The sequence below is a fragment of the Terrihabitans aquatilis genome, assembly GCF_052542005.1.
In genome coordinates this window covers 1-54,967 of record NZ_JBOCUO010000004.1, presented here as the reverse complement: position 1 = coordinate 54,967, position 54,967 = coordinate 1, and the positions used below count along the sequence as shown (strand labels likewise).

Below are 54,967 nucleotides of genomic sequence, written 5' to 3'. Positions count from 1 at the left end.
GCCTCGACCGCCTCGGAGAACAATTTGGCGATGATGCCGGTGGTGTGCAGGAAAAGGGCGAGCACGCCGGCAAACGGGCCGAGGCCGACCGCGGCGATGAAGATGAGGGCGAACACCAGTTCGTTGATGGCGCGCAGCGCGTCCATCACGCGGCGGACCGGAAAGGCGATCCAGGCCGGGGCGATGTTGTCGGCCGAGAGGAGCGCGAAGGGAACGCCCAGGATGACGGCGAGGAGGGTGCCCCACAGCGCGATGGCGACCGTCTCCAGCAGGCCCTTCATGTAGAAATCGAGATCGGTGAAATCCGGACGCAGGAAATCGCGGCCGAGATCGGCCATGTTGCCGGCGTCGCGCCAGAGCTGGACGGGATTCATCTCGGCGCTGTTCCACGCCCAGACGAGGACGGCGACCGCGATGCCGAGGCCGAGCGTGCGCAGCGCGATGGCGAGAGCGGAACGCGGTGCCGGCAAGGCTGGGTTCGGGGCATTCATGTGAGCCAGGGTCATCGTCTCGTGTCCGGAAACCGAAAAGGGAGGGGCCGCCCGGGCCCCTCCCGCGCCAGGGCGCTGGCTCACATGTTCGGCGCTTCGGCCATCAGCTTGTTGAGCTCTTCGAGCTGGCCGTCGATCTCGGCGATCTTGGCCTTCTTATCGTCGGCCGAGAGCTTCTCGTCGTTCTGCAGCTTGCTCTTCGACTTGAAGAGCTCGAGCTGGCGGATCGGGTAGAGCTGGGCGTTCGAGGAGGCCACGAACGGACCCCAGCCATCGGACGTGCCCTTCAGGATTTCACGCGTGCGCTTGACCTCTTCCGGGGTGCCGAGGCGGCCATAGCCAAGGAAGAAGGAGTGGATCTTCGCCTTCAGCTCCTGCGGGAGATCGGCGCGCCACACCAGCGGATCGGAGGGGATGAGCGGCGAACGCCACACTTCCTTGAGCTTGGCGCGCTCTTCCGGACGGACCTTTTCGAGGCGGTCCATGCTCTCGGTGTTGTTGGTGGCGAAGTCGACCTGCTTGTTGGCGGCGGCGAGCGCGTTGCTCTCATGATTGCCGGTGACGACGCGCTTGTAGCAGGCGTTCGGATCGACGTTGTTCAGGGCGAACACGTAATAGCTGGGAACGAGGTTGCCCGAGGTGGAGTTGACGTCGCCATTGCCGAAGTTGAAGCCCTTCGAGCAATCGAGCACGTCCTTCAGCTCGTTGAGGTCGTCGCGGTCCTTGTTGGTGAGGATCAGCGAATAATAGCCCTTGGTGCCGTCGGGCTTGGTGGTCTGGGCGAAGACTTCGCCGTTGGAGCGGTCGACGGCTTCCATGGCGGCCTTGTTGCCGTACCAGGCCAGATCGACCTTCTTGAAGCGCATGCCCTCGATCACGCCGGCATAATCCTGCGCGAAATAGGCCTTCACCGGGATGCCGACGGCCTTTTCCAGATCCTTCAGCATGGGCTCGAAGCTCTTGGAGAGCGCGGCCGAGGATTCGGTCGAGATGATGCCGAAATTGAGCTGCTTGATTTCCTGCGCGCCGGCGGCGCCAGTCATCATCAGGGCAGCAAGGCCGCCCAGCACGAACGTCTTCATGTCAATCTCCGTCGTTGTCTGTCAGGACGCGCGGGCGATCACTTCGGCCGTGCGTGTACGCTGGACATCGAGGTTGCCCCCCTCAAGGTCCTCCGTCGGGCCGATCTGGCCCGGCAGGATCAGTTCCTCGGCGCTGGCGCCGTAGAGCTCGGTCAGGAATTCGGGCGTGAGTTTCGCGGCGGGGCCGTCGAACACGACGCGGCCGGCGCGCATGGCGACCACCCGGTCGAAATAGGCGCGCGCGTAATCGACCTGATGCAGCGACACGAGAAGGGTGATGCCCTTCTTGCGATTGAGGCCGGCCAAGATGTCCATCACGCGCTTGGCGGATTTCGGGTCGAGCGAGGCGATGGGCTCGTCGGCGACGATGATGCCGGCCTGCTGGACGAGGGCGCGGGCGATGGCCACGCGCTGCTGCTGGCCGCCGGACAATTGCTCGGCGCGCTTGCGGCGGTGATCGGCGACGCCGACCTCGGCCAGCGCGGCATGGGCGTTCTCGCGATCCTCGCGGGAGAACAGGCCGAGCAGGCCCCGCAGCGCCGAATTGCGGCCGAGCGCGCCGACGAGGACGTTGGTCTCGACGGTGAGGCGGTTGACCAGATTGAACTTCTGGAAGATGAGCCCGATGTGGCGGCGCACGGCGCGGACGTTCGGGGCGAGCTTGCCGTTGGCCTGGACGAGCTGGCCCATGACATGGACGTCGCCCGGCTCGCGATCGGCCGTGAGCAGGCCCGAGGCGATGCGGATCAGGGTCGACTTGCCGGAGCCGGAAGCGCCGATCAGCGCGACCCTCTCGCCCGGTGCGATGCTGAGCGTGACGCCATCCACCGCGGTGACGGCCCCGTAGCTTTTCGAGATGTTTCGCAGGCTGATCGCGGCGGACATGGATCGGTTCCGTGATTTTCGGAAGCCCTAGTGTCGCCCGATGACGTGCGCATGACGCTTGGAGCCGATGCCGGAACGGGTAAGGTGGCGCCCGAGACGTGGGCAGCGCGTTGTGTACGGAGTGGGGCATTGAACGGCACGGTGGAACGGAGATGGGACTGGCTGGTGCTGCCGGGCCTGTTCATCGCGGCGTTTCTCGCGCTCGAATGGCTGAGCTTCATGCACGAGCACAAGGGCGTGCCCATCACGCCGTGGAACCCCGGCATCGGGCTGGCTTTCGCGGTGCTGCTGGCGCGCGGTCCGCGCTTCGGTTTCGTGGTGTTTCTGGGCGTGGTGGCGGCGGAATGCCTGGTGCTGCAGACGCGGCTGTCATGGCCGCTGATCTTCGGCATCGCCACCATCATCGCGGGCACTTACGCGGCGATGGCCGTGGTGGCGCGGCGCTTCGGGCCGCTCGACCTCGCCGCCTTGCAGGACCTCCTGGTCGTGCTGGGAGCGGGGCTTTTCGGCGCGGTGCTGGTGATGCTGCTGCTGCCGGCGTTCCTGTTGCTCGACGTGGAATTCGAATGGGCCGATGTGTGGATCGCGATCATGCCGCTTCTTCTGGGCGACATGATCGGCATCGCCGTGATGACGCCGCTGGTGCTGCGCCTGATGGGGCGGCAGGGGCCGCGGATTTCGACGGTTCTGCGCGAGCCTGAAGTGCTGCTTCATGCCGGATTTGTGATCACGGCCCTCGCCATCATCGCGACCATCGGCGTCGATCAGGGCGCGCGGTTCTTCTACATCCTGTTCGTGCCGGTGATCCTGTCGGGCGTGCGATTCGGCATCGACGGGGCGTGCCTGGCGCTGGCGCTGACGCAGTTCGCGCTGGTGGGTTTGTTGCGGGCGAATGGCTCGGACGCCGAGGCCTTCACCGAATTCCAGACCCTGATGTTCGTGCTGAGCACGACGGGGCTGATCGTGGGCTCGGTCGTCAGCGAGCGGCAGAACGCGACCGCGCGTGCCCGGGCGGCGGAGGGGCGGTTGCGGGAAATGGAGGCCGAAGCCGCGCAGGCCGATCGCTTTCACCTCGTCAGCGGCATGGCCTCGGCGCTGGCGCACGAGATCAACCAACCGATGACGGCGGTGCGGGCCCTGGTGCGCTCGGTGCAGCACATATTGCGCGCCGAGGAGCCCGATATCGCGCGCGCGCAATCTAATCTCGGCAATGTTGTGGCCCAGATCGACCATGCCGGCGGCGTGCTGCGGCGCATGCGCGACTTCCTGCGGCGCGGGCAGCCGCATCGCAGCAATGTGGAGATCCGCTCCATGCTGGAGGATGCGCTGAAGCTGGTGGAGGCCGAGGCGCGCGACCATCGCATCCGCATTACGCTCCGGATCGGGCCCGGCCTGCCCAATGTGCGCGCCGACCGGGTGCAATTGCAGCAGGTGGTTCTGAACCTCGTGCGCAACGCGATCGACGCCATTGCCGGCGACGAGCGGGAGCAGGGGCGCGTGGGGGTGGCAGCGACGTTCCACGAGAACCCGGCGCGCATCGAGATCGCAGTGTCGGACGACGGGCCGGGGGTGGGCGAGGATTTCGCCGAACGCGCGTTCGAGCCCCTGATGACGTCGAAGCAGAGCGGGCTGGGGCTGGGGCTTCCGATCTGCGTGTCCATCGTGGAATCGCATGGCGGACGGGTGTGGCTGCAGAAGGCCCAGCCGGGTGCGACGGAATTCCGCTTCTCCCTTCCCCTCAACCGAGGCTAAGCTTGGAACATGTCCAGTTCCACCATCTTCGTGATCGACGACCAGGAGGCCGTGCGCTCGGCCCTGGCTGAAATGCTCAGCGTGTTCGGCTTTCGCGTGGAAACCCACGAATCGGGGCCGGCCTTTCTCGAGGCCTATGATTCCGCCCGGCGCGGCTGCGTGGTGGCCGATGTGCGCATGCCGGAGATGGACGGCATCGAGCTGGTGCGCGAATGCACGCGGCGCGGCATCGGCCTGCCCATCATCCTGATGTCGGGCCATGCCGACGTGCCGATGGCCGTGGAAGGCATCAAGGCCGGCGCCGAGGACTTCATCGAAAAGCCCGTCGACGACGTGCAATTGGTGGCGTCCATCAATCGCGGCCTCGAACGGGCCATGGCGCGGCAGGACGCCGACCGCTCGCAGGAGAAACTGGCGACCCAGTTCGCCCGCCTGACGAAGCGGCAGGAGGAGATCTTCGATCTGGTGGCCGCCGGCTTCACCAGCCAGGCCATCGCCGCGAAGCTCGACATTTCGTCCCGCACCGTCGAGAGCTATCGCGCCGTCATCATGGAGAAGATGCAGGCCGAAAGCGTGGCCGTGCTGGTGCGGCAGGCCGTGCGGCTGGGGCGCATCGTCCCGTAGTTTTGCGGGTGTGTTTACACGAATACCCGAACGGGCACTTTCACCGTAGCTTCCCCATCAGCAGATGGTTGGGCGTGCTGTATCCCGTGGCCTGAAAGGCTCCGGAAACGGGCGCTCCGCCATCCGATCTGGGGAGGATAGCCCTTGGCACACCCGCCGGGCGGCCGCTGGCCGCTTTCTCTACGCTCGACGCCCGTGGGCGGCCCCGGTGGCGCCGGGTTGATGGTCGTGGGTGCGGTGATGGTGTTCGGCCTGATCCTGTCCGCAGTGCCGGCGCCTCTGGTGCTGCCGGTGTTCGCGGCCCTGGCTTTCCTGATCGGTTGCGGCGTGGCGCTGTTCGCCCTCTACAGGGGCGCTCGCCAGCAAAATGGCCGCGTCACCTGTTGGGATGTGGCCAGTACCTGTGTATTTGTCGGATTCGCGGCGGGTGTCCTCAGCGACCCCGGTGATGTGGTGCAGTACCTGTCCATGCCGTCCGCGCGGTAGGGACATCATCAGGACCAGGCCGGGCCCCGCTGGCAGCCTTCACGGGCTGTGATGTCGGACTGGAAATTCTCAAACAGAACGCTGGCACGCAGCCATCGGACGCGCCTCCGCGAGGGGCGCTGAGAACAACCAGGACGATCTACGCCCGGACGTTTGTTCGCTGGCTGCGTGCCCGCATTCCCTCTCAAGAAGACGGAGATGTGGGCTAATGGCTGAATTCTTTACCGGAGAGGCGATGGCCGCCCTCCTACAGGTCATCATGATCGACCTGGTTCTGGCGGGCGACAACGCGGTCGTGATCGGACTGGCCGCGGCGGGGCTTCCCAAGGAACAGCGCACCAAGGTCATCCTGGTGGGTATCGGCGCGGCGACGGTGCTGCGCATCATCTTCGCATTGCTGACGACGCAGCTTCTGGCGATCGTGGGGCTTCTCCTCGCCGGCGGCGTGCTGCTGCTGTGGGTGAGCTGGAAGATGTGGCGCGAGCTGCGCACGCCGCACGCCCACGAGCAGGAAGCCGCCGAGGTGGTGGATGACGCCACCTACGATGCCGACGGCAAGCCGGCGGCCGGGCGTGGGGCACCGACCAAGACGTTCAAGCAGGCCGCCATCCAGATCATCGTGGCGGATGTGTCGATGTCGCTCGACAACGTGCTGGCAGTGGCCGGCGCCGCGCGCGAACACCCCAACGTGCTGATCTTCGGCCTTATCCTGTCGATCGCGCTGATGGGCCTTGCGGCTTCCTTCATCGCCAATCTGCTGCAGCGTCATCGCTGGATCGCCTATGTCGGTCTCGCGGTCATTCTGTACGTGGCGCTCGACATGATCTGGCGCGGCTATCAGGAAGTGGCGCCGTATCTGTCCGGCGCGGCGGCGACCTGATCGGATTTACAGGTGCAATGAGCGGCGGCGCGCTTCCGAAAGGAGGCGCGCCGTTGGCGTTTTAGAGGGCGCTGCTACAAAACCGGAATCACGAGCGCTGAAAGTGCCTGATGGCCAAGGCGCTCGACCGGACCGGGAACGAAGACACGATGAAGATGGACCTGGAACGTTTCATTGAAAGGCGGGCCGCTGTGAGCGTGCCGAGGATGCGCCTGCCCATCGCGGTGATGGTCTGCACGCTGATGAGCATGACGGGGATCGCCTCGGCCTACACGACGGACGAACTGTTCTCGACGCGGACGGAGGAGGGGCCCGGCTATATTCGCCAGAGCTTCGACCTCGGCGCGCCGGAACTCGCCTTCACCGCCATCGTGGCCGATGGGGTGGATGTGCGGGTTTTGAAGCAGCCCGGAGACGACGGCCTCGTCGCCCGTATTTTCTCGCCGGAGACCGACAAGCCGCTCGCAATCGAGATCTATCGGATCGAGTTTCCGTCCTTCGCACAGGCGATCACGGCCGGGCATGGCTTCCTGGCCCAGCAGGGATTCGACCGCATCCTGCGGGACGAGGTGAAGAGCAACCACGCTTTTGCGCTTCTGTCGGCGGCCGAGGAGCGGGGCGAGGGCGCTTATGGGAAGATGGCGCGCGCGGCAGTGATCTCGCGCGGGAATGTCGTTCTGATCGCCGTCTCCATTTTCGATTATGCGGATTACCCGAGACACGAGCCGGTGCTGGCGCGCTTTTTCGGCGGTCTGCGCATGTCGGCGCGGGTCGATCTCGCGGCGCGGCTCAAGACGGTGAGCGTGATGGAGGGATCCGTTTTCCTGGTGCCGGGCGAATGGTCGGTCGAGAAAACGGGGAAGGCGGCGGAGGCGAACGCGGCAGACTACTCTCTGGAGCTGACGGACGATGAATACCCCAATATTTCGTGCCAGATCCGGCCAGGGACGATTGCGGAGGGGCGCGCGCTCGGCGTTCAGATGGCCAAGGAGTTCAGCGCCTCGATCACGGCCAGTCCGAAGGCCCGCCTCGACGCCGCGCCGGAACTGAAGACGTACAACGCGCCCTCCGGAGATATCGTCGGCTATTCCTTCGCGCAGGCCTGGACGGCGACGGAATATGCACTGCCGATGGTGGCGCAGTTCAACGTGCAGCTGAACTCTAACAGGACGCTGGGGATTTGCGGCGTGAACGCGTTCGACGGCCAGCGCACGGCCGGGCAAGATTCAGAAAGCGCCGACATCATCTACCGTAATTGGGTGGTGGGCCTGTCGGCGTTCGCGCTGGCGCGATTGTCGCTGCGGGACGGGGTGGATGCCGTCCGCGCCGATCTCGATGTCTCCGGGCTCGGGCATTGAGGCCTTGATCGGTTACAGGCCCAGCGCCCGGTCGATCTCGGAATCGGCGATGTCGCCGCGAGGGACGAGACGGGGCGGCTGAGGGCCCTCGACGAGCCAGAGCGGTTTCCCCTTGAGCCAGTCCAAGGTGTCGCAGGGCAAATTGTCGCCGGAGTCCAGCTGCACCGGTCCGGACCGGCAGGAGAAGGCGCGATGATCGGCATCCGACATCAGCAGATTGCCGAAGAACCCGATCGAGAACGCCGCGATCATCCAGCGTGCGGCCATGGGCATCCCGGCGCGGGCGGCCCATTTGAAGAGGATGCCGCCGAGGAGCGCGCAGAACAGAAGTGTCATCAGGTCCAGCAGGAGAAACGGGAACCCGAACACCACTGGCAGCAGGAGGAAGGCGGACACGCCGATGGCCGCGACGATGATGCGCTGATCCATGCCGCGGATGCGGCCCGGCAGGGTTCTCGGGTCGAGAACTTCCCAGGAATGGCCGGAAGTGAATTGATAGGCCAGAAGCAGTGAGAACAGCCCGAATCGCACATCGGGCCAGGTGGAGAACACCAGCCAGAGCGCCTGCGGATCGCGGACGAGCGCCGACAGATGCGGCAGCCGGACGAGGAAGGCGAACTGGGCTCCGACCAGCATGAGCCCTGCCGCCGTGACGAGGACGGCGAGATAGACCGGCCATGATCCGACCCGGCCCGATCGGCTCGTGCTGTGCTGGCGTTCGATGTCGGTCTGCATCGCCTATCCGGTCCGAAAATGAAAAAGGCGCCGAGACATGCCCCGGCGCCCTTCGCAGACCGGCGTTACTTCATGTTGGCTTCGAAGATCGTGTCGAACTCGCCCGTTGCCTTGGTCAGGTGGAGCCATTGGTCGACATAGGCCTTGAAGACGGTGTCGCCGCGCGGCAGGAGGAAGCCCATCTCGCCGTATTGCAGAGGCTGGTCCGGGTTTACGGCGCACAGGCCCTTGTGCAGCTTTTCCTGAAGCTTCACCTCGACGGATTCGGCGACCATCACGTCGGCGCGGCCTTCGAGGATTTCCTTGAAGATGACCCGGTTGTCGGGGAACAGCTGGATTTCGGCGTTGGCGAGATTGGCGCGGGCGAATTTCTCGTTTGTGCCGCCGGGATTGACCACGACGCGGGTGTTCGGCTGGTTGATGGCGTCGGCGGTCTGGTATTTCGCGACGTCGTCGCAGCGCACGATGGGCGCCTTGCCGTTGACGAGATACATGTCGCTGAAGAAGGCGTTGCGCTGGCGCGGCAGCGTGACGGAGATGCCGCTCATGGCGATGTCGCACTTGGCCTTGAAGTCGGCCATGAGGTCCGACCATTTCGTCTGGATGAAGACGGCTTCGGCGTCGAGCGTCTTGGCCAGCGAGCGGCCGAGATCGATGTCGATGCCGACGAAATCGTTGGCGCCGTCGGGACGATAGGAGAAGGGGCGGTAATCGCCCGTGGTGCAGATGTTGAGCGTCTTGCGCGCGGCGATGTCGTCGAGCCGCGAGGGGCTTTCCGCCGCGAAGGCGGGCGCCGAGGCGATTGCCGAGAGCGCGCACAAAGTGATTCCCATCGTCCGGAACATCGCCGTCATTTCCCTCGCCCTCTCGTGCCTATTCTTTGCGCGCGGCAGCGTAGTGAACCGATGGTTCGGGTCAATACGCGTTTGCACGCCAGCCTCATGGTTTGTCAGGGCGCAGTGGCGGCATCCAGCATGGTGAGGCGGACCTTGCCGATGCTGCGCTTTTCCAGCGACAGCACCTCGTAGCGCAGGCCCTCGGCCTCCAGCACCTCGCCCTCCTTCGGCAGATGGCCGAGCTGGGTGAGGATGTAGCCCGCCAGAGTGGAATAGCGGTTGGCGTCATCGACCAGATCGCGGTCGATGGTGCCGCTGAGCTGGCGGATGTCGATGAAGCCATCGATCAGCCACGAGCCGTCTTCCTGGCGCTCCACCGCCGCCGCCTCCTCGTTCATGTCCGGGAATTCGCCGGCGATGGCTTCGAGGACGTCGGTGGGGGTGGCGATGCCCTCCAGGGAGCCGTGCTCGTCGACCACCATGGCCATCTGCACGGGCGAACGGCGCAATTGCTCCATCAGCTTCAGCACATCGGTGCTTTCATGGACGACGACGGGCTGTCGGGCAACGCGCGCCCAGTCGATGGGCCTGCCGTCGAGCATGGCGTCGAACAATTCCCGGGTGACGGCGACGCCAACGAAATCATCGACATTGTCGCGCGCGAGGATGACCCGGCTGTGCGTAAGTTGCCGGATGGCGGCATTCAGCTGTTCCGGGCTGTCGTTGAGATCGAGCCATTCGAGCTCGTTGCTCGGCGACATGATGGAGCTGACGGGGCGCTCGCCGAGATCGAGGACGCCTCGGATCATCTCCTTTTCCTGGGGCTTGAACACATCGCTTTGGGCGATCTGCTCCGCGGTGGAATCCACGCCGTCGCCCGAAGGCTGCTCGCCGATCTGCCCGCCGAGCATCCGAAGCACGGCTTCGGACGTCCGCTCGCGCAGATCGCCGGTGGTGAAGCGCTTCTCGCGATTGTGCCGCCCGAACTGGTTGGCCGCCTCGATGAGGACCGAGAAGCCGATGGCGGCGTAGAGATAGCCCTTGGGAATGTGGAAGCCGAAGCCTTCCACCACCAGGCTGAAGCCGATCATCAGGAGGAAGCCGAGGCAGAGGATGACGACTGTGGGGTGCTTCGAGACGAAGGCCATCAGCGGCCTGGACGCCGCGATCATCACCGCCATTGCCACGCAGACCGCGGTGATCATGACCCACAGATTGTTGACCATGCCGACAGCCGTGATGACGCTGTCGAGCGAGAAGACGGCGTCGAGCACGACGATCTGGACGATGACCTGCCAGAAGACCGCGTGGACGACCTTGCCTTCCTTGGGCTTGTGCGCGCCCTCCAGCCGCTCGTGCAGCTCCATCGTGCCTTTGGCCAGAAGGAACACGCCGCCGAGGATCAGGATGAGATCGCGTCCCGAGAAGGAGAAGGTGGCGAGTGTGAACAACGGCTGCGTCAGCGTCACGATCCAGGAGATCGAGAACAGAAGCGCAATGCGCATCACCAGAGCGAGCGACAGGCCGATGATGCGCGCCCGGTTCCGCTGATGGGGCGGCAGCTTGTCGGCGAGAATGGCGATGAAGACGAGGTTGTCGATGCCGAGAACGACTTCGAGAACGATGAGGGTTACGAGGCCGATCCAGATATTCGGATCTGCGAGGAACTCCATGACTAAACCTTCTGTCGCTGGCAGGAGAACGCAAAAAGCCCCGGACCTGCGATCCGAGGAGGCATCTTTTTCAAGGAAGATGGAACGGGAAGCGGAGGCTGGCCGCGCAATGCGCAAGCCAGCCTCATTCGGTATCGACTACCGTCTGTACTATCGCCTTCGTCGGGCATGCGACGTGGAGGATCCCGTTGAAACAGGGCCGAGGAGATAACACAGTCGGGCCGGACGGAAAAGCGGGGGAGCCCGGGAGAGGGGCCTGCGAGGGCGGGGCTGGCGCTTGCGTTTCGCGTGGATTCAGTCGGCCGGAACGTTGGCGGGGATCTCGGATACCGGCTCCGATATGCCGGCCTCTGCCTCGGCCCAGGGGCTTTGCAGGCCGGCATTCGCGCCGAATGCCGGGCCGACGATGGTGATGACCATGTCGGCATGTTCCGGCAGGCCGCCGGGGCGCTTCCAGAAGAGGACGGTGAAGGTGGGTTTGTCGACCCTGTCGTCCGGGGGGCCGAAACGGGCGGTCAGTTCGTCGGCAAAAGCCCGGCTGGTGGCCGTGCGATCCTCGTCGCTGCCGCCCGAGGGATGTTCGCGGAAATTGGCCGTTGCCAGGCGCCGTCCTTCGGGCAGATCGAGGAAACGGAGGCTGATCTTCATCGGCCGATCCGGCGATGCGTAGCAGGACATCTCGCCCAGCTCATTCCGTGGATTTTCGGAAGAGGTGGGGCTGCACGGGATCGTACGATAATTGCCGGCCTTCAGCGCCGCCTCGACCTGCGAGGGGGACATCAGCGGCGCGATGCCCTCGATGGCTGCGCCGCTCCAGTCTGGAAGGGGGTGTTTCGATGTGGCGGGTTCGCCCTTGCAACCGGCGAGGGCGAGCGCGGCTATCAGGACATGGATCGACCAGACGATGGGTCGCCGTCTCATGCCCGCCGCCAAGGCGTTGATAAGGCTTGCCTTGTCGTCCATGCCTCGCTTCCATGCACCCGCCTGAATCGCGCTTGGCTGTTTTCGGGGAAAGCTCCAAGCGGGTCAAACACAGGCGGTTGATCAGAGGTTGACGCGAGGACGATGCGGCCGTCGGCGATATGGGAGGAAGCATGAGCTGGACCATCATTCCCTATGTGTCCGTCGGGCTGCTCACCTTCGGGATGACGCCGCAGGAGGTGGCACGGCATATCGGGCCGCCTGAGAGTGTCTCGAACGCGATGCCGGCCGGTGCGCCGCAGGAGCTTCAGGACAAATATGCCGACCACATCGTCGAATTCCGCATCGGCGGGGGCGGCGGCGAGATGAAGCCGAGCGTGCGGTATGAAGCGGGCAAAGCGGTATCGTTCGACCTGTTCGAGACGCTGCCGGGGGTGGAGATCAACGGCTACCGGCCCTTCGAACACCCGATGCCGGCGGCGTTGGCACGGCTGAAGCAGGAATCCGTGCATTACGTCGAGGACAAGGACGGCGTGATTTTTTTTCTGGATTTCGGGCTTTCGATCTCCAACGGCGACAATTGGGACGAAGTGCCGCCCATCAACGTTTTCGCGCGGGGCGATTTCGACGAGCTGATCGAGGAGAGCGTGAAGGCGGGCGAGGCGAACGTCGTCCGGAAATAGCGTTTCCTCCTGCAACGAAAGGCGCGGGCGAAAATGCGAGTCGTTCGTGACCTTGCCACAATCTTGGGCGAGTTAGCCGTTTCCTCCTCCCGAACTCTCCCCGCCAGGTCAAGGATATGAGCTTTTCCCGACCCCTGCTGCACATGCGGCTGACCGGCCTTCTGCTGGCCGCGAACCTGCTGCTGTTTTCGGCCCTGGCCGGACTGGCGCAGGTGGAGGAGAACCGCCTTCTCGACGGCGTGAAGACCTCGCTCGACCAGGCGGAGGCGGAACTTGCCAAGCCGATCGTCGATGATGCCGTTCTGCTGGATTTGTCGCGCAGGGTCGACCAGGCGCGCAGCAGCATCTCCGAGGTGCAGCAAGGGCTGACGCCGCGCCAGCAGGCCATCACCACCCGCATCGAGCAATTGGGCGAGAAGCCGGGCGAGGGCGCGGCGCCGGAGAGCGCGGAGATCGCACAGGAGCGCGAGACGCAGCTCGCCGCCCGCCAGCCCATCGACGAGACATTGAAACGCACGGGCCTGCTGCTCGTGCAATCCGACCAGATCGTCGAGCAGATCTCGGCCAAACGGCGAGATCTGTTCAACAGCCGCGTGCTGGGCCGCACCCGCTCGCTGCTGGCACCCAGCCTGTGGGCCGATGTGGTGGACGAGGTGCCCCGGCGCTGGACGGCGGCCTCCGGCTTCCTGACGCAATGGGGTAATCTCTTCACCTCGCGGCTGGATCTGCAGAGCGGGGCGGTGCTGGGCATCGCCATATTGCTGGCGATCGCGCTGATGTGGCCGATCCGGATCTGGTCACAGCGGCTGGGACGCCGCTATGTGTTCGAGCAGGTGGCCTCGGGCGGGCGATTGAAACGCGCCGCAGCCGCGCTGTGGGTGGTGCTCATCACCTCCGCCGCGCCGGTGGCGGCTGCGTTCGTGCTCTATCAGGGCCTGACCATTCCCGACCTCGTGCCCGACCGGGCCATCCCCTTCCTGCAACGACTGGTGGCGCTGACGGCATTCGTCTCGGTCATTGCCGGGCTGAACCAGGCGGTGCTGGCGCCCGGCCGGCCTTCCTGGCGCCTGGCCTATGTGTCGGACGAGGCGGCGCAGCGGATCGCGGCCTACCCGCTTTGGATCGCCTCGATCTATGCCCTGACGCGGGTGGTGCAGGGCTTCCTCGACATCATCGGTATCGGGCTTGCGCCGACGGTCGCGCTCGATGGCGTGACCGCCGTGCTGATCGCGCTGATTTTCGCGCTGGGTCTTCAGCCCGCCAAGGAAACCGCCGAGGAGACGGAGGGGCAGCCGTCTGCGCAGGCGGCGCAACAGGCGCAGCCGGATGGCGGCTGGATGAAGGGCGCCGCCCGCCTCATTGCGTGGATTGCCATCGCGGTGGTGATGATCTCGGTGGCGACGGGATACATCTCCTTCGGTTTCTTCCTTATCCAGCAGATGATCTGGATCAGCGTGCTGGGAGCGGCGCTCTACATCCTTCTGGCGCTGGTCGACGGACTTTGCGCGGCGGGTGCCCACAGTCCCGTCGGACGTTTCGCACGCGGGACGCTGGGCCTGCGCGACCAGAGGTTCGGCCAGATCTGCGCGGTGGTCTCGGGTTTCCTGCACCTCGTGCTGATCGTTCTGGCCGTGATGCTGGCCGCTGCGCCCTGGGGCATCCAGGGCGACGATGCCGTGAGCTGGTTCGACCGGGCGCTGGCGGGCTTCCAGCTCGGCGGACTGTCGGTCTCCCCGCTGACCATCCTCGGTGCGATCGCGTTCCTGACCGGCGGCATCTTGCTGACCCGGGCCGTGCAGCGCTGGCTGGACAAGACCTATCTGCCCCTGACCCGGATGGACGAGGGGCTGAAGAACTCGATCGGCACCGCGACCGGCTATGCCGGAACGATCATCGCGGTGGGCCTCGCAGTGTCCTCGCTGGGGTTCGGACTGGAGAAGTTCGCCATCGTGGCCGGTGCGCTTTCGGTCGGTATCGGTTTCGGCCTGCAGGCCATCGTGTCGAACTTCGTGTCGGGCCTGATCCTTCTGGCGGAACGGCCGATCAAGGTGGGCGACTGGGTGGGCATCGGCGGCGAAGAGGGCAATGTCCGGCGCATCAGCGTGCGCTCCACCGTGGTGGAGAAGTTCGACCGCTCGATGATGATCGTGCCGAATTCCGACCTCATCACCAAGCCCGTGCTGAACCGCACCCACCAGAACCCGCTGGGCCGCGTGAACCTCAAGCTCGGCACCTCGCATGCGGCGAGCGTGCAGGAGGTGCGGGATCTGCTGAAGGCGGCGGCGCAGGCGCACAAATCGGTGCTGGCGAACCCCGCGCCTGTGATCGAGATCGTGGGGACGACCGATGTCGGCGTGCAATGGCAGATGTTCTGCTACGTGCCTTCGCCGCGCCAGACGGCGACCACGCGCAGCGACCTCTATTTAGACATCCTTACGCAATTGCAGGCAAAAGGGATGAATATCACCGCTTCGCCCTGAGCCGAAAGTCATCGCAATCGTGTCCAGAATCCATTTTCCGGCTGTGCGCGCCGGGCTTCGTCTCGGCGCCATCGCGCTTGCCGGCCTGATGATCGCCGCCTGCTCGACCAAGGCCCCGTACCAGCCGCCGCAGGAGCCGAGCATGTATCGCAGCCTCGTGCCGGCCGGCGCGCAGGTGGACGGCGAGGCCACGGCCGAAATGGTCTCGGGCTTCCGCCGCAACAACGGCCTTGGGCCCGTGACGCTCGACCCAGCACTGACGCGCATCGCCGAGGAGCATTCGCGCGCCATGGCGCGGCGCGGGCAGGTGAGCCATGACGCCGGCGACGGCCCGCTCGACGCCCGCGCGCGCAAACAGGGCTATCGCTATGCCCGCATCGCCGAGAACGTGGCCGGCGGCTACCACACCCTGGCCGAGGCGTTTTCCGGATGGCGTGAATCCGCAGGGCATCGCAAGAACATGCTGATGCCGAGCGCGACCCGCATCGGCATCGCCGTGGCGCAGGCGCCGGGCCACAAATACAAGGTGTTCTGGACCATGGTGGTGGCCGAGCCCGACCAGGCGCCGAACCGGCCCGTGGTGTGGGGCGCGCCGGCCTCCGTAGGTGTCCTAACGGTTCGGTGACTGGCGCCCGCGCCGCGTGCAGGATAGAAACCACTACGGAATTCCCGGAGATCAGACGACGATCATGAAGGCCCGCTTCCTCAGCTTCGCTCTTGCCGCCCTGCTGGCCCTGACGGGCACGGCGGCAAACGCCAAGCCGGCTCTGGTGGTCGACGCCGACAGCGGGCGCGTGCTCTTCGCGCAGGAGGCCACGCAGGCCTGGTTTCCGGCCTCGCTGACCAAGCTGATGACCACCTATGTGGTGCTGAACGCGGTGAAGCAGGGCCGGGTGAGCCTCGACAGCCCGCTGCTCTACACCGAGCGGGCGCGGGAGGAACGGCCGAGCAAGATGGGCTTCCCCGTCGGCACGATCATCACGGTCGAGAATGCGCTGAAGCTCCTGATTGTCAAATCCGCCAACGATCTGGCCGTGACGCTCGCCGAGGGCGTGAGCGGCAATGTGGAGGATTTCGTCGCTGAGATGAACGCGACGGCGCAGAAGCTCGGCATGAACCAGAGCCGCTTTACCAATCCGAATGGCTGGTTCCACCCCGATCAGGTGACGACCGCGCGCGACATGGCGCTGCTGGCGCAGGCGATCTATCGGGACTTCCCGCAATCGGCGATGCTCTACGATGCGCGCGGCGTGCAGCTGGGCAAGACCTTGGTGCGCGGACACAATTCGCTGCTCGGACGGTTCGAAGGCGCCGACGGCATGAAAACGGGCTTCACCTGTCCCTCGGGCTTCAACCTCGTGGCTACCGCCAAACGCGGCCAGCGCCGCCTGATCGCCGTGGTGCTGGGCGAGGAAAACGCCAAGCAGCGCACGCAGCATGCCGCCGAACTGCTGGAAGCGGGCTTCGGATCGTGGACCTTCTGGCGGACCGGGCAGGAGCTGAAAAGCCTGAGGCCGGTCTCAGGCCCGGCGCCGAACCTGCGCGCCGATATCTGCGAGAAGAAAAAGGCGCCGGAGGCCGTGGGCGAAGTGGCCGACGAGGGACAGGCGAACCTGGTGGGCGCGGGGCAGAGCGCGCGCTCGGGCCTGACGATGAGCTACAATAACGGCACCGAGACGAAGCCGCTTCTGCTGGAAACGCCGACGCCCGGGCCGATCATGAACGCCTTTCTGGGCCCGAACCCGAACGGCCCGCCGGAATTCCTGGCGCTGGCGGCAAAGCTGGCGCCCGAGCCGCCTCCGTCCAATTCCGCGGGGCCGGCCGTGCCCATGCCGCGCCCGCGCCCGGCCAAGCTTTCCAGCAAGTGAGCGGGCGGGAGCGGTTCGCGCCGGTCTCGCTGACGCTGCTGACCGGCTTTCTCGGGGCCGGCAAGACGAGCCTGCTGAACCGGCTGGCCGGCCAGGGCGCGCTGCCCGACACGCTTGTGATCGTCAATGAAATCGGCGAGATCAGCCTCGACCATCTGCTCATGGAGCGGCTGGAGGGCGATGTGGTGGCGCTTTCCGGAGGGTGCCTGTGCTGCGCGGTGCGCAGCGACCTGATCGAGACATTCGAGGATCTGCTGCGCCGGCGCGACGAGGGCTCGTTGCCCGCGTTTCGCCGCGTGGTGCTGGAGACGACCGGGCTGGCCGACCCGGTGCCGGTGCTGCACGCGATGCAGGCGCATCCGCTGTTGCAGGTGCGGTTCGCGCTGGACGGTGTGATCGCCGTGGTGGATGCGCTGACCGGCGCGCGGGCCTTGTGCGAGCACGAGGAGGCGCGGCGGCAGGTCGCTTTGGCGGACCGCGTGGTGCTGACCAAGACGGATCTCGTGGCGGACGACGAGGCGCGGGCGGCCGAGGCCGAGCTGCGCCGGCGGCTGGCGGAACTCGCGCCCGGCGCGCCGGTGCTGGATGCCGCGCGTGGAGAGGCGGTGGCTGAGCGTCTGTTCGATGTGGCGCCCTGGACCATCGAGGGCCGGAGCGAGGCGGTGAAGGACTGGCTGCGGGCCGAGGCGGACGGGACTGCCGCCACGGCGCACACCGGCGATATCCGCACCACGACCCTTTGGAGCGACACCGCGCTGCCGCCCGAAGCGTTCGGCCTGTTCACCGATCTGCTGCGCTCGGAATTCGGCGCGAACATCCTGCGGCTGAAAGGACTGGTGCGCACGACACTCGACCCAGAACGACCTGTGCTGATCCACGGTGTGCAGCATGTGTTCCATCCGCCCCGACGGCTGGACGCCTGGCCCGATGCGGACCGGCGCACCCGGATCGTGGTGATCGGCCGCGATCTCCATGCCGAAGGCATTGCGCGGCTTTACGAGGCTTTCGGCAGCATGGCTGCGCCACGGCCGGATGTTCTCCTGGGCTGACGCGACGCAGCCGGAGGTTGCGGTTTCTTAAGGCGATGCCGGTATGGCTCGATCTCTCTGACGAGCGGACATTGCGTGACCGAATTTCAGACCGAGACCGGAGGGCTGCGCGCCCGCCTGCGCGCATGGACCCGCGACGGCGGCGACCTCGCAATGGCGCGGCGCATGGCCTCGACCACGTTCCTGCTGCGCGTGGTGAACGCGGCCCTGGCGCTGGTGCTCCAGGTGGCTTTGGCGCGATGGATGGGCGCGCATGAATACGGCATCTACGCCTATGCCTGGGTGTGGGTGCTGCTGGCCGGAGGGTTGAGCGGGCTCGGGCTTTCCGCCGCGTCGCAGCGGCTGGTGCCGGAATATCAGGCCGCTGGCGATGAGGGCGCGCGGCTGCGCGGCTTCCTGACGGGCGGCGGGGCGCTGGCGTTCGTGATCTCGGCGGCGTTCGCCACGCTCGGGGCCATCGCGGTGAGCGTTCCCGGCTGGGTGGCGGATGAGTTTCGCACGCCCTTGCTGATCGCCTGCCTGTGCACGCCGTTCTTCGTTCTGATGGATTTTCAGGAGGGGATCGCGCGCGCGTTCCACTGGGCGGGGCTGGCGTTCGTGCCGCCCTATTTCGTGCAGCCGCTGCTGATCCTGTGCGTGGCGTTCGCGCTGTTCGCGGCCGGACGCGGGCTGGATGCGGCGGGGCTGATGTGGATCAGCCTGGCGGCAATCCTGGTGGCGGGGATCGGCCAGTTCGTGGTGCTGCGGGGGCGACTGTCGGGCCGTGTGCCAAGCGGGCGGCGGGTGTTGGAGGTGCGGCGCTGGCTGCGCATGGCGCTGCCGCTCCTGCTGATGAACGGCTTCTATCTGCTGCTGACTTATGTGGATGTGCTGATCCTCGAGCGTTTTCATCCGCCCGGCGATGTGGCGCATTATTTCGCCGCGACGAAAATCATGGCGGTGATGTCGTTCATCGTGTTCGCCGTGCAGGCGGCGTGCGCGGCGCGGTTTGCCGGCTATCACGTGGCGGGCGAGCGGGAGAAGCTGGCCGCCTTTGCCCGGCAGGCACGGCGCTGGACATTCTGGCCCTCGCTCGCTGCGGCGCTGGGGCTGCTGGTTCTGGGCCAGCCCTTGCTGTGGCTGTTCGGGCCTGATTTCACGACCGTGTTCTATCTTCTGCCTATCATGGCGGCGGGCCTTCTGGCGCGTGCGGCGGCGGGGCCTGTGGAGCCCCTGCTGGCCATGGCGGGCGAGGAGCGGGCGACGGCTTGGACGGCGGGCGGGGCGCTGCTGCTCAATCTGGTGCTGAACCTCGCGCTCATTCCGCTCTGGGGGCTGGCGGGTGCGGCGCTGGCGACAAGCCTCGCGCTGGCGGCGCAGGCTGTGGCGATGACGGGGCTGGCGCACCGCCGGCTGGGCATCCGGCTGCTCTAGCGCGCGGGGCCGAACTCCGCATGATAGCGCGCGACCTTCTCCCGATAGCCCTCCGCGGTGCGGCGGCAGCGGGCGATCTCGGCTTCGGTCAATTGCCGGACCACCTTGCCAGGCGCACCCACGACCAATGAATGATCGGGCACGATGGTGCCCTGCGTGAGCAGCGCGTTGGCGCCGATGAGGCAGCCCTTGCCGATGACGCAGCCGTTGAGGATGGTCGCGCCCATGCCGACGAGGCTGCCTTCGCCGATGGTGCAGCCATGCACGATGGCGCGATGCCCGAGCGACGAATAGGGGTGCATGGTGAGCGGGAAACCGGGATCGACATGCAGCACGCAGCCATCCTGCACGTTGCAGGCCTCGCCGATGTCGATGAGCTCGCTGTCGCCGCGCAGGACGGCGCCGAACCAGATTGTCGCACCTTCGCCGAGGCGGACATTGCCCACCAGACGGGCGTCGGGCGCGATCCAATAAGTGCCCTCTGCGGGCAGTTGCGGGTGCAGGTTTCCGAGCGAGTGAACGGGCATGAGGCGCGTCTAGCAGATTGCCGAAAGGGCCGCACCTGCCCAGTTCATGCGGACAGTGGAGATTCGACATGGCAAACGATGCGCGGGAACCGGAGACGCTGTTCTTCGCCGATGACGGGACGATCCCCAACAATCCGTCCCTGGCGGTGCTCGTCTATCGTGGCGTGCTGACGCCGGGCGACGGAGCGGCCGCGTTCGAGGATTTATTCGCGCGCAATGGCTGGACGGGCAGCTGGCGAAACGGGCTCTACGATTTCCACCATTTCCATTCGACCGCCCATGAGGTGCTGGGCATCTCGCGCGGGCGGGTGACTGCGCGGATCGGCGGGCCAGACGGGCGTTCGCTGATGCTGGAGGCCGGAGATGTGGTGATGCTGCCGGCCGGGACGGGACATTTCAACGAAGGCGCCAGCGAGGATCTGGAGATCGTGGGCGCCTATGCCGATGGCCGTGACCCGGATCTGTGCCGGGGCGAGCCGAAGGATGCGGCGAAGGTTCGCGACAACATCGCGAAGCTGCGCGCACCGGAACGGGACCCGGTGCGCGGATAGGGATCAGGATTCGCGCGGGATGGCGCGGAAGGCCGTGTCGATGCGCAGCGACAGATTGTCGGTGGACGCCGGTGCGACCGAGGGCACCTCGACGTTCTTGGCGACGCTGGTGCGGGCTTCCGCCGGGCTGCTGCGGTAGACGATGCGGCCCTTGTCGTCGAGGAGGACGATCGAGGCGGATTGATCGCCAAGCACCTGCACCTGACGCACTTCGACCGGCTGGGCCAGCAGATTGCGAGCCACGCGAACCGGCTCCTGCGTGACCAGAAGATCGCCCTTCGCGGGCTTGTTGGAACGGATGGTCTCGGTGCCGGCCTCATAACCGCCATTGGCGACGGCCGGGCCGGGCGAAATGGCGAAGCTGGCGCCGACGCCGACGGCAATTCCGACGGCCAGACCGGCCAGGATGTCAGATGTACGGGCCATGATGGCCTCCCCCGAAAAATGTGCGCCGGCTCAACACGCCAGCTGAACTCTCGGGGAATGAACGCGTGAATCCGGAAAAAGCTCCACCGGAGCGCGAACTTTACGAATCTAGGGCGGTCCACTGGCGAAGAAAGGCCCTCACGGCGTCTGGCTCCACATCCGAGGACACGAAGCTCTGGCCGATGCCGCGGGCGAGGATGAAGGTGAGGCGGCCGGCCTTCACCTTCTTGTCCTGTGCCATCAGCTCGAACAGATGATCGGCATCGCCGATCTCGCCCGGAATGTCGGAGATGCGGGTGGGGAGGCCGACGGCGCGCAGATGCGCTTCGACGCGATCGGCCTCGGTTTCGGAGGCAAGGCCGAGGCTGGCGGAGAAACGGAACGCGGCGACGAGGCCGATGGCGACGCCTTCGCCGTGCACCAGACGCTCGCCGTCATAGCGCACGGCCGCTTCCAGCGCATGACCGAAGGTGTGGCCGAGATTGAGGAGCGCGCGCTCGCCCGTCTCCGTCTCGTCGCGGGCGACGATGCCGGCCTTGGCCGCGCAGGAGGTGGCGATGGCGTTCATGCGCGCCTGGCCGCCGAGGAAGACCTCGTTCCATTCCGCTTCGAGCCAGTCGAAGAAATCCGGATCGTCGATCAGGCCGTATTTGACGATCTCCGCATAGCCGGCGCGGAACTCGCGCTGGGGCAGCGTGTCGAGCACGCCGGTGTCGGCCAGGACGAGGCTGGGCTGGTGGAACGCGCCGATGAGGTTCTTGCCGGCGCGGGTGTTGATGCCCGTCTTGCCGCCGACCGAGGAATCGACCTGAGCGAGCAAGGTGGTGGGCACCTGGACCACGCGCACGCCGCGCCGCAGGATGGCCGCCGCGAAGCCCGCGAGATCGCCGATGACGCCGCCGCCGAGAGCCAAGACGAGATCGCCGCGCTCGATGCGCGCCTCCAGCAGCTGGGCGCAGACGTCTTCGAGATGCGGGAAGCTCTTGGTGCCTTCGCCCGGGGGCAGAACGATTTCCGAAAGATTGAGGCCGGCGGGCGCGATGGCGTCGCGTACCGCATCCATGTGAAGCGCGGCGACGTTGCGGTCCGTGACCACGGCGATGTTGCGCGCGCCGAGAGGTTTCAGCGCTTCGCCCAGGCCCGCGATGAGATGGGGGCCGATGTGTATCTGATAGGAGCGATCGCCGAGCGCGACGGGGACGCGGATCTGGCTTTCGTGGGCGAGCGTGTCGGTCATGTCTGCGGGTGTTCCTGAAGGTAGGCGTCCAGCGCCTGCAACGTCTCGACGGCCATGGATTCCTGCGGCACATCCCGCGACACGAGCGTGACATCGGCCTCGGCATAGGCCGGTTCGCGTTCGGCGAGGATATTCCGCAGCGTGGCGTCGGGATCGTCCGTCTTCAGGAGGGGCCGGTTGCCGCGCTTGCGGACGCGGCGCATCAGAAGGTCGGCATCGGCCTTGAGCCAGACCGAGATGCCGCAGCGACCGATATGGGCGCGCGTCATGGGGTTCATCCAGGCGCCGCCGCCGGTGGCGATGACGGTGCCGCCTTCCTCCAGAAGACGCGCGAGCACGCGGACCTCGCCGGCGCGGAAATATTCCTCGCCGTGACGGGCGAAGATGTCGGGGATGGTCATGCCCGCCGCCTTCTCGATCTCCGTGTCGGCATCGACGAAGGGCAGGTCGAGCAGTTTGCCGAGCCGGCGGCCGACCGAGGACTTGCCGGCGCCCATCATGCCGATGAGCACGACGGCGCGCGTGCCGAGGCCGGCGCGCACGCGGGCCGCACGGTCCGGAAAGGCGGCGTCGGGTGGAAGATGGGGAGCGGCGTTCGGCGTCATGGTCGTTACGTGCTTGGTTTCCACGAAAGGCGAGGCGGCGCAAGTGGCCCATGCATTGCTTTGCCGCCCGCGCCGTGGCGTAAGGTGAACGGGGCGCCGAATCCGGCGCGTTTTCCCGGGAGATCGTCCGCCATGCCCAGCACGTTCCGGCTGCTGCGCAATCTGCTCCTGATCGCGGCCTGCACGTTCGGCGTGATCTGGGCGCTGGCGACGTTCGTGGAGCCGAGCCCGCGCGAGATGATGGTGAACGTTCCGATCGAGCAGAGCGCCGAGCCATGAGCGCGGCGCGGCAGATCGAGCCGTTCCTGGAAATGCTGTCGGCGGAGCGGGGCGCGGCGCAGAACACGCTGGATGCCTATCGCCGCGATCTCGACGATTATTTCGACTTCCTGATCGGGCGCGGACGCGATGCGGGGGATTCGGATGCCGATGATATCCGCGCCTGGCTGAGCGATCTTTCGGCGCGGGGCTTGCGCACCTCGACCGCCGCGCGCCGGCTGTCGGCCGTGCGGCAATTTCACCGCTTCCTCTACACCGAAGGCCTGCGCGCCGACGATCCGGGCGCCTCGCTGGAGGGGCCGAAGCGCGGGCGCCCCTTGCCGAAGATCTTGTCGGTAGAGGAGGTCGACCGCCTGCTGGCCTGCGCGGCCGAGGGCGTGGACGACGAGACGCGGCCGCTGAAGGAACGCTTCCGTGCGGCGCGGATGAGCGCGCTGTTGGAGATCCTGTACGCGAGCGGCCTGCGCGTGTCCGAACTGGTGGATCTGCCGCGCAGCGCGGCGAAGCCCGGCACGCGGGTTCTGTCGGTGCGCGGCAAGGGCGGGCGCGAGAGGCTGGTGCCGCTGACCGGCGCGGCGCTCCGTACCAGTGCGCTCTATCTGGAACTGCTGGAGGCGGTGGGCGATGCGAAGGGCGGCCGTTATCTGTTTCCCTCGATCGGCGAAAGCGGGCATCTGACGCGGCAGGCCTTCGCCCGGGATCTGAAGGACGTGGCGACGAGGGCCGGAATCGATTCGCGGCGGGTGAGCCCGCATGTGCTGCGCCACGCCTTCGCCAGCCATATGCTGCAGAACGGGGCGGATCTGCGCGCGATCCAGCAATTGCTGGGCCATGCCGATGTGGCCACGACGCAGATCTACACCCATGTGCTGGACGAGCGCGTGGCCTCGATGGTGCGCGATCTTCACCCTCTGGCCGATCCCGATCCCGGCGCTAAGTCTTGACTTACCCGCCCCATCCCCTCAGGTTGCCGGCCGCCCGCCGGATGGCGTCCGCACCGGCGGACCGGGAGATGGCGGCCAACGCACGGATCCATGCGCAGCTATCTCGATTTCGAAAAACACATCGCTGAGCTCGAGGCCAAGGTCGACGAGCTCCAGGCCATCGGTGCGACCGGAGAGGCGGTCTCGCTCGACGACGAGATCGCGCGGCTGCGCGGCAAGGCCGACGACGCCATCGCCGATCTCTACGGCAAGCTGACGCCCTGGCAGAAAACCATGGTGGCGCGGCATCCGAGCCGGCCGCATTTCAACGACTACATCTCGGCCCTGTTCACCGAATTCGACGAGCTGGCGGGCGACCGCAAGTTCGGCGACGACGCGGCCATCATGGGCGGCTTCGCGCGCTTCGCCGGACAGCCGGTGCTGGTGATGGGCCATGAGCGCGGCACCGACACCGAGAGCCGGCTGAAGCACAATTTCGGCATGGCGCGGCCCGAAGGCTACCGCAAGGCCGTGCGGCTGATGGAACTGGCCAACCGCTTCGGCCTGCCCATCATCACGCTGGTGGACACGGCGGGCGCCTATCCCGGCATCGGCGCGGAGGAGCGCGGCCAGGCGGAAGCCATTGCGCGTTCCACCGAAGCCTGCCTCAAGCTCGACGTGCCGAACGTCTCCGTCATCATCGGCGAGGGTGGATCGGGCGGCGCGATCGCGCTGGCCACCGCCAACAACGTGCAGATGCTGGAGCATTCGGTCTACAGCGTGATCTCGCCGGAAGGCGCGGCCTCCATCCTGTGGCGCGACAGCGCACGGGCGACCGACGCCGCCACCAATCTCAAGATCACCGCGCAGGACCTGCTGAAGCTGGGCGTGGTGGACGGCATCATTCCGGAGCCGATGGGGGGCGCGCACCGCAACCCCGCACAGGCCGTCGAGGCCGTGGGCGAGGCGATTTCCGCCGCTTTCGAGGGATTGTCCGGGCTGGACGGCGCGGCGCTGCGTCAGCACCGGCGCGACAAGTTCCTGGCCATCGGTCGCGCACTCGCTGGTTGAGCCCAAGATTCCGGTTGCGGTAACGTCTTCGTAAGGCTAAGCGTCGTTAAGTCGGGGGGACGAAGGCTGCATTTGCGGCCGGTTGACCTATTCGAGAGTCCCATGACGAAGCGCCCTCTCAGCCTTCTGATCCTTGCCGGTTTCGCCGCGCTGAGCCTTGCCGGCTGCAAGACCGAAACCGCCGGCGGCGGCATTCCCGCCAAGGCGCTGCAGCCCATCGCGCCGAAGACCGTGGCCCTGATGGCCGAAAAGGGCATGCGGAAAGAGGATCCGATCCTCGTCCGCATCTACAAGGAAGATTCCCAGCTCGAAGTCTGGAAGAAGCGTCAGCAGGACGGCCGCTATGCGCTGCTGAAGACGTATGACATCTGCCGCTGGTCGGGCAATCTGGGGCCGAAGAAGGCGGAAGGCGACAAGCAGGCGCCCGAGGGCTTCTACACGGTGACGCCGGCGCAGATGAACCCGCGCTCGGCCTATTACCTGTCGTTCGACCTGGGCTTTCCGAATTCCTATGACCGCAGCCTCGGCCGCACCGGCAAGCACCTGATGGTGCATGGCGACTGCCTGTCCGCCGGCTGCTACGCCATGACCGATCCGCAGATCGCCGAGGTCTATGCGCTGGCGCGCGAGGCCTTCCGCGGCGGGCAGAAATCGTTCCAGGTGCAGGCCATGCCGTTCCGCATGACGGCGGAGAACATGGCGCGCCGCCGCAACGACCCGAACCTCGCGTTCTGGAAGAACCTGAAGCAGGGCTCGGACCATTTCGTCGCGACCCGGCAGGAGCCGAAAGTCGCGGTGTGCGGCCGGAAATATGTGTTCGACGCGCAGTCGCAGGCCGGAAGCTTCGATCCGAACGCGGCGTGCCCGCCCTATGAGATCGAGCCCTCGGTCGCCATGGCTGTGGCGCCGAAGATCAAGCGGGACGAGGAAAAGTTCGCGCAATTGGTGGCGGGCAACGTGCAGACGGCTTCGGCCTACGAGCCGCAGAACGGACGCATAAGGCGCGCGCTGAGCGATCCCCTGCCGCAGCGCACGCTGACCGCCTCGGCCGAGCCCGAGGAGATGCATGCGCCGGCTCCGAGCTCGTCGGCCCTGGCAATGGCGGACAACGAGGCCCCGCGGTCATCGGGCAACGGCATGCTGGGATGGATGCGCCGCGACACGCCGAAGGAACTTAACACGGCGAGCACGCCGGTCGCGACGGCCAGCGCCGCCACGATCTCTGCCCCGGCAAGCGAGCCTGTGGTGACGGCCGCCGCCGAGCCCGTTCAGCCCGCAATGGGGCAGCCGGTTGCCGCGTCGCTCGGCGGGGCGTCCGGACATTCGAAGCCGTTCTACAAGAAGATGCTGGGTCTCGGCTCGGATGAGGCGAAGGCCGCTCCGCCTGCGGCTCCCGTTCATGTCGCCGTCGCGGCTCCAGTCGAGGTTCCGGCCGCGCGTCCGGCTCCGGTGGCCGCACCGCGTCCGGCGCCCAAGCCTGTCGCCCGGACGGCGGCACCTGCACCCGTGGCGCCGCCGGCGCCTGTGGCCCAGGCGTCGGCGGCTCAGACCCCAGCGCCGGCCCCGGCACCGAAGACCGCCGCCAACGCGCCTGAGCTGCGTCCGCAGACGGGGCTGATCGCAGCGCCGATCCTCAGCACGGGAACGTTCCGCTAAGCTGATAAGCGGGGGGCCTGCCGCACGGGCGGCAGGATCCGCGCCTCTACGAAGACAAAAAAAAGGCCGCTCGCGCGGCCTTTTTTCATGGTCGGAAGTGCTGCCGGATCAGCCGAAACGGCCGTGGCAATGCTTGTATTTCTTGCCCGAGCCGCAGGGGCAGGGAGCGTTGCGGGAGACGTTGCCCCAGGTCGATGGATTGTTGGGATCGACCTCGGCATCGGCCAGAGTCGCTGCTTCCGCTGCAAAGGCCATCTCGTCCTCGCCGGTGAACGGGCTTTCGTGATGCGCTTCCATGGGCGGAAGATCGTCTTCGCCCGGTGCGAGCGGCGGCGACTGTGCGAGTTCGACCCGTGCGAGCTGGCCCGTGACCACATCGCGCAGGCGGCCGAGCATGGTCTGGAAGATGTCGAAGGCTTCCGTCTTGTACTCGTTCAGCGGATCGCGCTGGCCGTAGCCGCGCAGGCCGATGACCTGACGCAGATGGTCGAGCGTGGAGATGTGCTCGCGCCACAGGCCATCGAGCGTCTGCAGGACGACGGCCTTCTCGATCTGGCGCATCACGTCGGGCCCGAAGCGGGCGGCCTTGGCGGCCATGGCCTCGTCCGAGGCCTTCTTGATGCGCTCGCGGATTTCCTCGTCGGCGATGCCCTCTTCCTGCGCCCATTCCTGGACTGGAAGTTCGAGCGCGAGCTTCTCCTCGACGTCCTGCCGCAGACCCTCGGTGTCCCATTGCTCAGCATAGGCGTTTTCGGGGATGTGCGCCGTGACCACATCGTCGATCACGCCATGGCGCATGTCGCCGATGGTTTCCGACAGATCCTCCTCGTCGAGGAGCTCGCGGCGCTGCTCGAAGATCACCTTGCGCTGATCGTTGAGCACGTCGTCGTATTTCAGGAGGTTCTTGCGGATGTCGAAATTGCGGGCCTCGACCTTGCGCTGCGCACGTTCCACCGCCTTGTTGATCCAGGGGTGGATGATGGCCTCGCCTTCCTGGAGGCCGAGCTTCTGCAGCATGCCGTCCATGCGGTCGGAGCCGAAGATGCGCATCAGATCGTCCTGAAGCGACAGATAGAATTTCGAGCGTCCCGGATCGCCCTGACGGCCGGAACGGCCGCGCAGCTGGTTGTCGATGCGGCGGCTCTCATGACGCTCGGTGCCGACGACGCAGAGGCCGCCGGCGGCGAGCGCCACCTTCTTCTTCTCGGCGATGTCGGCCTTGATCTCGGCGATCTTCGCCTCGCGTTCCGGGCCTTCCGGCAGATCCGCGCATTCCTGCTCGACGCGCATTTCGAGGTTGCCGCCGAGCTGAATGTCGGTGCCGCGGCCGGCCATGTTGGTGGCGATGGTGACGGCGCCGGGGACGCCGGCCTGCGCGACGATAAAGGCTTCCTGCTCATGATAGCGGGCGTTCAGCACCTGGTGCGGAATGCCGGCGGTCTTGAGCTCTTCCGACAGCGTCTCGGACTTCTCGATGGAGGTGGTGCCGACCAGGATGGGCTGGCCGCGCTCGCGGCAATCGCGGATCAGCACCGCGATGGCACGGTATTTCTCCGGATTGGTGCGGTAGACCTCGTCGTCCTCGTCAATGCGCGACACCGGCAGATTGGTCGGCATCTCGACCACTTCGAGGCGGTAGATGTCGCCGAACTCCTCGGCCTCGGTCAGCGCCGTGCCGGTCATTCCGGACAGCTTGTCGTAGAGGCGGAAATAATTCTGGAAGGTGATCGAGGCCAGCGTCTGGTTCTCGGGCTGGATCTGCACCCGCTCCTTGGCCTCGAGCGCCTGATGCAGGCCTTCCGAATAGCGGCGGCCCGGCATCATGCGGCCGGTGAACTCGTCGATGATGACGACCTCGCCGTGACGGACGATATAATCCTTGTCGCGCTGGAACAGGCGGTGAGCGCGCAGGGCCTGGTTGACGTGGTGGACGACCGTGACGTTTTCGAGATCGTAGAGGCTTTCGCCGCGCAGGAGGCCGGCTTCGCGCAGCGGGCCCTCGATGAATTCGTTGCCGGCCTCGGTGAGGGAGACCGTGCGCTGCTTCTCGTCCAGCTCGTAATGCTCGGGCAGGAGCGAGGGCATGAAGGCATCGATCGTCATGTAGAGTTCGGAACGATCCTCCAGCGGGCCGGAGATGATGAGCGGGGTGCGCGCCTCGTCCACCAGGATCGAATCGACTTCGTCGACGATCGCATAGGCATGGCCGCGCTGGACCATCTGCGACACGTCGTACTTCATGTTGTCGCGGAGGTAATCGAAGCCGAGCTCGTTGTTCGTGGCGTAGGTGATGTCGCACGCATAGGCGGCGCGGCGTTCCTCGTCGTCGAGACCGTGGACGATGACGCCCGTGGACAGGCCAAGGAAATTGTAGACGCGGCCCATCCAGCCCGAATCGCGGGTGGCCAGATAATCGTTGACGGTGACGACGTGGACGCCGCGGCCGGGCAAAGCGTTGAGATAGGTGGCGAGCGTGGCCACGAGCGTCTTGCCTTCGCCGGTCTTCATCTCGGCGATCTTGCCCTCGTAGAGCACCATGCCGCCCATGAGCTGCACATCGAAATGGCGCTGGCCGAGCACGCGGCGCGCCGCCTCGCGCACCGTGGCGAAGGCGGGAACGAGCAGATCGTCGAGCTTGGTGCCTTCGGCCAGCTGCTGGCGGAACTGGAAGGTGCGGGCGCGCAGCTCCTCGTCCGAGAGCTTCAACAGCTCGGGTTCGAGCGCGTTGATCTCCGCCACGCGGGCGCGGTGATTCTTCAGACGGCGATCGTTGGACGAGCCGAACAGACGTGCTAAGGCGCCAAGCATCAAGGCCTCATGAGCGGGCGCACAGGGCGCGCGAATGAACCGGCCGTTGGGCGTCCCGACCAGCGTATCACCCGGAACGGGTGCCGTGCGGACGGGAGACGCAGCGTGGTTCCCCGGAATAACAGGAGCCGTTCCGACAGGAGCGGTCGGGGGGACAATTATGAACGGCCCCAAGGGTTGTCAATGCGCCCCATTTCGGCGCAGTGTCCGCCCGCTGGGTCAAGAGCCACGCGATGAGGGTATCGATCTCCATGAATCTGAATGTTTCCGGCTCGAAGTCCAACGGTTGCAGCCGCCTCGCGCTCGCGCTGGCCGCTGCCGCGATCCTGACGATGTCGCCTTTGGCCGCGCAGGCCCAGACCACGCCGCCGGCCGCAGCGCCCGCGGCCGAGGCACCCGCCGCCGCGCCGGCCGATCCGGACCATGTGGTGGCGCGCATCGACGGCCAGCCGCTGACCGAACGGGAAGTGAAGATTGCCCTCGACGAGCTCGGCCCGTCGCTGGCCGGAATGGTGGAAGAGCAGAAGCGCGAGCAGGTGATCGGCTTCCTGATCGACATCAAGCTGGCGGCCCGTGCCGCCGAGAAGGAAAAGCTGGCCGAGGGGCCGGAATTCCAGTCGCAGCTCGCCTTCCTGCGTGAGCGCGCGCTGATGCAGACCTTCCTCGACCAGAGCGGCAAGAAGGCCGTGACGACCGAGGCGGTGAAGCAGATCTACGACGAGACCGTCAAGGAACTGAAGCCCGAGCAGGAAGTGCGCGCCAGCCACATCCTCGTCGAGACCGAGGAAGAGGCCAAGGCCATCGAGGAGCGCCTGAAGAAGGGCGAGGATTTCGCGGCGATCGCGAAAGAGCTCTCGAAAGATCCCGGTTCTGGCCAGGAGGGCGGCGATCTCGGTTTCTTCACGCAGGACCAGATGGTGCCGGAATTCGCCGAGACCGCGTTCAAGCTGGAGCCGGGCAAGTTGTCCGCGCCGGTGAAGTCGCAGTTCGGCTGGCACATCATCAAGGTGGCTGAGAAGCGCGAGAAGCCGGTGCCCACGCTCGACCAGGTGAAGGACCAGATCGAGGCCTATGTGAGCCGCCGCGCCCAGCAGGAAGCGGTGCAGAAGCTGCGCGAGGGCGCAAAGATCGAACGCGTCGATCAGCCCAAGGCGCCGGCTCCCGGCGCAGCCGTGCCGTCTTCCGCCCAGTAAGGACAACGCGTATGGCGAAGGTGTCGCCGCTGGCTCCGGAGCATTTTCCGGAGTTGCCGATCGTGGGCGGCGTGCGGATCGCGACGGCGGAAGCCGGCATTCGCTATCGGGGCCGCACCGATGTGCTGCTGATGCTGTTCGACGAGGGCACGAGCGTCGCGGGGGTGTTCACACGCTCGCGCTGCCCGTCCGCCCCCGTCGACTGGTGCCGCGCGGTGCTGCCGGCCGGACAGGCACGGGCGCTGATCGTCAATTCGGGCAATGCCAATGCCTTCACCGGCAAGAAAGGCCGTGAGGCCACGGCCCTGACGGCCCGTTTGGCGGCGCCGGCCATCGGCTGCGGAGAGGACGAGATCTTCCTCGCGTCGACCGGCGTGATCGGTGAGCCGCTGGATGCCAGCCGGTTCGGCCCGGTGATGGATGGTCTGGTGGGCGACGCACGCGCCGAGGGCTGGGAAGACGCCGCCCGCGCCATCATGACGACCGACACGTTTCCGAAGGGCGCGCAGGCGCGTGTCGACCTCGACGGCGTGGTGGTGACCTTGTGCGGCATTGCTAAGGGTGCCGGCATGATCGCGCCCGACATGGCGACGATGCTGTCGTTCGTGGCGACCGACGCCGCGATCGCGCCGGCGGTGCTGCAGGATATTCTGAGCCGGTCGACCAAAACGAGCTTCAATTGCGTGACGGTGGACGGCGATACCTCCACCTCCGACACGCTGCTGGCCTTTGCCACCGGCAAAGCGGGTGGCGCACCGGTCGACAGCCTGGACGATCCACGGGTGGACGCGTTGCGCGCGGCCTTCGATGCGGTGCTGGAGGATCTGGCGCAGCAGGTTGCGCGCGACGGCGAAGGCGCGACGAAGTTCGTGACCGTGCGCGTGGAGGGCGCGGAGAGCGATGCCTCCGCTCATCGCATTGCGCTGTCCATCGCCAATTCGCCGCTGGTAAAGACGGCGGTGGCTGGCGAGGACGCCAATTGGGGCCGCGTGGTGATGGCCGTGGGCAAGGCCGGCGAGCCCGCCGACCGCGACCGGCTGGCGATTCATTTCGGACCGATCCGCGTGGCGGTCGAGGGCGAACGCGATCCGGCCTATGATGAGGCCGAGACCTCGGCCTACATGAAGAACCAGAACATCGATATTCGTGTCGAGATCGGTCTCGGCGACGGACGGTCGCGGGTGTGGACCTGTGATCTGACGGACGAATACATCGCGATCAACGCCGATTACCGCTCGTAAATCCTTACCGTCATCGGTGAAAATCGACGATGGGGCGGATGCAAGCCGTTAACGTCTCGATTCTACATTCGGGGGAAGCTTTGGCTGTCACGCTCGTGCTGGTTGCCGCCTGCGCCCTTGTGGACGCAGACGGCCGTGTTCTTCTGGCCCGGAGACCCGAGGGCAAGTCCATGGCGGGCTTGTGGGAATTTCCGGGCGGGAAAACGGAGGCCGGCGAGACGCCAGAGGAAACCTTGATCAGGGAGCTGTCCGAGGAATTAGGGATCAGCGTCAAACAGGACTGCCTCGCGCCCCTAACCTTTGCGAGCCATGCCTATGAGCGCTTTCACCTCCTGATGCCGCTTTATGTGTGCCGGCGCTGGGAGGGGATCGTACGACCGCTGGAAGGCCAGGAACTGGCCTGGGTAGCGCCGAAACGGCTGAGGGAATACCCGATGCCGCCCGCCGACGAACCGCTGATCCCCATGCTTCTCGACCTGCTTTAACCTCGGGCATGAAATGGATCGGCGCTTGGCGAAGAATGCAATGAGGGAGCTGGCGAAACGATCCTGGCGCGACAAGCGGGGTGCGACGGCCATCGAATATGCGCTGATCGCCGGTCTGATCGCAGTCGTGATGGTGCCCGCCCTCTGGCTGGTCCACGACGAGCTGAAGGACTTTCCCGCTTATGCGCGGATCGCGAGCGTTCTGGGCGGCAATTAATAGCCCGCGCCGATCATTCGTTCGGCTTTACCCCGGTTGAGACTTCCACGCTGCCGAGAGCCTCGGCGAGCCGCTGACGGGCCGAACCGGGACGCATCGGCTTCTGCTGGCTCTCATGCGGCGCCCAGCCCAGCATCCAGACGATCTCGACCGTGACGCGCAGCCGGCCGTCCGGATCGGCGAAGCGCTCGCGGTAGATCTCGTTGACGCGCAACAGGGTCTCGCGCCGCAGGGGTGTGCGTGCGCGCGCCAGCATGGGATTGGTGACGCCCAGCCCGCGCAGATCGCGGAACAGATCGTAGAGATCGCCGTAGCGCACCGTCAGCCGCTCCGAATCAACGACGGGCAGCGCAAAGCCCGCGCGTTGCAGGAGGCCACCGAGATCGCGCACGTCTCCGAAGGGAATGACGCGAGGAGAAACGCCGCCGGCGGTGTCGGCCTCCGCCTCGGTGAAGGCCTGGCGCAGCTCGGTCAGCGTGTCGCCGCCCGTCAGGGCGCCGAGGAACAGGCCGTCCGGCTTCAGCGCCCGGCGGATCTGGACGAGGGTGCCCGGCAGATCCTCTGCCCAGTGCAGGGATTGCGCGGACACCACGAGATCGAGGCTGCGGTCGCGGAAGGGCAGGGCATCGTGGCCGGCAATGATGTCGGCCGGGCCGGATGAGCCGGCGCGGATGACGTGGCCGACATTGGGCAGAAGGTTCAGGGCTTCGGCGATATCGGGGCCGGGCGTGTCGAAATCGACGGCGAGGGGGAAGTCGCGAAGGACCGCGCCCAGCCGCACCGCCATCTCATCGGCCAGACGCGGCAGGAGCACATCATCGGGGCCCGCGCGGAGGCGGCGCTTGAGCCGGAGGGCGTGATCGAAGAGGCGGGGCATCGTCATGGGTGGGATATGGCGGTTCGCCCGGATCGGGTCAAATGCACGTTTCCGTACGCCGGCGATGGATTATGCTGCCGGCATGGACGAGGCGGACATCAGTTCTGACGGGCGGGAGCGTCGCGCTGCGCACTGGATGCGGCGCGCGGCGCAGAGCGCTCTGGACGTGGTGTTGCCGCCTCTGTGCCTGGCCTGCTCCTCGCCCATCGGATCGCGCGGGGCCTTGTGCCCGCGCTGCTGGGGCGGGCTCGATCTGATCTCGCGGCCGTTCTGCGAGCGGTTGGGGACGCCGTTCGACGCCGATCTCGGCCTGAACCTGATCTCGCCGCGCGCCATCGCCGATCCGCCCGATTTCAGCCGGGCGCGCGGGGCCGTGCGGTTCGACGGCACCGGCCGGCTTCTGGTGCATCGTTTGAAATACGGCGACCGGATGGATCTGAGCGCGGCGATGGCCGGCTGGATGGCGCGGGCGGGGGCGGAAGTCCTGGCCGAGGCTGATTTTCTAGTGCCGGTGCCGTTGCATCGCACGCGGCTGTGGAAACGGCGATTCAACCAGGCGGCGGAATTGGCGAAGGGGGTGTCGCGCCTGTGGGGCGTGCCGGTCGATCACGACATCCTCGTGCGCCGGAAGCGGACGCGCAGCCAGGTGGGATTGAGCCGGGCGCAGCGGGCGCGCAACCTGTCCGGTGCGCTGGCGGTGCCGGAGGCGATGCGCGGGCGCGTGGCCGGACGCCGGGTCGTACTGATCGATGACGTGCTGACCACCGGTTCGACGCTGAATGCCGCGGCGCGGATTTTGCGGCGGGCCGGGGCGGCGGACGTGGATGCTCTCGTCTTCGCGCTTGTCGTGGACCCCGGCTGACCTCATATCGGTGTTCAACATTTTTGTGTCAGAGGGGCCCATGCCGGACGTCACGATCTACACCAAGCCGTATTGCCCCTATTGCGAAGGCGCACGCCAGCTTCTGAACAAGAAGGGTGTGACGTTCGAGGAAATCGACATCTCCAAGCATCCGGAACGTCGAGGCGAGATGATCCAGCGTGCGAACGGCGGCAGCACCGTGCCCCAGATCTTCGTGGGCGAGCGCCATCTCGGCGGCTGCGACGACATCTACGCGCTGGACGGGCGCGGCGAGCTGGATTCCATCCTGGCAGGCTGAACGATGAGCACGGGCAGGAGGTTCACGGCCGGCCTGGTGCAGATGCGCACCGGGCAGGACGTCACGGCCAATGTGGCGGCCGCGTCGGCGCTGATCCGCGAGGCGGCAAACCGCGGCGCGCATTACGTGCAGACGCCGGAGATGACACATCTCCTTGTGCGCGACCGCGCGCGGCTGCTGGCCGCCCTCCAGCCGGAAGAGGGCAACGAGGCGCTGGCGGCGTTTCGCGATCTCGCCCGCGAACTCGGCATCTGGCTGCACATCGGCTCGATGGCGGTGCGGCTGCCCGGCCACGAGCGTGTGGCCAATCGTGGTTTTCTCATCTCTCCGATGGGCGCGGTCGCGGCGCGCTACGACAAGATCCACATGTTCGACGTCGATCTCGCGAACGGGGAGAGCTGGCGCGAATCGCGCACCTACCAGCCCGGCGAGGAGGCGGTGGCGGCCGATCTGCCCTGGGGGCGGCTGGGCCTGAGCATCTGTTACGATCTGCGTTTCGGGGCGCTCTATCGGGGCCTTGCCGAGAACGGGGCCCATTTTCTGGCGGTGCCGGCGGCGTTTACCCGGCAGACCGGGGAGGCGCACTGGCACGTGCTGCTGCGGGCCCGGGCGATCGAGACCGGGAGCTTCGTTCTGGCCGCTGCGCAGGCGGGCGCGCATGAGGACGGACGCGAGACCTATGGCCATTCCCTGATCGTGGACCCGTGGGGCCGCGTGCTGGCCGAGGGCGATGCGGAGCCGGGCGTCGTGGTGGCGGAGATCGACCCGTCTCTGGTGGACGAGGCGCGTGGCCGCATCCCCGTGCTGGAGCATGGCCGCCGGTTTGCGATGAAGGCGCCGCCGGCGCTGCACGAGGTGGGATCGTGATCCATTATGCGTTGCGGTGCGTGAACGAGCACGGGTTCGATGGCTGGTTTCGTGGGTCCGAGGATTTCGAGAAGCAGGCGGCGAGCGGGTTCCTGAGCTGCCCGGTCTGTGGATCGAATGGGGTGTCGAAGGCGTTGATGGCCCCCTCCGTGCGGACTGCCGATGCGAGCGCCGATCCCGTGCCGATGAGTGCCGATGCCGCGCCGGTGCAGGAAATGGCGCTGCTGGGCGAGAAGGAGCAGCGGCTGCGGGCGGCCTTGCTCCATCTGCGGCAGGAGGTGACGAAGAACGCGCAGAATGTGGGGCCGCGCTTCGCCGAAATAGCCCGCCAGATGCACGAGGGCGAGATCGAGAAGGCCTCGATCTATGGACGAGCCTCGGCGGAGGAGGCGCGGGCTCTCGTCGAGGAAGGGATTGAATTCCACCCGCTGCCGGCGGTGGCCGACGAGGTCAATTAGGCTCCCAGCCGGGCTGCGGTTCGACGGCCGCCGTCTCGCTGCGCTCCTGCCAGGCATCTATGCCGGCGGGGAACCAGTAGACGGCTGTGTAGCCTGCCGCGACGAGGCGCTTGCCGACGTTCCAGCTGCCCCAGCAATTGGGGCGGCAGAAGCTGACGATGGGGTGCGACGTGTTGCCCTTGGTGAGTTCCGCGATGCGGGCGAGTAGGGCGTCGGCCTTTTCGGGGCTGAGATCGGCCCGGCCCGCGCCGGGAAACCAGACGGCTCCGGGGATCGAGCGATGGGTGGGCTTCCACAGCGTCTCGGTGGAGAGATTGTCGGGCTTGCGAGGGGCCGGGCCGGAATCGACGAGGAGCGGCTCCTCCGCCAGCAGCATTTCCAGATTCGGAAGGTCGAGGACCTTCGCACCCGCGAGCGTCGTCGGCGTCTCGCCGATCATCGGCCCGCTCCACAGGCCGTCCGGTTCCGGGACCGCCATGGCGGCCGGAACGGAGGCGGCGAACAGCGCGGCGGCCAGAAGGAGGACGCGCCGGGTGCTCAATTGGTGACCTGATCGGGCGTGAAGCTCTGCGTCCAGACGGTGCCGTCGGTGTCCGTGACTTTCGCGTGCAGGGGCTCGTTGCCGTCGGGCTTGTAGAGGAACGAGATGACCGGATTGGTGGAGAGCGAGATGTCGCTTTCCATGGCGAAGACCCGCTCGCCGCCGCGTGAAACCTCCACGGCATTGATGTAGCGGGCGGGGGTGTAGCCGCGTGTCTCCTGGTTCATCTGCATGCCGTTGAAGTTCGGGTGCCGGATCATCAGAATGGCTTCCGGCGCGCCGCCCATTTCGGCGCTGGCGGCGAAGCGCATGCGCATTTCGCCCATGCCGCGCATGGCCTCCGCATCGCTGGCGCCGGCGGGGGCCGAGCAGCCGCCCGAGGCCTTCACGAAGCTCATGGTCTGGGCGAGCTCGCCGTCCGGGCTTTTGGTGACGGCGTGGACGTTGGTGTAACCGTCGATGCGGACGCGGAGCCTCATCTGGCGGGGATCGCCCGCGGGGCCGAAGGAGATGCGGGCCGCGACCGGCGAGGGGTTGTCGTCGATGATGAGGGCCGTTTCCGTGATGCCCGCCGCCGCGCGGATCGTCATGGGCACGAGGGCGGCGTCCTCGGCGCGCTTCGGGGCCTCGAGCCGGATGGCGCTATCGTCGGTTTTCAGCGCGACGTCGCCGAAGACGGAGCGGCTGAGTTCCTGCCAGCGCTGCTGACGGTCGGCCTCGCTGCCATCGGCGGCCTGCGCGGGGCCAAGGGACGCGGCGGTGAGCGCGAACGCGAGGGCGAAACTGGTGTGCTGCATGGCAAACCCTCCCTGATCCGGCCTCTTGTTATTCCCACTCCAGTTCCTTGAAGGCCTGGGTGATGTTTCGGCCGTTATAATCTTCAAATAGTGTCCAGTTGCGTTTCTCCGAGTCTGCAATCGTGGCGATCGCGCGCTCGATCGACCGGCCCTGCCGGATCGCTGTCCTCGTCTCGTCGCGCAGCAATGTGAGATAGCGGCGCACATCGTGGAAGGCGTCGGGCCCCACGGTCACCGGGCCGTGGCCGGGAACGATTGTTTTCGCGCCGAGGGTTTCCAGACGGTCGAGTTCGCGCAGCCAGCCCGGCAGGCTGCCATCGAGCGAGGGTACGCGCCCGACGAACAGGAGATCGGCGGGAAAAAGAAGGCCCGCCGTGCGATCCATCATCGACAGGTCGCAATCGCTGTGGGCCTTGCCGTGGGCGTGGAATGTGAGCGTGCGGTCGCCGAGATCGAGCGTGCCGCCCTCCGGCCCGATCTCGCGTGTGGGCAGAACGAGCGGGCCGGGGTCCTCGCCGATCAGTTCGGACAGCTTTTCCCGGTAGAACGGGCCGCGCGTTTCGAGGGCGGGGCGGAAACCCGCATGGGCGATGACATCCGGTGCGTCCTCCACGAACGCGCCCGCGCCGAAGCAATGATCGGGGTGGACGTGGCTGAGCACTACGTGGCGGATGGGTTTTTCGGTGCGTTCGCGGATGCGGGCGCGCAGCCATCTGCCATCGGCGAGGCTGCCGCCGGGATCGGTGACGAGGACCGCATCACGCCCGATGATGAAGCCTGTGTTGGCGATGGCGTTTACATTGCCGGGACTGGCGTCCTCATCCACGCCGCGCCGGATGAAGATTCCGGGGGCGATTTCCTCGATGCGGGCGGATCGTGCGGCGAAGCCGGCGCGCGGCAGGCAGCACAGGCACAGGCCGGCGAGAAGCAGATCGCGACGGCTCGCGCTGTTTCCCCGTCCGAGGGCCATGGGTCTGCCTCCCCTCATGAGAGGTGACCGAGCAGATCAGGCCCGGGGCCGGTGCGCAACCCCCGCGTGCTGAACGGCTAGGGCTTCGCCGCGCTGAGCCAGTAATTGACCGAAATGTCGGTGGGGGCGAGGCGCCATTCATCGCGCAGAGGGTCGTAGACCATGCCGGTCTCATCGCCTGGGCGCAGGCCCGCCGCGCGGCAGTGCAGGCGCAGTTCGGAGGGGCGGACGAAGCGCTTCCAATCGTGCGTGCCTCGCGGCACCCAGCGCAGCACATATTCCGCGCCGACGATGGCCAATGCGTAGCTTTTCGCCGTGCGGTTGATGGTGGAGACGAGGACGAGGCCGCCGGGGCGGGCGAGGCGGGCGAGTGTCTTCACGAAGCCGGCGGGATCTGTGACGTGCTCGATGACCTCGGAGGCGATGACAACATCGAAGGTGTGGCCTTTCGCCACGAGATCCTCGGCGGGGCGGGCCTGATAATCGATGGCGAGCCCGGCGGCTTCGGCATGGGCGCGGGCGACGGCGATGCTTTCTTCGGCGGGCTCGACACCCGTGACGTTCGCGCCGAGGCGGGCCAGCGGTTCGCACAGGATGCCGCCGCCACAGCCGACATCGAGAGCGGTGAGGCCGGCGAGGCTCTTCAGCGATTTCGGATCGCGTTCGAAGCGAGCGCAGAGCCGGTCGCGGACATAGGCGATTCGCGAGGGTGTCAGCTTGTGAAGTGGGGCGTAGGGGCCCTTCGGGTTCCACCATTCGGCGGCGCTGGCCGCGAAGCGGGCCACCTCCTCGCCATCGACCGATTGCGCCACGAACCGCCTCATTCACAAAGGTTTCACACGCGCGCTGCTGGCGGATTGCCCCGGCCGGCACGCGCCGTTATGTATAGCCGCCTTTTCCGGGGCGGGGCCATGCCAAAGGGCCGCGCCGTCTTTCGAACCCTCCTTGCCAGATCGACCATGGCCCGCATCGTGATGAAATTCGGCGGCACGTCCGTCGCGAATATCGAGCGCATCCAGAATGTCGCGCGGCACGTCCAGCGCGAGGTGCAGGCCGGCCACGAAGTGGCGGTGGTGGTGTCGGCCATGTCGGGCGTGACCAACCAGCTTGTCGGCTGGTGCCGCGAGGCCTGCAACGATTTCGACCAGCGCGAATACGATTCGGTGGTGGCCTCGGGCGAACAGGTGACGTCGGGCCTGCTGGCGCTCGCACTGCAGAATCTCGGCATCTCCGCGCGCTCCTACCAGGGCTGGCAGATCCCGCTGCACACCGACGGGGCGCATGGCGCGGCGCGCATCACCGGCATGGACGGCGGCAACATCGTGGCCGGCATGAAGGCCGGGCAGGTGGCGGTGGTCGCCGGCTTCCAGGGACTGGGTCCGGAAAACCGCATCGCGACGCTCGGGCGCGGCGGCTCGGACACCAGCGCGGTGGCCATCGCGGCCGGCGTGGAGGCCGACCGCTGCGATATCTACACCGACGTCGACGGCGTCTACACCACCGATCCGCGCATCGTGCCGAAGGCGCGGCGGCTGGAGCGCGTGGCGTTCGAGGAAATGCTGGAAATGGCCTCGCTGGGGGCCAAGGTTCTGCAGGTGCGCTCAGTGGAGCTCGCCATGATACACAAGGTCCGGGTGTTCGTGCGCTCCAGTTTCGACGCGCCGGACGCCCCCCAGGTCGGACCGGGCGGCCTGCCCCCGGGAACGCTTATTTGCGACGAGGACGAGATCGTGGAACAGCAGGTCGTCACCGGCATCGCCTATTCGAAGGATGAGGCGCAGGTCACGCTGCGCGGCGTGCAGGACAAGCCCGGCGTGGCCGGCCGCCTGTTCGGCCCGCTGGCCGAAGCCAACATCAATGTCGACATGATCGTGCAGAACATCTCCGACGATGGCCGCACGACCGACCTGACCTTCACCGTGCCCGTGGCCGATTACGACCGCGCGATGAAGCTGCTGAAGGATCTCGAAGGCGATCTCGGCTACGAGAAGCTGGACGGTGCTCGCGAGGTCGTGAAGGTGTCGGTGGTGGGCATCGGCATGCGCAGCCATGCGGGCGTCGCGGCGCGGGCCTTCAACGCGCTGGCCGAGCGCGGCATCAACATCCGCGTCATCGCCACTTCCGAGATCAAGATCTCGGTCCTTATCGATGCCGCCTATACCGAGCTTGCCGTGCGGACTCTGCATTCGGTATACGGGTTGGATCAGGACTGATCCCCAAGGGCTCGCCCCGGGATCATCGTCACACACACCGATCCGAGGTGTCAGGCCCCGGCTCCGGAGACATTGCCATGCGAGGCGCTTATGGCGGCCCGCGCGTGCTCCTGCGTCGTCTTCGCGAGGTGATGGCGGAGCCCGTTTCCGCCCAGGAAAAACTTGACCGGATCGTGGTGCTCATCGCCGCCAACATGGTGGCCGAGGTGTGCTCGAGCTATGTGCTGCGCGTCGACGGGGAGCTGGAGCTCTACGCGACCGAGGGCCTGAACCCCGGCGCGGTCCACCAGACCACGATGGCGCGGGGCGAGGGCCTTGTCGGCCTCGTGGCGAGCCAGGCCGAGCCGCTCAACCTTTCGGACGCGCAGACGCATCCGTCCTTCGCCTACAAGCCGGAGACGGGCGAGGAAATCTACCATTCCTTCCTGGGCGTGCCGATCCTGCGCGCCGGCAACACGCTGGGCGTGCTCGTCGTCCAGAACAAGGCGCACCGCACCTATTCCGAGGAAGAGGTGGAGGCGCTGCAGACCACCGCCATGGTGCTGGCGGAGATGATCGCCTCGGGCGAGCTTTCGGCCATCGCCCGCCCCGGCGCGGAGCCGGCGGTGCAGCGGCCGATCCATTCGGCGGGCATTCCGCTGGCGGAGGGGGTGGGGCTTGGCCATGTGGTGCTGCACGAGCCGCGCACGCTGGCGACCGAGAACCTGATCGCGGAGGACGTCAACGTCGAGGTGGAGCGCCTCGACCAGGCGGTGGAGAAGCTGCGCCGCTCGCTGGACGAGCTGCTGAAACAGGACGACGTGGCGCCGCAGGGCGAGCACCGCGACGTGCTGGAAGCGTTCCGCATGTTCGCGCACGATCGCGGCTGGGTGCGGCGCATGCGCGAGGCGGTGCTGCAGGGCCTGACGGCCGAGGCGGCGGTGGAACGCGTGCAATCCGACACGCGCGCCCGGATGATGCGGGCGAGCGAGCCCTATCTGCGCGAGCGGCTGCACGATCTCGACGACCTCGCCAACCGGCTGCTGCGCGTGCTGACCGGGCGCGAGCACGGGCCGAGTGCCGACCAGATGCCGGAAAACGCCATTCTAGTGGCGCGCACCATGGCCCCGGCGGCGCTGCTCGACTACGACCGCACGCGGCTGCGCGGCCTCGTCATCGAGGAAGCCGGGCCGACCAGCCATGTGGTGATCGTGGCGCGTGCTTTGGGCCTTGCGACCGTGAGCCAGGTGCCGAACATCGTCTCGATGGTGGAGGCCGGCGACGGCATGATCGTCGACGGCGATACGGGCGACGTGCATGTGCGCCCGCCCGAGGACGTGCAGCGTTCCTATGCCGACAAGGTGAAGCTGCGGGCGCGGCGGCAGGCGCATTATCTCGCGCACCGCGACGAGCCGGCCGTGACGACCGACGGCGTGGAGGTGAAGCTTTCCCTCAATGCCGGCCTGATGATCGATCTGCCCGCGCTGGAGGAAACGCGCGCCGGCGGGATCGGGCTGTTCCGCACGGAATTGCAGTTCATGGTGTCGCCGACCCTGCCGCGGGCCAGCGAGCAGGAGGCCCTGTATCGCTCGGTGATCGAGCGCGTGGGTGACAAGCCCGTGGTGTTCCGCACGCTCGACATCGGCGGCGACAAGGTGCTGCCCTATCTGCGCACCGTGGACGAGGAGAACCCGGCGCTCGGCTGGCGGGCGATCCGCTTCAGCCTCGACCGGCCGGGTATTCTGCGCCAGCAGGTGCGGGCGCTGGCGCGGGCGGCGGCGGGGCGTGAGCTGCGCGTGATGTTCCCCATGGTGGCGGCCGTCCACGAATTCGACGAGGCACGGCTTGTCCTTGAGAAGGAGCTGACGCATCTGCGCAAATGGGGCCACGATCTGCCCGAACGCGTGATGCTGGGCGCGATGGTGGAGGTGCCTTCGCTGCTGTTCGAGCTCGACGAATTGCTGGAGCGGGTGGATTTCATCTCCATCGGCTCGAACGACCTCATCCAGTTCATGTTCGCGGCCGACCGGGGCAATTCGCGCGTGGCGGAACGGTTCGACCCGATCGGCCCGGCCATGCTGCGGGCCTTCAAGATGATCTCGGACAAGGCGCGGGCGGCGGGCAAGCCGGCCTCCGTGTGCGGCGAACTGGCCTCGCGGCCCCTGGGGACCCTCGCGTTTCTGGGGCTCGGCTTCCGTGGCCTGTCGGTGGCGGCGTCGTCCATCGGGCCGCTGAAGGCCATGATCCGCAACAATTCCATGGCCGAGATCGAGGGCATCGTCGGCCGCATCATGCACGGTGCGGACGAAGGCGCCCGCGACGAGCTGGAACGTCTCGCCCAGATTGCCGAACCCGATTGATGTTGCCGACCGACCGACTGGACGCCCTTGTGCGGCGTTTCGAAAGCATCGAATCCGAACTCTCCCACGGCAGCGCCGACGGGCCGAGCCTGATCCAGCTGTCGCGCGAGCGCTCGGAACTGGAGCCGGTGGTGGAGGCGGTGCGTGCGTGGCGCAACCTTCAGCAGGAAATGGCCGACCTCGAGGCCATGGCCGAGGATTCGGGCAGCGATTCCGACATGCGCGAGATGGCGCGCGGTGAGCTCGACGGACTGGGCGACCGGCTGGCCGAGATGGAGCAGCATCTGCGGCTGCAGCTTTTGCCGAAGGATGCCGCCGACGAGCGCGGCATCATCGTCGAAGTGCGCGCGGGCACGGGCGGCGACGAGGCGGCCCTGTTCGCGGGTGATCTGTTCCGCATGTACCAGCGCTTCGCCGAAACGCAGGGCTGGAAGGTGGAAGTACTGTCAGCCAGCGAAGGCACGGCCGGCGGCTACAAGGAAATCATCGCGGCCATCGAGGGGCGCGGCGTCTACGCCAGGCTGAAATTCGAATCGGGCGTGCACCGTGTGCAGCGCGTGCCCTCGACCGAGACGCAGGGGCGCATCCACACCTCGGCCGCGACGGTGGCTGTGTTGCCGGAGGCGGAAGAGGTGGATGTCGAGATCCGCGACGCCGATCTGCGGATCGACGTCTACCGGGCGCAGGGCGCCGGCGGCCAGCACGTCAACAAGACCGAATCGGCGGTGCGCATCACCCATATCCCGACGGGCATCGTGGTGGCGGTGCAGGACGAGCGCTCGCAGCACAAGAACAAGGCGCGGGCGATGGCCATGCTGCGGGCACGCATGTTCGACCAGCAGCGCGAGGCGCTGGATTCGGCACGCGCGGCCGACCGCAAGGGACAGGTCGGGTCGGGCGATCGCTCCGAGCGCATCCGCACCTACAATTTCCCGCAGGGGCGAGTGACCGATCACCGTATCGGCCTGACGCTCTACAATCTGCCGCAGGTGATCGAGGGCGGGGCGCTCGGCGATGTGCTGGACGCCCTGGTGGCCGAGCATCAGGCCCGGCTGCTGGCGGCGGAGGAAGCGGCGTGAAGACGCGCCGCGCGCTGCTGGCGGAGGCCGCCGAGCGGCTGCGCATGGCGCGCTGCGACAGCCCCGAGCTGGATGCGCGGGTGCTGATGAAGGAGGCGCTGCATCTTTCCGACGCCGAGCTGATCGCGGCTGCCAACGACCCCGCCTCGCCGGAGGGCGGGATCGCCTTCGAGGCGATGATCGCGCGGCGCGTGGCCGGAGAGCCGGTGGCGCGCATTGTCGGCCACCGCGAGTTCTGGGGCCTGCGGTTCGACCTGAGCGCCGAGACGCTCGTGCCGCGGCCCGACACCGAAACCCTGGTGGAAGCGGCGATTTCGGCCTGCCGGGGTGCGGCGCCGCGCAATGTGCTCGATTTCGGCACCGGCACGGGCTGTCTGCTGATCGTTCTGCTGCACGAATTCCCGGATGCCGAAGGCCTGGGCGTTGATATCTCGGCGCGCGCGCTGGCGACGGCGCAGCGCAATGCCGAGCGGCTGGGCGTTTCGGGGCGCGTGCGCTTCGTGCAATCCGATTGGGGGGCGGGGGTCGAGGGGGCTTTCGACCTCATCGTCAGCAATCCGCCCTATATCGCGCACGAGGAGATCGCGGGGCTGGATCGCGAAGTGCGGGTGTACGATCCGCCGGCAGCACTCGATGGCGGTGCGGATGGGCTCGATGCCTATCGGGCCGTGGCGCGCGATTCGGCGCGCCTGCTGGCCCGCGACGGCGTGCTGATCGTGGAGCTGGGCCAGGGGCAGGAGGCCGATGTCGCGGCCGCGATGAGGGACGCGGGACTGCGCGCGGACGGGCCCGCACGGCCGGACCTTGCGGGAATTCCACGCGCTCTTGTTGTACGGCGCGAAAATATCCTTGGAAATCACGCCGCGAACGACTAGGTTGCAACCAATCGAGAACCGACGCGCTATGCCGAACAGGATGGATTGACCCCTCGGCTTTGATACGGACCGGACATTGTCCTGGTCGCGGTTCTGAAAACATACGTCGCATCATCATGCATCGCACGGCCCGAGGGGCTCTGCAGGGGATGATCGGTTTACGGTTCGTGAGGGCCCCGCGAACCTGAATGTATTCCGGCGATCTGGCATGGTCGTCGCAGCTGCGTCTGGCGGCTGCGTATCATGGCTTCACCGGATTGTCGGGGCTTGGGCACAGCAAAGATCGAGAGCTATGAGGCAAGGTCAGCAGCAGCAGAAGCGCATGCGCGGGCGTAACAACAACAATAACAATAATCACAACCGCAAAGGACCCAATCCACTCAGCAGGAGCTATGAGTCGAACGGCCCGGATGTGAAGATCCGCGGGACCGCCGCGCACATCGCAGACAAATACGTTCAGCTTTCGCGCGATGCCCTGTCGTCCGGCGACCAGGTGGCGGCGGAAAGCTATCTCCAGCACGCCGAGCATTATTACCGCATCCTGGCGGCCGCCCAGCCGCAATTCCAGCAGCATCTGGGCTTCGTGCGCGCCGACGAAGAGCCGCGCGACGAGGAATATGACGAGGAGACCGGCGAGCCCGTTCCCCAGAACGCCGAGGCGGGCGCGCAGAACGGTCAGCAGCAGCCCTATGGCAATGGCGAAGGTGGGCAGCAGAATCGCGGTCCGAACGGCCGTGACGGCAACCGCGAATACGCGCCGCGTGAAAACCGCGAGTTCCGGGACGGCAATTTTCGGGGCGAAGGCCGCGAGCCGCGCGAAAACCGGGAGCCGCGCGAGGGCGGCTATCGTGGCGAAGGCCGCGACAATCGCGAGCCCCGTGAGAATCGGGAACCCCGCGAAGCGCGCGAGCCTCGCGAGGGACGTGGGCCGCGCCGTGAGCGCGAGCCGCGCGAATATCGCGAGCGGCCGCGCCGCGATGCGCAGCCGCAGAACGAAGGCGCGGAGGGCGATCTCGGATTGCCGGCCTTCATCACAGGCGGCGGTCAGCCGGCGCCGGCTCCCGAGCCGGTGAACACGGCGGAGCCCGTTCCGGTCGCGATCGAAACCGCGGAAATCGCGGCCGCGCCGGTTTCGGCGCCCGCCCCGGCTCCGGTCGATGAGGATGTCGCCGTTTCCGAGGCTCCGGTGCAGGCTGGTGACGAGGATGGCGATGGGCGGGCGAGCCCGCGCCGCCGACGCCGTTATGGCCGTTACGGCCGTGCCGGCGCCGGGGAGAATGGCGGCGAGGGGGATCTGGCCCCGAGCTCCGAACCGGCGGTCACTCCCGGCGAGTGACACGAAAGCTTATCGAAAAGCGCGGCACATGGATGCCGCGCTTTTTTGTATGTGCGGGAGGCAGGCGTGCGGGCTCTGAAGGCGGCGGTTCTGATCGTGTTGGCGCTGGCCGTGCCGCTGGGAGCCGTGGCGTTCGGCTATGAGGCGTTCGCCTATGCCGCGTCTTACGAGATCCGCCGTTCGAACCTGCCGCGCCACACCCACAACGCCATCAAGCATGCTTATGCCTCGGCGGAATTCTATGCGAGCCTGCGGCCTGTGCTGGGGCCGGAATGGGCCTCGGCGGCGGTGGTGCATCTCGGCGAGTTCAACGAGCGCATCGAGCGCCATGTGAAGCATGATCCCGATTGGTCGCGCGAGGCCTACAAGGACATGCGCAACAATCTGACCGGTATCGAGGCGGCGGAATGGCTGCACGGGCAGGCCGGCGGATGGACGTGGCCGACGACGCGGCTGCGGCTGATCGGCGAACTGGCGCGGCTGGACGTGCTGGTGCCACAGGACAGGGATGCGCGGCTGGCGGCGATCCCCGACGAGCGCGCCGGCGGGCCGCTGGCGATCCGGCTGATGCGTGCCGACCATGATGCGCTGAAGGCGCAGATCGACGCCCTGATCGCCGAACAGGCGGAGCCTTTGCGGCGGAGACTGGGCCTTTAATCGAAGCGGATCTCGTCGCCCGGGCGGATCGTGCCCGGCGCCGTTACTTCGACGTACATGCCGCAATCGAGATCGCCGCGTGTTTTGCGGATCGTGCCCATGATGTCGAGATCGCGCACCCCGCGATCCGGATCGACATGGGTGGCGAGGCAGCGCTGGATCTTTTTCACCGCCTTGAACCGGGCCTCGCCGATGCTGAAGCGGCGGCCGAGCCACAGTGCCTCGGCCCAGGGATCAAGCCCCGCGACATGGACATTGCCGCGAAACCGCAGGGGATCGACCGGCGCGCCGATACGGGCGGCGAGATCGTCCGCGCTGGCGAGGTTGATGAAGGAGACGACTTTTTTCGCCACGTCCGAAAAACTGTGGTTTTCGGCGGACAGGACGCGCAGAGGTCCGCGCCGTTCCTCGCCCATGAAGTCGGACAGGAACGTCTCGATGGCTGCGCGGCCATCCGCCGTGCGGAGATCGCCGGCGATCTCGCCGGTTTCGCTGCGGACGGTGAGCGTGCCGGAGCCATCGTCATAGGACGAGCGCAGGGCGGCGAGCTTCGGGTTCTTCATCCAGCAGAGGAATTTCAGCTTCGGCATCCAGGCGGGAGCCTCCGCATCGAAACCGGAAGGGCCGTTCTCGACGGCGAAGGCGCGGTCGGCCGGCAGGGTCCGGCCCGGAACGAGGGCGGCCTCGTCGAGCCGCTCCGGGGTCAGGCCTTTTACGGGGTAGCGGTGAAGGGAGGCGATGCTGATGCTGGGCATGGGCCTGTATCCCAAAATCGGGGATCCGGAGCAAATGACCCCTTTTGTTGCACAACAGCAACACTATCTTGAGGGCGTGGCGGCCGACAGGCGCCATGCACGAACCGCCGGAACCGGGGTTCTGCGACGAGGATGCGAAGGACGCCGGTCTCATGAAGACGGCGGGAAGGGTCGAAGATGAACGTTGAGAAATACACCGAGCGCGTGCGGGGCTTCCTGCAATCCGCCCAGAGCCTCGCTTTGCGCGAGGGCCATCAGCAATTTCTGCCCGAGCATGCGCTCAAGGTGCTGCTGGACGATCCGGAAGGGTTGGCCGCGGGCCTGATCGACCGTGCGGGTGGACGCTCGCGCGAGGCCTTGGCCGAGACCGAAGCCGCGCTGAAGAAGCTGCCGAAAGTGGAGGGCGGCTCGGGCCAGCTCTACATGGCGTCGTCCACGGCGCGTGTGTTCCAGGCCGCCGAGGATGCGGCGCAGAAGGCGGGCGATGCCTTCGTAACCGTCGAGCGTCTGCTGCTGGCGCTGGCCGTGGAAAAGGACACCGAGGCCGGGAAGGCTTTGGCGCGTGCCGGCGTGACACCGCAGAACCTGAACAATGTGGTCGAAGAGCTGCGCAAGGGCCGCACCGCCGATTCGGCGACGGCCGAGAACGTCTATGACGCCCTGAAGCGCTATGCCCGCGACCTGACCCAGGCGGCACGCGACGGCAAGGTGGACCCGGTGATCGGCCGTGACGAGGAAATCCGCCGCACGATCCAGGTTCTGGCCCGGCGCACCAAGAACAATCCCGTGCTTATCGGCGAACCGGGTGTGGGCAAGACCGCCATCGTGGAAGGGCTGGCGCAGCGCATCGTCAACGGCGACGTGCCCGAAAGCCTGCGCGACAAGAAATTGCTGGCGCTCGACCTTGGCGCGCTCATCGCCGGCGCGAAATATCGCGGCGAGTTCGAGGAGCGGCTGAAGGCCGTGCTGGGCGAGGTGACCTCGGCGGCCGGGCAGATCGTGCTCTTCATCGACGAGATGCACCAGCTGGTCGGTGCGGGAAAGACCGACGGCGCGATGGACGCCTCGAACCTGCTGAAGCCGGCTCTCGCGCGCGGCGAGCTGCATTGCGTGGGCGCGACCACGCTCGACGAATACCGCAAGCATGTGGAGAAGGACGCGGCACTGGCGCGGCGCTTCCAGCCCGTCTTCGTGCAGGAGCCGAATGTGGAGGACACGATCTCCATCTTGCGTGGGCTGAAGGAAAAGTACGAGCTGCACCACGGCGTGCGCATCGCCGACGGCGCGCTGGTGGCAGCGGCGACGCTCTCGAACCGCTACATCACCGACCGCTTCCTGCCGGACAAGGCGATCGACCTCGTGGACGAAGCCTCGTCGCGGCTGCGCATGCAGATCGATTCCAAGCCCGAGGCGCTGGACGAGCTCGACCGCCGCATCATGCAGCTGAAGATCGAGCGCGAGGCCTTGCGCAAGGAGACCGATGCCGCCTCGAAGGACCGCCTTGCGGCGCTTGAGACGGAGCTTGCCGGACTGGAGGAGGAATCCGCCGCGCTGACCACGAAATGGCAGGGTGAGAAGGACCGCCTCGGCCGTTCGCAGCAGATCAAAGCGGAACTCGATCAGGCGCGCATCGATCTCGAGCAGGCGCAACGGCGCGGCGATCTCGCGAAGGCGGGCGAGCTGGCCTATGGCGTGATCCCGAAGCTGGAGCGCGAGGTGGCCGGGCTCGACGATGACGGCGATGCCCGTTCGAGCGTGGAAGAGGTGGTGACGCCCGACCATATCGCGAGCGTGGTTTCGCGATGGACCGGCGTGCCGGTCGACCGCATGCTGGAAGGCGAGCGGGCCAAACTGCTGCGCATGGAGCAGGAGCTGGGCCGCCGCGTGATCGGCCAGGAGGAGGCGGTGAAATCCGTCTCGACCGCCGTGCGGCGTGCGCGCGCCGGTTTGCAGGATCCGAACCGGCCGATCGGCTCGTTCCTGTTCCTCGGGCCGACCGGTGTCGGCAAGACGGAGCTGACCAAGGCGCTGGCGAGCTTCCTGTTCGACGACGAGACGGCCATGGTGCGGCTCGATATGTCGGAGTTCATGGAGAAGCACTCCGTGGCCCGGCTGATCGGCGCGCCTCCCGGCTATGTCGGCTACGAGGAGGGCGGGTCGCTGACGGAAGCGGTGCGGCGGCGGCCCTATCAGGTCGTGCTGTTCGACGAGATCGAGAAGGCCCATCCGGACGTGTTCAACGTGCTGCTGCAGGTGCTGGACGACGGCCGGCTGACGGACGGGCAGGGGCGGACGGTCGATTTCCGCAACACGCTGATCGTCATGACCTCGAATCTGGGCTCGGAATATCTGGCGGCGCAGCCGGACGGCGAGGACGTGGAGGCGGTGCGCGAGCCGGTGATGACGGTGGTGCGGCAGGCGTTCCGTCCGGAATTCCTCAACCGCATCGACGACGTGCTGCTGTTCCACCGGCTGCAGCGCTCGCAGATGGCGGCGATCGTCGACATCCAGATTGCGCGGCTGCAAAGACTTCTGGACGACCGCAAGATCACACTCGAACTGGACGAAACGGCGCGCGAATGGCTGGCCGCCAAGGGCTACGACCCGGTGTATGGGGCGCGGCCATTGAAGCGGGTGATCCAGCGGAACGTGCAGGACGAACTGGCCGAGGGCATCCTGGCCGGCGAGGTGCAGGACGGCTCGAATGTGCGGATGATCGCAGCCGACGACCGGCTGGCCATCGACGACGGCACCGGCTTCGCGGCCGAGCGGCTGCGGACGGTTCACTGAACCGCCCGCGCCTCACGAACGGGGGGGGGGGTAGGACATGAGCGACACCGGCGGCGCGGAGCTGCATCTGGACGAGGCGGACATCACCCGCCTCGTCCACACCTTCTATGACCGGGTGCGACGGGACGAGCTGATCGGGCCCGTCTTCGCGGCCAAGGTAGAGGATTGGGACCACCACCTTGCGACGCTTTGCGATTTCTGGTCGTCCATCATGCTGAGGAGCCGCCGTTATCAGGGTCGGCCGATGCGCGCGCACCTGACTCTTCCCATCGAAGACCGGCATTTCGACCGCTGGCTGGCCTTGTTCGAACAGACGACGCGCGATCTGTTCGCGCCGCCGATCGCGGAGGCCTTTCTGCAGCGGGCGCGGCAGATTGCCGACAGCTTCGAATTCGGGCTGGCCACGCAGCGCGGCGAGATGCGCAGCCCGCGCCATTCGCCCCGGCCGGTGCGCGAGCCCTAGCCGAGAGGATCGGTTCACAAGCGGGTCCGCATCGGGTAGGTGGAAGGCAGAGCAATCTCCGGTCGCAGCCTACCCGGTAAAAACAAGGACACCCGTTCTGTGCGTATTTTCGTCATCTGCTCCGGCGGATTGGACTCGGTTTCGCTTGCCCACAGGGTCGCGGCCGAGAACCAGCTCGCCGGTCTCATTTCCTTCGATTACGGCCAGCGCCACAGGAAGGAACTCGATTTTGCCCGTGCCTGTGCCGAGCGGCTGGGGGTCGGGCATCACGTCATCGACATTCGCGGCGTCGGCGCGGCGTTGACCGGTTCGGCCCTGACCGACGCAATCGATGTGCCGGACGGCCATTATGCCGAAGACACGATGCGCATCACCGTGGTGCCGAACCGCAACGCCATCATGCTGGCGATCGCGTTCGGCGTGGCGGCGGCGCAGAACGGCGATGCGGTGGCGACAGCCGTGCACGGCGGCGATCATTTCATCTATCCCGATTGCCGCCCCGGCTTCATCCGGGCCTTTCAGGCCATGCAGGACGAGGCGCTCGACGGCTATGCGAAGGTGGCGTTGCACGCGCCTTACGTGAATGCGTCGAAGGCGGACATCGTGGCGGACGGCGCGCGCCACGGCACCCCGTTCGCGGCGACATGGTCGTGCTACAAGGGCGGCGAGCACCATTGCGGGCGCTGCGGTACCTGCGTGGAACGCCGCGAGGCTTTCGATCTCGCGGGCGTGCCTGATCCCACCGAATATGAAGACCCGGATTTCTGGCGCGATGCCGTCGCGCAGAGGGCCGGCTGATGTTCCGGATCACCAAGCAATTCCACTTTTCCGCCTCGCACCAGCTCTCGCGGCTGGCCGATGACCACCCGTGCGCACGGCTGCACGGCCACAATTACATCGTCGAGGTGGAGCTTGCGGCGGATGGGCTCGATGAGAACGGCTTCGTGCGAGACTATCACGAGCTCGCGGTGTTCAAGCGCTACGTCGACGATGTGCTCGATCACCGCCACCTGAACGAGGTGTTCGGCCACGATGCGGTGACGGCGGAATGGCTGGCCCGGCATTTCTTCGAATGGTGCCGGGCGCGGCTGCCCGAGACCTCGTGCGTCCGCGTCAGCGAAACGCCCAAGACCTGGGCCGAATACCGGCCATGAATGACGGCCGATCCGATGCGCGCATAAGAGTGGCGGAGATCTTCGGGCCGACCATCCAGGGCGAGGGGCCGCTGATCGGCCTGCCGACGGTCTTTGTGCGCACGGGTGGCTGCGATTATCGCTGCTCGTGGTGCGACAGCCTGCACGCCGTCGATGCCGAATACCGCCACGAGTGGACGCCGATGAGTACCGACGCGGTGTGGGACAAGGTGCGGGCTTTGTCGGTCGACACGCCGCTGATGGTGTCCTTGTCCGGCGGCAATCCGGCGATCCAGCCTTTGGGCGATCTGATGGCGCTGGGCAAGCCGCGCGGCTATCGGTTCGCGCTGGAAACCCAAGGCTCGCTGGCGCGCGACTGGTTTCGTGAACTCGACGTTCTGGTGCTGAGCCCGAAGCCGCCGTCGAGCGGCATGGAAACGGATTGGGCGGCGCTGGATGCGTGCATTGCGAGCGCGGGAGCCGGGCCGCAGATCGCGCTGAAGATCGTGGTGTTCGATGACGCCGATTATGCTTTCGCACGCCGGGTTTCGGCCCGTCATGGCGGGCTGGCGCTCTATCTCCAGCCCGGCAACCACACGCCGCCGCCCGCCGCCGCGAAAGACGCGCCGATCGACATCGAGGGCGTGATGGACCGCATGCGCTGGCTGATCGACAAGATCGCCGCCGATGCGTGGTTCACACCCCGCATCCTGCCCCAGCTGCACGTTCTGATCTGGGGCAACAGGCGCGGCGTGTAGCGGTCGATCCGCACTGAACGCTAGCCGCCTTCGGCCGCATCCGTGTTGAGCTGTGCCGCGCTCGTGGCCGAGTGACCCATCAGGCCGTCGATGCGGGCGCGCTCGCGGCGGAATTCGGCCAGCGCCGTGCCGTCGAGCTCCTGCCCGCGCGGCACCTTGATGCGCATGGGATTGACGAAGCGGCCGTTGACCAGAACCTCGTAATGGAGATGAGGCCCGGTCGACAGGCCGGTGGAGCCGACATAGCCGATGAGCTGGCCCTGCCGCACCCGCACGCCCGGCTTGATGCCCCGCGCGAAGCCGTTCATGTGGTTATAGGTGGTCTCGTAGCCGTTGCTGTGCTGGATCCGCACCTGATTGCCGTAGCCGCTCGTCCGCCCGGCCTTGTCCACGATGCCGTTGCCGGCCGCATAGATGGCGGTGCCGCGCGGGGCGGCCCAATCCACGCCCGTGTGCATCTTGGAGATGCCGATGATGGGATGGCGGCGCATGCCGAAGCCGGAACGCATGACGGCCTGGGCAACCGGCTTGCGCATGAGGAATTTGCGCGCCGAGCGGCCGTTCTCGTCGAAATAATCGGTGCCGCCATCTCCGGGCAGCTGGAAGCGGTAATAACGCCGCGTCTCGCCGCCGTCCTTCAGCAGGGCGAACAGGACTTCGGGCGTGCCGTCCACGGCGCCGTTCTCGTCGCTGGTGAACAGCACCTCGAACGAATCGGCGGTGCCGGCCCGCCGCTGGAAATCGGCGTCGTTGCCGAAAATCCGGATCATTTCCTTGACCACCGGCTCGGGAACCGATTTCGCGAGCGCCGTTGCGTAGAGGCTCTCGTAAAGGCTGAGCTTGGTGGCGCCGCCGCCGCTCGGACGCTCGGCGATCTCGGGCTCGTCGCCTTCCTCGGCGATTTCCGGCGCCTCGGCCACCGAAACGTAGCCGCCGGTGTCGGACAGGGCGACGACGGACTGGCTGATCTCGGACCCGACGATGATGCGGACAGGCTGGGGCCCGGACGGGCTGGCACCCATCAGGATGCGCACGGTCTGCCCCTCGTCCAGCCCCGCGGTGCCATAGCCGGACTGGGCGCCGAACGCCTCGGCGATCTGCCGGGCATCGCCGGGCCGCGCGCCCTGCTGCAGAAGAATCTGCTCGAGCCGATCACCCTTGCGGACGACGATCACGCGTTCCTGGTCGTTCTCGCTGGCGGCGCTGGCCGGCTTCTTGGCGATGACGGTCATGTTGGGCAGGGCCATCACGGCCGCGGCCGATGCGGCCTGGGGTTCGCCGATCGAGGCCATGTGCTGAAGGTCGGTGCTGCGGACCGCTTCGATGGCTCCGGCATCCCGGACGGCCGCCACCACCTGCTCGAGCGGGATGGAGGGACCGGGAGCCGACGCCAGATCCATGCCCACGAGGCTGCGGACCACATAGGAAATGTCGCCGACCTCGCCCGGGCCCTGATCGGAGCCGCCGGAATCATCATCGCCGCCGCCGCCGGACAGAATCGCCGCCGGGTTGAAGGCGGGAATGTTCTGCGTGTCCACGCCGCTGGTGAGGAGGGAGGTGCTGATCCGTGTCACCGAACGGGTGCGGACCAGTTCGCGCTCGCCCTGCCGTGTGGTGGTGGAGACCCGCATGACCTGGCGGGTCTCGTCGACATCGCGCGCGGCCTCGATACGGTCGCTCTTGCGAGTGGCGTTGGAGCTGCGGGGATGCACCCCATAGGCATCCCATTGCACGAAGGCGCCGGGAGCTTCGGCCAGACGGTAGCTGCCGTCCATGGACGCGAAGATCGCCGCGCCGAGAAGCGCCGTGCCCAATGCGCCCGCAAGCGTGGTGCCGGCCAGCCAACGCAGATTGACCTGCCGGCTGCCGCCCGGCCCCCCGGAATCGCCGTCGATCAAAAGGGGCGGTTCGTGGCCGAGATCCAACGTCTGCGCGCGGGAAAGACCGTATCTGGGCGCGCGAGTCAGCAAAAACGGCGTCTCCTTCAAGGGATGCAGAACAGATAGCGGTCGGCCGGTACGGACGGCCAGACTAGCTAAAATTAATGTGGCCTCAATGGGGCTGCGCCGGAAAATGACCGCGTCGCCGCCATCTGTGGATGAGACATGGCTATGGGAGCCGGTCGGGCGAAGGTGATTTCCGGAAAATTCGACCGGCGGCGGAACCATGCCGCATCGGCCACGTTAACCCTTTCGATGCCGGCTTTTCACAGCCGGATGACAGCGCCTGTCAGAGCGCAAATCCGGAAATGTCGTCGCCACGTCATGTTTTTTGAAAAGCGTGTTGACACCGGAAGAAGGGCGGGGCTATAAACCGCTCACACCAGACGGGGCGGCGCTGAAGCGGCCCTCGACGGTGACTTTCACTGACAGGCTGCGAGGGCCAAAACTTCCGGGGAAACCTAGGAAGCAATTTCGGTCCTCTGGTCTATAAGTGTGAGGCAAGTTTCGGCAGCGATTGTTGC

54 protein-coding genes (1 of these 54 cut by a window edge) are annotated in these 54,967 nt (G+C 66.8%); 35 read left to right on the top strand and 19 right to left on the bottom strand.

What is annotated here, in order from left to right:
• The 3 genes from phnE to phnC all read right to left on the bottom strand — a co-directional run.
• Positions 1-506 carry the 5' portion of a phosphonate ABC transporter, permease protein PhnE gene (gene phnE / locus ACQ6S1_RS15230; RefSeq protein WP_445042093.1) on the bottom strand. Its footprint begins 304 nt before the window's first position, so 506 of the gene's 810 nt are visible here — the first part of the coding sequence; the start codon lies at positions 504-506; its stop codon lies off the left edge, out of view.
• A 65-nt stretch (positions 507-571) separates the two neighbouring features.
• Positions 572-1,573 carry a phosphonate ABC transporter substrate-binding protein gene (phnD, locus tag ACQ6S1_RS15225; protein WP_445042092.1) on the bottom strand — a complete coding sequence of 334 codons (1,002 nt, stop codon included), beginning with the start codon at positions 1,571-1,573 and terminating at the stop codon, positions 572-574.
• A 21-nt stretch (positions 1,574-1,594) separates the two neighbouring features.
• Positions 1,595-2,458 carry a phosphonate ABC transporter ATP-binding protein gene (gene phnC, locus ACQ6S1_RS15220; protein ID WP_445042091.1) on the bottom strand — a complete coding sequence of 288 codons (864 nt, stop codon included), beginning with the start codon at positions 2,456-2,458 and terminating at the stop codon, positions 1,595-1,597.
• A 30-nt stretch (positions 2,459-2,488) separates the two neighbouring features.
• Here phnC and ACQ6S1_RS15215 point away from each other — a divergent pair, with 30 nt between their 5' ends.
• From ACQ6S1_RS15215 to ACQ6S1_RS15195, 5 genes are all read left to right on the top strand, one after another.
• Positions 2,489-4,210 (top strand): ATP-binding protein, encoded by a 1,722-nt coding sequence (locus tag ACQ6S1_RS15215; protein ID WP_445042090.1) that lies wholly within the window; start codon positions 2,489-2,491, stop codon positions 4,208-4,210.
• A gap of 9 nt (positions 4,211-4,219) precedes the next feature.
• Entirely contained in the window at positions 4,220-4,834 is a 615-nt protein-coding gene (locus ACQ6S1_RS15210) for a response regulator transcription factor (RefSeq protein WP_445042089.1), read from the top strand.
• Positions 4,835-5,056: 222 nt separating this feature from the next.
• Complete coding sequence (locus ACQ6S1_RS15205) at positions 5,057-5,320, top strand: hypothetical protein (RefSeq protein ID WP_445042088.1); 264 nt, start codon at positions 5,057-5,059, stop codon at positions 5,318-5,320.
• 208 nt (positions 5,321-5,528) lie between these two features.
• Positions 5,529-6,200, top strand: a complete 672-nt coding sequence (locus ACQ6S1_RS15200) for a TerC family protein (protein ID WP_445042087.1) — start codon at positions 5,529-5,531, stop codon at positions 6,198-6,200.
• A gap of 110 nt (positions 6,201-6,310) precedes the next feature.
• The gene (locus tag ACQ6S1_RS15195; protein WP_445042086.1) at positions 6,311-7,558 is read left to right on the top strand and encodes a hypothetical protein; all 1,248 of its coding nucleotides are present in this window, start codon (positions 6,311-6,313) and stop codon (positions 7,556-7,558) included.
• A 12-nt stretch (positions 7,559-7,570) separates the two neighbouring features.
• Here the strand turns inward: ACQ6S1_RS15195 and ACQ6S1_RS15190 are convergent, their stop codons facing one another.
• From ACQ6S1_RS15190 to ACQ6S1_RS15175, 4 genes are all read right to left on the bottom strand, one after another.
• The gene (locus tag ACQ6S1_RS15190; RefSeq protein WP_445042085.1) at positions 7,571-8,293 is read right to left on the bottom strand and encodes a hypothetical protein; all 723 of its coding nucleotides are present in this window, start codon (positions 8,291-8,293) and stop codon (positions 7,571-7,573) included.
• Positions 8,294-8,358: 65 nt separating this feature from the next.
• Positions 8,359-9,147 carry a transporter substrate-binding domain-containing protein gene (locus ACQ6S1_RS15185; RefSeq protein ID WP_445042084.1) on the bottom strand — a complete coding sequence of 263 codons (789 nt, stop codon included), beginning with the start codon at positions 9,145-9,147 and terminating at the stop codon, positions 8,359-8,361.
• Positions 9,148-9,242: 95 nt separating this feature from the next.
• On the bottom strand, positions 9,243-10,802 hold the full coding sequence (locus tag ACQ6S1_RS15180; protein ID WP_445042083.1) for a TerC family protein: 1,560 nt from the start codon (positions 10,800-10,802) through the stop codon (positions 9,243-9,245).
• 294 nt (positions 10,803-11,096) lie between these two features.
• Positions 11,097-11,765: a hypothetical protein gene (locus ACQ6S1_RS15175; RefSeq protein ID WP_445042082.1), complete on the bottom strand. Its 669-nt coding sequence runs from the start codon at positions 11,763-11,765 to the stop codon at positions 11,097-11,099.
• A gap of 131 nt (positions 11,766-11,896) precedes the next feature.
• Between ACQ6S1_RS15175 and ACQ6S1_RS15170 the strand changes: the two genes are divergently transcribed.
• From ACQ6S1_RS15170 to ACQ6S1_RS15145, 6 genes are all read left to right on the top strand, one after another.
• Complete coding sequence (locus tag ACQ6S1_RS15170) at positions 11,897-12,406, top strand: hypothetical protein (protein WP_445042081.1); 510 nt, start codon at positions 11,897-11,899, stop codon at positions 12,404-12,406.
• Positions 12,407-12,522: 116 nt separating this feature from the next.
• A complete protein-coding gene (locus ACQ6S1_RS15165) occupies positions 12,523-14,886 on the top strand; it encodes a DUF3772 domain-containing protein (protein WP_445042080.1) in 2,364 nt (787 codons plus the stop codon).
• Positions 14,887-14,905: 19 nt separating this feature from the next.
• Complete coding sequence (locus tag ACQ6S1_RS15160; protein ID WP_445042079.1) at positions 14,906-15,511, top strand: CAP domain-containing protein; 606 nt, start codon at positions 14,906-14,908, stop codon at positions 15,509-15,511.
• Between the two features lie 64 nt (positions 15,512-15,575).
• Positions 15,576-16,754 (top strand): D-alanyl-D-alanine carboxypeptidase family protein, encoded by a 1,179-nt coding sequence (locus tag ACQ6S1_RS15155; protein ID WP_445042078.1) that lies wholly within the window; start codon positions 15,576-15,578, stop codon positions 16,752-16,754.
• Positions 16,751-17,803, top strand: coding sequence for a CobW family GTP-binding protein (locus tag ACQ6S1_RS15150; RefSeq protein ID WP_445042077.1), 1,053 nt, complete (start codon positions 16,751-16,753; stop codon positions 17,801-17,803). The genes ACQ6S1_RS15155 and ACQ6S1_RS15150 overlap by 4 nt, the downstream gene beginning before the upstream one ends.
• A 75-nt stretch (positions 17,804-17,878) precedes the next feature.
• On the top strand, positions 17,879-19,216 hold the full coding sequence (locus ACQ6S1_RS15145; RefSeq protein WP_445042076.1) for a lipopolysaccharide biosynthesis protein: 1,338 nt from the start codon (positions 17,879-17,881) through the stop codon (positions 19,214-19,216).
• On the opposite strand, the gene ACQ6S1_RS15140 is transcribed toward ACQ6S1_RS15145, so the two are convergent.
• A complete protein-coding gene (locus ACQ6S1_RS15140) occupies positions 19,213-19,743 on the bottom strand; it encodes a gamma carbonic anhydrase family protein (RefSeq protein WP_445042075.1) in 531 nt (176 codons plus the stop codon). The two genes, ACQ6S1_RS15145 and ACQ6S1_RS15140, sit on opposite strands and share 4 nt — an antisense overlap.
• A gap of 68 nt (positions 19,744-19,811) precedes the next feature.
• Here ACQ6S1_RS15140 and ACQ6S1_RS15135 point away from each other — a divergent pair, with 68 nt between their 5' ends.
• Positions 19,812-20,294, top strand: a complete 483-nt coding sequence (locus ACQ6S1_RS15135; protein ID WP_445042074.1) for a cupin — start codon at positions 19,812-19,814, stop codon at positions 20,292-20,294.
• Between the two features lie 3 nt (positions 20,295-20,297).
• On the opposite strand, the gene ACQ6S1_RS15130 is transcribed toward ACQ6S1_RS15135, so the two are convergent.
• From ACQ6S1_RS15130 to ACQ6S1_RS15120, 3 genes are all read right to left on the bottom strand, one after another.
• On the bottom strand, positions 20,298-20,720 hold the full coding sequence (locus tag ACQ6S1_RS15130; RefSeq protein WP_445042073.1) for a hypothetical protein: 423 nt from the start codon (positions 20,718-20,720) through the stop codon (positions 20,298-20,300).
• Between the two features lie 100 nt (positions 20,721-20,820).
• Entirely contained in the window at positions 20,821-21,957 is a 1,137-nt protein-coding gene (aroB, locus tag ACQ6S1_RS15125; RefSeq protein WP_445042072.1) for a 3-dehydroquinate synthase, read from the bottom strand.
• Positions 21,954-22,562, bottom strand: a complete 609-nt coding sequence (locus ACQ6S1_RS15120) for a shikimate kinase (protein ID WP_445042071.1) — start codon at positions 22,560-22,562, stop codon at positions 21,954-21,956. The genes aroB and ACQ6S1_RS15120 overlap by 4 nt, the downstream gene beginning before the upstream one ends.
• A gap of 132 nt (positions 22,563-22,694) precedes the next feature.
• On the opposite strand from ACQ6S1_RS15120, the gene ACQ6S1_RS15115 reads away from it, so the two are divergent.
• From ACQ6S1_RS15115 to ACQ6S1_RS15100, 4 genes are all read left to right on the top strand, one after another.
• Positions 22,695-22,841 (top strand): hypothetical protein, encoded by a 147-nt coding sequence (locus ACQ6S1_RS15115; protein WP_445042070.1) that lies wholly within the window; start codon positions 22,695-22,697, stop codon positions 22,839-22,841.
• Positions 22,838-23,785 (top strand): site-specific tyrosine recombinase XerD, encoded by a 948-nt coding sequence (locus tag ACQ6S1_RS15110; protein WP_445042069.1) that lies wholly within the window; start codon positions 22,838-22,840, stop codon positions 23,783-23,785. Before ACQ6S1_RS15115 ends, ACQ6S1_RS15110 begins: the two co-directional genes overlap by 4 nt.
• Before the next feature lie 90 nt (positions 23,786-23,875).
• Complete coding sequence (locus ACQ6S1_RS15105) at positions 23,876-24,835, top strand: acetyl-CoA carboxylase carboxyltransferase subunit alpha (protein ID WP_445042068.1); 960 nt, start codon at positions 23,876-23,878, stop codon at positions 24,833-24,835.
• A gap of 102 nt (positions 24,836-24,937) precedes the next feature.
• Positions 24,938-26,491, top strand: coding sequence for a L,D-transpeptidase family protein (locus tag ACQ6S1_RS15100; protein WP_445042067.1), 1,554 nt, complete (start codon positions 24,938-24,940; stop codon positions 26,489-26,491).
• 108 nt (positions 26,492-26,599) lie between these two features.
• On the opposite strand, the gene secA is transcribed toward ACQ6S1_RS15100, so the two are convergent.
• Complete coding sequence (gene secA, locus ACQ6S1_RS15095; protein ID WP_445042066.1) at positions 26,600-29,299, bottom strand: preprotein translocase subunit SecA; 2,700 nt, start codon at positions 29,297-29,299, stop codon at positions 26,600-26,602.
• 251 nt (positions 29,300-29,550) lie between these two features.
• On the opposite strand from secA, the gene ACQ6S1_RS15090 reads away from it, so the two are divergent.
• The 4 genes from ACQ6S1_RS15090 to ACQ6S1_RS15075 all read left to right on the top strand — a co-directional run bounded on the left by ACQ6S1_RS15090 (position 29,551) and on the right by ACQ6S1_RS15075 (position 32,435).
• Positions 29,551-30,492: a peptidylprolyl isomerase gene (locus ACQ6S1_RS15090; protein ID WP_445042065.1), complete on the top strand. Its 942-nt coding sequence runs from the start codon at positions 29,551-29,553 to the stop codon at positions 30,490-30,492.
• 11 nt (positions 30,493-30,503) lie between these two features.
• On the top strand, positions 30,504-31,733 hold the full coding sequence (gene argJ, locus ACQ6S1_RS15085) for a bifunctional glutamate N-acetyltransferase/amino-acid acetyltransferase ArgJ (RefSeq protein WP_445042064.1): 1,230 nt from the start codon (positions 30,504-30,506) through the stop codon (positions 31,731-31,733).
• Positions 31,734-31,813: 80 nt separating this feature from the next.
• A complete protein-coding gene (locus ACQ6S1_RS15080) occupies positions 31,814-32,218 on the top strand; it encodes a (deoxy)nucleoside triphosphate pyrophosphohydrolase (protein ID WP_445042063.1) in 405 nt (134 codons plus the stop codon).
• A gap of 25 nt (positions 32,219-32,243) precedes the next feature.
• The gene (locus tag ACQ6S1_RS15075) at positions 32,244-32,435 is read left to right on the top strand and encodes a Flp family type IVb pilin (protein ID WP_445042062.1); all 192 of its coding nucleotides are present in this window, start codon (positions 32,244-32,246) and stop codon (positions 32,433-32,435) included.
• A gap of 13 nt (positions 32,436-32,448) precedes the next feature.
• Here ACQ6S1_RS15075 and ACQ6S1_RS15070 read toward each other — a convergent pair whose 3' ends face one another.
• The gene (locus tag ACQ6S1_RS15070) at positions 32,449-33,318 is read right to left on the bottom strand and encodes a methyltransferase domain-containing protein (protein WP_445042061.1); all 870 of its coding nucleotides are present in this window, start codon (positions 33,316-33,318) and stop codon (positions 32,449-32,451) included.
• Positions 33,319-33,376: 58 nt separating this feature from the next.
• Here ACQ6S1_RS15070 and ACQ6S1_RS15065 point away from each other — a divergent pair, with 58 nt between their 5' ends.
• From ACQ6S1_RS15065 to ACQ6S1_RS15050, 4 genes are read left to right on the top strand one after another with little or no spacing between them, the layout of a single operon-like run.
• Entirely contained in the window at positions 33,377-34,174 is a 798-nt protein-coding gene (locus ACQ6S1_RS15065) for a ComF family protein (RefSeq protein ID WP_445042060.1), read from the top strand.
• 40 nt (positions 34,175-34,214) lie between these two features.
• Positions 34,215-34,472 (top strand): glutaredoxin 3, encoded by a 258-nt coding sequence (grxC, locus tag ACQ6S1_RS15060; RefSeq protein WP_445042059.1) that lies wholly within the window; start codon positions 34,215-34,217, stop codon positions 34,470-34,472.
• A 3-nt stretch (positions 34,473-34,475) separates the two neighbouring features.
• The gene (locus tag ACQ6S1_RS15055) at positions 34,476-35,339 is read left to right on the top strand and encodes a carbon-nitrogen hydrolase family protein (RefSeq protein ID WP_445042058.1); all 864 of its coding nucleotides are present in this window, start codon (positions 34,476-34,478) and stop codon (positions 35,337-35,339) included.
• Complete coding sequence (locus ACQ6S1_RS15050; RefSeq protein WP_445042057.1) at positions 35,336-35,797, top strand: DUF1178 family protein; 462 nt, start codon at positions 35,336-35,338, stop codon at positions 35,795-35,797. Before ACQ6S1_RS15055 ends, ACQ6S1_RS15050 begins: the two co-directional genes overlap by 4 nt.
• Here the strand turns inward: ACQ6S1_RS15050 and ACQ6S1_RS15045 are convergent.
• The 4 genes from ACQ6S1_RS15045 to ubiG form a co-directional block, all read right to left on the bottom strand.
• The gene (locus tag ACQ6S1_RS15045) at positions 35,790-36,338 is read right to left on the bottom strand and encodes a rhodanese-like domain-containing protein (protein WP_445042056.1); all 549 of its coding nucleotides are present in this window, start codon (positions 36,336-36,338) and stop codon (positions 35,790-35,792) included. The two genes, ACQ6S1_RS15050 and ACQ6S1_RS15045, sit on opposite strands and share 8 nt — an antisense overlap.
• Positions 36,335-37,135 (bottom strand): quinoprotein dehydrogenase-associated SoxYZ-like carrier, encoded by an 801-nt coding sequence (locus ACQ6S1_RS15040; protein ID WP_445042055.1) that lies wholly within the window; start codon positions 37,133-37,135, stop codon positions 36,335-36,337. The genes ACQ6S1_RS15045 and ACQ6S1_RS15040 overlap by 4 nt, the downstream gene beginning before the upstream one ends.
• Positions 37,136-37,163: 28 nt before the next feature.
• Positions 37,164-38,105, bottom strand: coding sequence for a quinoprotein relay system zinc metallohydrolase 2 (locus tag ACQ6S1_RS15035; protein ID WP_445042054.1), 942 nt, complete (start codon positions 38,103-38,105; stop codon positions 37,164-37,166).
• Positions 38,106-38,182: 77 nt separating this feature from the next.
• Positions 38,183-38,929: a bifunctional 2-polyprenyl-6-hydroxyphenol methylase/3-demethylubiquinol 3-O-methyltransferase UbiG gene (gene ubiG / locus ACQ6S1_RS15030; protein ID WP_445042053.1), complete on the bottom strand. Its 747-nt coding sequence runs from the start codon at positions 38,927-38,929 to the stop codon at positions 38,183-38,185.
• A 135-nt stretch (positions 38,930-39,064) separates the two neighbouring features.
• Here ubiG and ACQ6S1_RS15025 point away from each other — a divergent pair, with 135 nt between their 5' ends.
• From ACQ6S1_RS15025 to ACQ6S1_RS15000, 6 genes are all read left to right on the top strand, one after another.
• Positions 39,065-40,318, top strand: coding sequence for an aspartate kinase (locus ACQ6S1_RS15025; RefSeq protein ID WP_445042116.1), 1,254 nt, complete (start codon positions 39,065-39,067; stop codon positions 40,316-40,318).
• A gap of 77 nt (positions 40,319-40,395) precedes the next feature.
• A complete protein-coding gene (gene ptsP, locus ACQ6S1_RS15020) occupies positions 40,396-42,657 on the top strand; it encodes a phosphoenolpyruvate--protein phosphotransferase (protein ID WP_445042052.1) in 2,262 nt (753 codons plus the stop codon).
• Positions 42,657-43,736 (top strand): peptide chain release factor 1, encoded by a 1,080-nt coding sequence (gene prfA / locus ACQ6S1_RS15015; protein WP_445042051.1) that lies wholly within the window; start codon positions 42,657-42,659, stop codon positions 43,734-43,736. The genes ptsP and prfA overlap by 1 nt, the downstream gene beginning before the upstream one ends.
• Entirely contained in the window at positions 43,733-44,611 is an 879-nt protein-coding gene (gene prmC, locus ACQ6S1_RS15010; protein ID WP_445042050.1) for a peptide chain release factor N(5)-glutamine methyltransferase, read from the top strand. The genes prfA and prmC overlap by 4 nt, the downstream gene beginning before the upstream one ends.
• A gap of 292 nt (positions 44,612-44,903) precedes the next feature.
• Positions 44,904-45,947, top strand: a complete 1,044-nt coding sequence (locus ACQ6S1_RS15005; RefSeq protein ID WP_445042049.1) for a DUF4167 domain-containing protein — start codon at positions 44,904-44,906, stop codon at positions 45,945-45,947.
• A gap of 66 nt (positions 45,948-46,013) precedes the next feature.
• Positions 46,014-46,604: a hypothetical protein gene (locus ACQ6S1_RS15000; RefSeq protein WP_445042048.1), complete on the top strand. Its 591-nt coding sequence runs from the start codon at positions 46,014-46,016 to the stop codon at positions 46,602-46,604.
• Here ACQ6S1_RS15000 and ACQ6S1_RS14995 read toward each other — a convergent pair.
• Complete coding sequence (locus ACQ6S1_RS14995) at positions 46,601-47,359, bottom strand: MOSC domain-containing protein (protein WP_445042047.1); 759 nt, start codon at positions 47,357-47,359, stop codon at positions 46,601-46,603. The two genes, ACQ6S1_RS15000 and ACQ6S1_RS14995, sit on opposite strands and share 4 nt — an antisense overlap.
• Before the next feature lie 177 nt (positions 47,360-47,536).
• Here ACQ6S1_RS14995 and clpB point away from each other — a divergent pair, with 177 nt between their 5' ends.
• From clpB to queE, 5 genes are all read left to right on the top strand, one after another.
• A complete protein-coding gene (gene clpB, locus ACQ6S1_RS14990; RefSeq protein WP_445042046.1) occupies positions 47,537-50,149 on the top strand; it encodes an ATP-dependent chaperone ClpB in 2,613 nt (870 codons plus the stop codon).
• Between the two features lie 37 nt (positions 50,150-50,186).
• On the top strand, positions 50,187-50,612 hold the full coding sequence (locus ACQ6S1_RS14985; RefSeq protein ID WP_445042045.1) for a group III truncated hemoglobin: 426 nt from the start codon (positions 50,187-50,189) through the stop codon (positions 50,610-50,612).
• A gap of 99 nt (positions 50,613-50,711) precedes the next feature.
• Entirely contained in the window at positions 50,712-51,410 is a 699-nt protein-coding gene (gene queC, locus ACQ6S1_RS14980; RefSeq protein WP_445042044.1) for a 7-cyano-7-deazaguanine synthase QueC, read from the top strand.
• Positions 51,410-51,766: a 6-carboxytetrahydropterin synthase QueD gene (gene queD / locus ACQ6S1_RS14975; protein WP_445042043.1), complete on the top strand. Its 357-nt coding sequence runs from the start codon at positions 51,410-51,412 to the stop codon at positions 51,764-51,766. Before queC ends, queD begins: the two co-directional genes overlap by 1 nt.
• Complete coding sequence (queE, locus tag ACQ6S1_RS14970; protein ID WP_445042042.1) at positions 51,763-52,503, top strand: 7-carboxy-7-deazaguanine synthase QueE; 741 nt, start codon at positions 51,763-51,765, stop codon at positions 52,501-52,503. The genes queD and queE overlap by 4 nt, the downstream gene beginning before the upstream one ends.
• A 20-nt stretch (positions 52,504-52,523) precedes the next feature.
• Here the strand turns inward: queE and ACQ6S1_RS14965 are convergent, their stop codons facing one another.
• Positions 52,524-54,473 carry a peptidoglycan DD-metalloendopeptidase family protein gene (locus ACQ6S1_RS14965; protein ID WP_445042041.1) on the bottom strand — a complete coding sequence of 650 codons (1,950 nt, stop codon included), beginning with the start codon at positions 54,471-54,473 and terminating at the stop codon, positions 52,524-52,526.
• Between the last annotated feature and the right edge of the window lie 494 nt (positions 54,474-54,967).

Excerpts from the sequence above, each read along its gene's own strand:
- phnD (WP_445042092.1), bottom strand. The coding sequence starts at position 1,573 with ATGAAGACGTTCGTGCTGGGCGGCCTTGCTGCCCTGATGATGACTGGC.
- phnC (WP_445042091.1), bottom strand. The coding sequence starts at position 2,458 with ATGTCCGCCGCGATCAGCCTGCGAAACATCTCGAAAAGCTACGGGGCC.
- ACQ6S1_RS15210 (WP_445042089.1), top strand. The coding sequence starts at position 4,220 with ATGTCCAGTTCCACCATCTTCGTGATCGACGACCAGGAGGCCGTGCGC.
- ACQ6S1_RS15205 (WP_445042088.1), top strand. The coding sequence starts at position 5,057 with ATGGTCGTGGGTGCGGTGATGGTGTTCGGCCTGATCCTGTCCGCAGTG.
- ACQ6S1_RS15200 (WP_445042087.1), top strand. The coding sequence starts at position 5,529 with ATGGCTGAATTCTTTACCGGAGAGGCGATGGCCGCCCTCCTACAGGTC.
- ACQ6S1_RS15195 (WP_445042086.1), top strand. The coding sequence starts at position 6,311 with ATGGCCAAGGCGCTCGACCGGACCGGGAACGAAGACACGATGAAGATG.
- ACQ6S1_RS15190 (WP_445042085.1), bottom strand. The coding sequence starts at position 8,293 with ATGCAGACCGACATCGAACGCCAGCACAGCACGAGCCGATCGGGCCGG.
- ACQ6S1_RS15185 (WP_445042084.1), bottom strand. The coding sequence starts at position 9,147 with ATGACGGCGATGTTCCGGACGATGGGAATCACTTTGTGCGCGCTCTCG.
- ACQ6S1_RS15180 (WP_445042083.1), bottom strand. The coding sequence starts at position 10,802 with ATGGAGTTCCTCGCAGATCCGAATATCTGGATCGGCCTCGTAACCCTC.
- ACQ6S1_RS15175 (WP_445042082.1), bottom strand. The coding sequence starts at position 11,765 with ATGGACGACAAGGCAAGCCTTATCAACGCCTTGGCGGCGGGCATGAGA.
- ACQ6S1_RS15170 (WP_445042081.1), top strand. The coding sequence starts at position 11,897 with ATGAGCTGGACCATCATTCCCTATGTGTCCGTCGGGCTGCTCACCTTC.
- ACQ6S1_RS15165 (WP_445042080.1), top strand. The coding sequence starts at position 12,523 with ATGAGCTTTTCCCGACCCCTGCTGCACATGCGGCTGACCGGCCTTCTG.
- ACQ6S1_RS15155 (WP_445042078.1), top strand. The coding sequence starts at position 15,576 with ATGAAGGCCCGCTTCCTCAGCTTCGCTCTTGCCGCCCTGCTGGCCCTG.
- ACQ6S1_RS15140 (WP_445042075.1), bottom strand. The coding sequence starts at position 19,743 with ATGCCCGTTCACTCGCTCGGAAACCTGCACCCGCAACTGCCCGCAGAG.
- ACQ6S1_RS15135 (WP_445042074.1), top strand. The coding sequence starts at position 19,812 with ATGGCAAACGATGCGCGGGAACCGGAGACGCTGTTCTTCGCCGATGAC.
- ACQ6S1_RS15130 (WP_445042073.1), bottom strand. The coding sequence starts at position 20,720 with ATGGCCCGTACATCTGACATCCTGGCCGGTCTGGCCGTCGGAATTGCC.
- aroB (WP_445042072.1), bottom strand. The coding sequence starts at position 21,957 with ATGACCGACACGCTCGCCCACGAAAGCCAGATCCGCGTCCCCGTCGCG.
- ACQ6S1_RS15120 (WP_445042071.1), bottom strand. The coding sequence starts at position 22,562 with ATGACGCCGAACGCCGCTCCCCATCTTCCACCCGACGCCGCCTTTCCG.
- ACQ6S1_RS15115 (WP_445042070.1), top strand. The coding sequence starts at position 22,695 with ATGCCCAGCACGTTCCGGCTGCTGCGCAATCTGCTCCTGATCGCGGCC.
- ACQ6S1_RS15110 (WP_445042069.1), top strand. The coding sequence starts at position 22,838 with ATGAGCGCGGCGCGGCAGATCGAGCCGTTCCTGGAAATGCTGTCGGCG.
- ACQ6S1_RS15105 (WP_445042068.1), top strand. The coding sequence starts at position 23,876 with ATGCGCAGCTATCTCGATTTCGAAAAACACATCGCTGAGCTCGAGGCC.
- ACQ6S1_RS15100 (WP_445042067.1), top strand. The coding sequence starts at position 24,938 with ATGACGAAGCGCCCTCTCAGCCTTCTGATCCTTGCCGGTTTCGCCGCG.
- secA (WP_445042066.1), bottom strand. The coding sequence starts at position 29,299 with ATGCTTGGCGCCTTAGCACGTCTGTTCGGCTCGTCCAACGATCGCCGT.
- ACQ6S1_RS15090 (WP_445042065.1), top strand. The coding sequence starts at position 29,551 with ATGAATCTGAATGTTTCCGGCTCGAAGTCCAACGGTTGCAGCCGCCTC.
- argJ (WP_445042064.1), top strand. The coding sequence starts at position 30,504 with ATGGCGAAGGTGTCGCCGCTGGCTCCGGAGCATTTTCCGGAGTTGCCG.
- ACQ6S1_RS15070 (WP_445042061.1), bottom strand. The coding sequence starts at position 33,318 with ATGACGATGCCCCGCCTCTTCGATCACGCCCTCCGGCTCAAGCGCCGC.
- ACQ6S1_RS15065 (WP_445042060.1), top strand. The coding sequence starts at position 33,377 with ATGGATTATGCTGCCGGCATGGACGAGGCGGACATCAGTTCTGACGGG.
- grxC (WP_445042059.1), top strand. The coding sequence starts at position 34,215 with ATGCCGGACGTCACGATCTACACCAAGCCGTATTGCCCCTATTGCGAA.
- ACQ6S1_RS15055 (WP_445042058.1), top strand. The coding sequence starts at position 34,476 with ATGAGCACGGGCAGGAGGTTCACGGCCGGCCTGGTGCAGATGCGCACC.
- ACQ6S1_RS15040 (WP_445042055.1), bottom strand. The coding sequence starts at position 37,135 with ATGCAGCACACCAGTTTCGCCCTCGCGTTCGCGCTCACCGCCGCGTCC.
- ACQ6S1_RS15035 (WP_445042054.1), bottom strand. The coding sequence starts at position 38,105 with ATGGCCCTCGGACGGGGAAACAGCGCGAGCCGTCGCGATCTGCTTCTC.
- ubiG (WP_445042053.1), bottom strand. The coding sequence starts at position 38,929 with ATGAGGCGGTTCGTGGCGCAATCGGTCGATGGCGAGGAGGTGGCCCGC.
- ACQ6S1_RS15025 (WP_445042116.1), top strand. The coding sequence starts at position 39,065 with ATGGCCCGCATCGTGATGAAATTCGGCGGCACGTCCGTCGCGAATATC.
- ptsP (WP_445042052.1), top strand. The coding sequence starts at position 40,396 with ATGCGAGGCGCTTATGGCGGCCCGCGCGTGCTCCTGCGTCGTCTTCGC.
- prfA (WP_445042051.1), top strand. The coding sequence starts at position 42,657 with ATGTTGCCGACCGACCGACTGGACGCCCTTGTGCGGCGTTTCGAAAGC.
- ACQ6S1_RS15005 (WP_445042049.1), top strand. The coding sequence starts at position 44,904 with ATGAGGCAAGGTCAGCAGCAGCAGAAGCGCATGCGCGGGCGTAACAAC.
- ACQ6S1_RS14995 (WP_445042047.1), bottom strand. The coding sequence starts at position 47,359 with ATGCCCAGCATCAGCATCGCCTCCCTTCACCGCTACCCCGTAAAAGGC.
- clpB (WP_445042046.1), top strand. The coding sequence starts at position 47,537 with ATGAACGTTGAGAAATACACCGAGCGCGTGCGGGGCTTCCTGCAATCC.
- ACQ6S1_RS14985 (WP_445042045.1), top strand. The coding sequence starts at position 50,187 with ATGAGCGACACCGGCGGCGCGGAGCTGCATCTGGACGAGGCGGACATC.
- queD (WP_445042043.1), top strand. The coding sequence starts at position 51,410 with ATGTTCCGGATCACCAAGCAATTCCACTTTTCCGCCTCGCACCAGCTC.
- queE (WP_445042042.1), top strand. The coding sequence starts at position 51,763 with ATGAATGACGGCCGATCCGATGCGCGCATAAGAGTGGCGGAGATCTTC.